This is a genomic window from Methylophaga sp. SB9B, assembly GCF_004832235.1.
Taxonomy (GTDB): domain Bacteria; phylum Pseudomonadota; class Gammaproteobacteria; order Nitrosococcales; family Methylophagaceae; genus Methylophaga; species Methylophaga muralis.
The window spans coordinates 166,927-216,151 of record NZ_SSXS01000005.1; the positions used below are offsets into that span (position 1 = coordinate 166,927).

The window sequence follows — 49,225 nt, forward strand, 5'->3', positions numbered from 1 at the left end:
AAGCAAGTCCAGCAGATAAGCGTTATTAAAGGCAATTTCCAGATCCGGTCCACTATATTCCACTGCCAGTTCTTCCTCAGCAGATTCCTGTTCCTGATTGGTTACAGTAGCTTTGAGCAAATTGCTGCTCAGGTTCAGTTTGACGCTGCGATGTTTGTCATTAGCCAGGATAGAGGCACGGGATAAGGCTTGTTTAAGCTCATCACGCTCAGCAATTACTTCTTTGTCACCACCAACCGGCAATACCCGTTCGTAATTTGGGAATTGGCCATCGATCAGTTTTGAAGTGAAATGCATATCCGGCAGTTCGACTTTCAACTGTTGTGGACTAATCGCCAAGGTCACTTCATCAGCGACATCACCCAACAAACGCCCCAGCTCCAGAATCGCTTTACGTGGCACAATAACACTGTGTTTTTCATTGGTTTTTTCAGCAGTTTCGATGCTGCCCAATGCCAGTCGATGACCATCTGTTGCCACGGCACGTAATGTATTGCCTTCGCGCTCAAGCAACAGACCATTCAGGTAATAGCGTACATCCTGACTGGCCATGGCAAAGCTGGTTTCATCGAGTAAATCTTTTAATGCCGCTTGGGGCACCGTTAATTGATCCAGATAATTTGCGCCTTCACTATCCGGAAAATCTGCAGCCGGTAGGGTAGCCAGTGAGAAGCGACTTTTACCAGCACGAACCAAAGATTTATTGTCTTCAGCCTGAAAGCTGATGGTGGCATTAGCTGGTAAGGCGCGCACGATATCCAACAGTTTGCGAGCAGAGACAGTGGTTTCACCTTCTTGTTCGACCGCAACCGGTAAAGTCGCAATCATTTCCAGTTCCATATCAGTACTGGTCATGGTCAGTTGCTGGCCGTGACAACGTAATAGGATGTTGGACAAAATAGGCAGTGTAGAGCGCCGTTCTACGATGCTGCACACCAGTTGTAAGGGACGGGCAATAATGTCTTGGCTTACTGTAAATTGCATGATGTCTCTCTCAGCTAACTCGACAAAGTACGAAGTAAATTTCGGTAATCTTCCGCGATGCGGCTATCAGTTTCTTTCAGTTCCACTACTTTACGACAAGCATGCAGAACAGTGGTGTGATCGCGTCCACCAAAAGCTTCACCGATTTCTGGCAAGCTATGACTGGTGAGTTCTTTTGCCAGCGCCATTGCTATTTGTCTCGGACGGGCAACCGAACGCGTGCGTTTTTTAGCCAGCAAGTCCGATACCCGTATTTTGAAATATTCTGCAACAGTTTTCTGGATACTTTCCAGTGTCACCAATTTTTGATGCAAAGCCAGCAGATCTTTTAATGCATCCTGCGCCATATCAATTGACAGCGGCTGGTTGGTAAACCGTGAGAATGCCATGACTCGTTGTAAAGCACCTTCCAAATCACGGACGTTTGATTTGATACGTTTGGCAATAAAAAAGGCCACATCGTCCGGTAGGGTAATCAAGTTTTGTTGCGCTTTTTTGATCAAATCGCAACGCGGGTTTCCAGCTCTGGCGGTTCAATGGCAATGGTCAGGCCCCAGCCTAATCGCGATTGCAAGCGTTCATCCAGATTTTCCACTTCTTTAGGAAAACGGTCACAGGTCAGAATGATTTGCCGTTGGCCTTCCAGCAAACTATTAAAGGTATAAAAGAATTCTTCCTGAGAACGTTCTTTTTTGGCAAAAACTGAATGTCATCAATCAATAACGCATCGGCACTGCGGTAATGCGCTTTGAATTGATCGATGGCGTTATTGCGTAGTGCGGTAATCATATCCTGAACAAAGCGTTCCGAAGACAGGTAAATTACCCGCGCCTTAGGATTGTTCTGCCGGATCTTATTGCCAACAGCAAGCATTAAATGGGTTTTGCCAAGCCCGGTTCCACCATATAGAAACAACGGATTGTATCCGGAGGTGCCAGGGGCTTCGGCGACATGTAATGATGCTGCACGAGCAATCTGATTAGATTTACCTTCAACATAGTTATCAAAGGTAAACAGCGGATTCATTGGGCTGCCGATGGCCGGTGTTGGTTCTGCTTCAGAGAGTGAGATTGATGCAGGAGCTTTATCAGTAGTTTTGACGCGGCGTTTGGTTTTTTCCGCAGAAATAGAATCTTTAGTTCCCACTTCAATTTCAAATTTGCTGATATTGCCGTTGCTCAAACCCTTGATCAGCGCATTTATCTGCTGTTCCAGCTGCTCATGTACCCAGGCTTTGACATAAGGATTTGGTGCCAGCAGGCGCAGACTGTCTTCGGTTTCAATGGCTTGAAGGGGGCGTAACCACGTGTTCAGCTGTTGTGCCGAAAGATCACCTTCAAGATGGGATAGACATTTTTCCCAAAGGGGTGAAGACACAGCAACTCCTTGACTAATATATGGTTTACAGGAAACAGACTGACAACTGCAGGCTTTTGTAGGTGATAGTATAGCGCGACAGACAGGGCATCTAAAGTTATCTGCATGCTGTTCGTTTGGCAAGTAAAATAATGTTAGTAGACATGTTGAATGCGGTTTGACTTGTTATGCCTGCAAACTCTATAATCCCATGTCTTTTGCCCCGGCTGTTTCCGTTCGAGAGACGCTTACCGGCTGCAAAACTATTGTTATTCCTGGAGTTGGTGAAATGAAAAGAACTTTTCAGCCTAGTAATCTGAAGCGCAAGCGTACTCATGGTTTCCGCGCACGCATGAAAACTGTCGGTGGCCGTCGTGTTATTAACGCCCGTAGAGCCAAAGGCCGCGCAAAACTTTCTGTTTAATTCTCTCTGTTCGCAGAGGGTGCATGACTTGGCCACTTTTAGCCGAGCCATGAAAATGAATAGCCCGGGAGATTTTACCCGGGTTTTTCGTCAGGGAAAGCGCACTGGTGGCGGTGGCCTGACGATCTTGAGCGTTGAAAACTCGGTCGGACATCCTCGACTGGGACTGGCAATCGCAAAGAAGCATCTCAAGCTGGCCAGCCAACGTAACCGGGTAAAGCGGATCATCCGGGAGTCTTTCCGGCAGCATCAATCAGCTTTATCCAATATCGACATTGTGGTGTTATCACGTCCTGATATCAGTCAGCGGGATTCATCGCAATTGTGGGCAGCATTGGAGCGACATTGGTTAACCGTGGTGGCACAATGGCAAACATCCTAATCGCTTTTGTTCGCGCATATCGCTTTTTATTAAGCCCGTTCATGGGCATGCACTGTCGTTTCCAACCTTCTTGCTCTCAATACATGATTGAAGCCATTCAAACACATGGCTCACTGCGTGGTGTGTGGCTCGGTTTACGCCGACTATCACGCTGTCATCCCTGGCACGCCGGCGGCGTGGATCCTGTTCCTGAACTAAAGACAAAAAAACACAATGGATAATCTCAGAACTCTGTTTATTTTTGGCCTGTTAATTGTTTCTCTGTTGTTATGGGAAGCCTGGCAAAATGACTATGTACGTCCTCAGCAAGTCGCCACCCAAGCCGATACAACCAGCCCATCCGCTGCAGCTGACCGTCAAGATGACTTACCTGATTTACCTGCTGCCGTTTCTGCAGATGGCCTTCCTGCTTTACCTGAAAGTGACCAAGCTTCCTCAGGTTCTACCGGTCAGGTTCGAGTCAAAACTGATGTAATTGATGCGATGATCGATTTACGCGGTGCCGATATTCGCAAATTGGCGTTGTTGAAATACCCGGTTGATGTGAATTTACCAGATCAACCTGTCCAGTTTTTGAATGATGGTCGAGATCATTTCTTTGTCACACAATCCGGTTTAAGAGCTGAAGGTCCAGCCCCAACTCATTATGAAACTTATACTGCAGAGCAAGCTGAATACACTTTAGAGGATAACGCCGACAGTATTAGCATTCCATTTCGTTGGGAGTCTGATAACGGTCTGACGGTTATTAAAACCTATACTTTCACTCGTGACAGCTATTTAGTTAATGTGGTTTATCAGGTTGAAAATCAGTCTGGCGAGCGTTTTGCGGCATATCCATACGCTCAATTTAATCGTAACGAGTCGCAAGACGACAGTTTTCTTATCTACACCTACACCGGAGCGGTCTTTTCCAGTGAAGGCAATGAATATGAGAAAGTCGCTTTCAAAGATTTGAATAAAAATGATTTCCGCCGTGATGTAAACGGTGGCTGGGCAGCGATGATCCAGCACTATTTTGTCGCAGCCTTTATTCCAGAAAGTAAACCACTGGAAATCAGCCTGTATGGCAAATCAATAAACAACACCAATTTCACTGCAGGAATTCGCTTTCCGGTAATCATTGCCGAAGACGGCCAGCAGGCGCAAACCTCCTACAAAGTTTATCTTGGCCCGAAAGAACATAAACGATTGGAACAGGTTGCTGAGAATCTGGATCTGACAGTTGATTACGGCATCTTGACCATTATTTCCAAACCGTTATTTATCGTGATGGACTGGCTGCATTCACTAACGGGCAACTGGGGTTGGTCAATTGTCTTGCTGACGATTTTGATCAAACTGGCGTTTTATAAATTATCTGCCGCCAGTTATCGCTCGATGGCCTCCATGCGTAAGTTGACACCAAAACTGGCCAGCCTGAAAGAACGTTACGGTGATGATAAGCAAAAATTCAATCAGGCAATGATGGATTTATATCGCACTGAAAAAATCAATCCGCTGGGTGGTTGTTTGCCAATCCTGGTGCAGATGCCGGTATTTTTAGCCTTCTACTGGGTGCTAGTCGAAAGTATTGAGTTACGTCAGGCCGACTTCATTTTCTGGCTGAACGATTTGACGGCGATTGATCCTTATTTTGTGCTGCCGGTTTTGTTTGGCTTGACTATGTGGTTCCAGCAAAAGCTCAACCCAATGCCACAGGATCCGGCGCAGGCGATGATGATGAAGGTATTCCCGATCATCTTTACTGTGTTCTTTGCATTCTTCCCATCGGGTCTGGTGCTTTACTGGCTGGTCAACAACCTTCTTTCAATCGCACAGCAGTGGTACATCACTCGTAAAATGGGTGCGTTGTAGCGCCGTTGCCGGACATAAGTAAACAGCATTACTTATGACTGAAATGTTCACCGATACCATCGTTGCCGTAGCCACTGCGCCGGGACGCGGTGGTGTCGGTGTTGTACGTTTATCGGGACCACAAAGTGCTCAAATTGCTGAGCAAATCTGCGGCAAACTGGCTCAACCCCGTCAGGCAAAATTCAGCCACTTTCGTGCAGCTGATAAAGAAATCATCGACAGCGGTATTGCGCTTTATTTTGCCGCACCTGCTTCATTTACTGGTGAAGATGTTATCGAGCTGCAAGGCCATGGCAGTCCATTAGTGATGGATAGATTGTGTCAGCGCGCGATTGAACTCGGTGCACGCATGGCCCGTCCCGGCGAGTTTTCTGAACGTGCATTTCTTAATGGCAAAATGGATTTAGCTCAGGCGGAAGCCGTCGCGGATTTAATTGAGAGCTCTACTGATCAGGCTGCTCGCAGTGCTATGCGTTCCCTGCAGGTGAATTTTCCAAGAAAGTAAATGATTTCCTGCAGGAACTGACCCATTTACGCATGTTTGTTGAAGCGTCGATTGATTTTGCTGACGAAGAAATTGATTTTCTTGGCGAAGCGCAGGTTGATAAACAGCTACAACAATTGTTAGTTACATTGGCAGGTATTCAAGGCAGTGCTCGGCAAGGCCGATTACTTCGCGAAGGCATCAGTGTGGTTTTAGCCGGCCAACCCAATGCCGGTAAATCCAGTTTGCATAATCGACTCGCTGGGCATGATGCCGCGATTGTCACAGAAGTTGCAGGTACTACACGTGATGTATTACGTGAGCAGATCCATTTGGGTGGCTTGCCCTTACGAATTTCAGATACAGCTGGCTTGCATGATGCCACCGAAGACATTGTTGAGCTGGAAGGCATTCGCCGCACCAACAACGAATTGGCGCAGGCTGATCATATTCTGCTGTTGATCAATGATAAGTTGGGCATGACCGAGCAGGATGAAAAAATTCTTGCTTCATTACCAACTGATAAATCGCTGACCTTGATTCGCAATAAAATTGATCAAAGCGGCAATGCTCCAGCTATCAGCATGGAAAACAATCTGCCGGTCATTTATCTGTCAGCCAAAAATGGTGATGGCATGGAACTGTTGACCAAACATTTATGTGAAGTGGTAGGGTTTCATCCAGAAGAAGAAGGTGTCTTTATGGCACGGCGGCGTCATCTGGACGCTTTACAGCGGGCTCAGCAGGCTATAGAAGCGGGTTATAACTGCCTGACTGGAATGGGAGCGGGCGAGTTACTGGCGGAAGAATTGCGGGTTGCTCAACTAGCTTTGGGAGAGATTACCGGTACTTTCACCACAGAAGATTTACTGGATAAGATTTTTTCCAGTTTCTGTATCGGCAAATGATGTTTGTTCATGTGCTTAGAGTTTCCCATAAAAGATACTCAAATCAGTGCCTTGCATGCGGTTCGTCATCAACAGATCCTTGAGTTAGTCAGACAAAGTGGCGCCAGACAGGTGCTGGATTTAGGTTGTGGTTCTGGCATTTTTCTCTGGCATCTACTGAATGAGCCTCAAATCGAAAATGCCATAGGGCTTGAACAATCCGGAATATCATTGCTACAGGCCCGTGAAAAACTTGCAGTTTATCTTGATGCTACTCCTTGCCGACTCAGACTAATCAATGGCTCCTACACAGATCCTCATCCAGAACTGCATAGCTTTCCGATGGCAGTAATGATTGAAACCATTGAGCATATCGAGCCTAAACATTTGTCTATGGTTGAACAAAACGTGTTTGCGCGAATGCGGCCAAAGCAAATTATCCTCACCACCCCCAACAGCGAATACAATTCTTTATATGGCTTGTTACCGGGAGAATTTCGAGATCCCGATCATCAATTTGAATGGACTAGGGCTAAATTCCAACAATGGGCCAATGGTGTGGCCGCGCGTCATGATTATGCTGTGCGCTTTGCAGGAATCGGTGAAGCTGATCTGCAACTTGGTTCGCCCACTCAAATGGCAATATTTCATCGAGTCTGACATAACTCTGTCATTGAATTGCCACTGAAATGTCATAGCCTTTGCTGTATGAACCTGGCATTACGTTACAATGTTTTGAAAAATCCCTCATGCAAAACCCAATAAATTAGGAGCCGGCATGCTACGCCTATACAAAATTGCTCATGGCTTAATTAAAGAGATCAAGGTCGAACCTGAGGAGTTAGCGCATCACTTGAAGGAAGCCGACTGGATTGATGCGTTAGAGCCCGATGATGATGAGCGAGCGTTATTGGCCACCTTATTCAGTGATGAAGTACCCGATGTTGATGATGTCGAGGAAATTGAGGCATCGGCACGCTGTTTTACCGATCAAGACGGCCTGCATGTGCATTCATTATTTTTGGGGTATTCAGAAGGGCGGCACCATACGGTATCGGTAGCATTTATCCTGCAGCAAGATAGATTAATTGCCATCCGTGATGGCGAATTAAGCGATTTTCGTTTGTTAAGGATGCGCGCCCGCCGTGGTCAAGTCAGTTGTGAAACACCCACCGATTTATTGATTACTTTATTGGAACAAAAAGTCGAGAATCACGCCGATAATCTTGAAGATATCCATCGTCAGCTGGAGCGCGTCAGTCATCTGGTGTTGGAGGATGAAAGTGCCGATCTGGAAGATGCCATCAGTCAACTAGCACGGCTTGAAGATAGTAACGGAAAGATTCGCCTGTGTTTGATGGATACCCAGCGGGATATTTCGTTTTTGCTGCGTCATTTACGTGAGCCCGGATCTTCTCGGGAAACCTTGTATGAGATATTACGAGATTTAGAGACTTTGATGTCTCATACGACATTCCTGTTCGACAAGATAAATTTCTTGATGGACTCCACTCAGGGCTTTATCAATATTCAGCAGGCACAGATCATTAAAACCTTCTCGATTGCCGCTGTGGTGTTCCTACCACCAACGTTGATTGCCAGTATTTACGGCATGAACTTTAAGTATATGCCAGAGCTAGATTGGAGCTTTGGTTATCCATTTGCCATCGGTTTGATGGTGGCGGCAGGCATGGCACCTTACCTTTATTTCAAACGTAAAGGCTGGTTGTAAAATTTTTATAGGAGTAAGTCAGATGAGTCGACATTTTGATAAAGCTGAAGGGCTAAGCGAAACGCATGATACGGCAACACATAACTATGTGTTCAATCAGACGATGTTTCGCATCAAAGATCCAAAACGCAGCCTGAAGTTTTACTCTGAAGTCATGGGCATGACGCTGATCAAGCGCTTCGATTTCCCTGAAATGCAGTTTACCTTGTATTTCATGGCGGCTGTTTCTCCTGAACAACGTCAGGACTGGTCTGATGACAATGATGAGCGTATCAAACAGACGTTTGCTCGCCCGGCGATGTTGGAATTAACCCATAACTGGGGTGATGAAGACAAAGATGAGGTGGTTTACCACAATGGCAATAGTGAGCCACGTGGTTTTGGTCATATCGGTTTTGCAGTACCGGATATTGATGCCGCATGTGCGCGATTTGAAGAATTTGATGTACCGTTTATCAAACGCCCGAATGACGGCAAGATGAAAGGTATCGCTTTCATACAGGATCCCGATGGTTATTGGATTGAAATCTTCACTGCTGATCGTCAGCCGTTTTTACTGAAAGATCATCTGGCATAGTTTCTTTGTGTTTATTTGAGCCTACCCCTAATGGAGGGCTGGCAAAAACCTGTATCCGATCAGGAGCAATTTTTTAGCTTCGTACATTGCCTCGTCAGCGTAGCGAACCAATTGCATGGCATTATCGCCATGCAATGGATATAAAGCGATGCCGATACTGACACCTATATGCAGAATTTTGCCATCCACTTCATAAGCAATGCTTAAACATTCACAGATTTTCTCGGCCGTATTCTGGGCATTCGCTACATGATGAACATTCTGTAACAACACGACAAATTCATCACCGCCAATGCGCCCCACTACATCCACTCCACGCAGACATTGCTGAATCCGGTTGGCTACCTGTTTCAGGAGTAAATCACCGATAGCATGACCATGCTGATCATTAATCGGCTTGAAATTATCCAAATCCAGAAATAAAACGGCGACGGCTTGCTCTTCTCGCTGGCTTAATACGATGGCTTGATTCAAATGCTCAGTAAAACTGGCTCGGTTAGGCAGCCCTGTCAGCGTATCGTGATGCGCCATATAGGACATGCGCTGCATCATCAATTTATGTTCGGTGATATCACGCGCGATACCGGTAAAAGAATATACCTCGCCGTTTCTATCAAATAACGGTGCCACATTACTTCGATGCCAGCACCAATGGCCATTAAAGTGTTGTATTCGATATTCGATACCACTGTGTTTTTGCCTGCTATGACGAACTTGCTGCAAAAAACTATGACAGGCAGAAATATCATCTGGATGAATAAAATACTCAAAATTTCTACCGATAACGTCGGTCAGCGGATGGCCCAGAATTTCGCTCCAGTTAGGCGATGCATAGGTCAGAGTGCCGTCTAATGAAAGCGAATAGATGATGTCATTGGCATTTTCAACAAAGGCTCTAAATTTTGTCTCACTTTCGTTAAGCGCAGTTTCATAATTCTTGCGTTGAGTGATCTCATTACCATAGCCTGTCCAGACAATTGTGCCATCAGCTTCGCGAATAGGCGTGTCGTAGGCTTCAATCCAAATGATTCGACCGTTTTTAAGCAGCATTCGAAATTCACTGTGCCAGGCGCTGGCTGATTCTGCTGATTCGATACTTTCGTTGATCACACGTTGGTAGTCATCGGGATGGATCATTTTCAACAACAAGGAGGCATCTTCAGCCAGTTGTTGTTGTGTTACACCAAATAAACTTTCGACTCTGGGGCTGGTATAGCTGTAATAAAATCGACCTTCAGGAGTTAGACAAAGTTGATAGATAAATCCGGGCAGATAAGGTGAAACGGCACGTAAATGGTTGAGTAATTCGCTGCCATTCAGGTTGGTAGATTCCGGCTTGGCCTCTGATGGTGGTTGCATCATGCTTGAATATCACCCCTTAATTTTCACTCAATAATAGGCTGATGCTATGACGGCTTCAAGCATTTACATGACTCAAAACATTTTCTTAGTTATTCCATGCCGCAGGAAGTTCGGCTTTTAGATGATCAATAAAGACCCTGGTTCGACGTGATAAATGCCCATAGGGGTACATTAACCAAATGGGTAAGCTGGGTCCATTCCATTCTGGTAAACACCTTTGTAGCGTGTGAGGTTCGTTATTTAATTTCAACTCAGCCAACCAGTCCGGATAAAACCCTAAACCCCTACCACGGGCTACGGCATCGGCCTGCATCATAAACTGATCCGCTGACATGCGGGATGGCCTTACTGGCAACTTAAATGGTTTTTCATCTGGATGAGTTAAAGGTACTTCTTGCGTTGCTTGATCAAGGGTATCAATCCACTTATGTTCGATTAGCTGTCGTGGATGGATGATTTCAGCCGCCTGTTGCAAATAGTGTGGGCTGGCATAAATACCTTGGGTAAGCTGGCCAAGGCATTCATGGCGTAAACCGTTATCAGAGACTTTCCCTAACCATAAGATGACCGATTCTCCCTCAGCAGCCTGAGGCAAACTAAAACCAGTCCGCATTTTAAGATGTAATTTAGGATGTTGAGCCATCAGTGTTTCCACTTTATCGCTGAGCCAACAGCAACTAAACGCATTGTGGAAAGTAAAGTTGAGTTCTCCACTCACTTCCATCTGCAGAGCATCCAATGCCAGCTGGCTCTGCTGAGCCAGTTCAATAAACTGCTGGCAATAATCTGCAAATAATTGTCCTGCCTGTGTTGGAATAAGTCGGTTTGATTCTCGTCGCAGTAATTTTTGACCTATTCGCTCTTCAAGTTGGGTTATTCGCCTGCTTAAAGTTGATTTTGGAATATCGAGTTGTTCAGCGGTAAACGTTAAACTTCCACTGCGAATAATTTCAATAAAGGCGCTTACCGCTCTCATATCTGGCAAAACTGCACGTTTTTTCATAATAATCCTGTTCAGTTTTTTGCAACTTGACGTTGATGATTAGCTACTTTTAAATACAAATGATAAACAATATCATCTGCATTAAGAGTAGTGCATTGTATTGAAGAAATTGAATCTCTACCAGCCATCCATGATGGTCTGATTTCAGTTGCTTTAGCTTAAACAAGTTACGGTTAAGAAAGGATTAACATCGTTAATCAATACACAATCTGTTTAAACCCTGAGAAATTTATTGTTTGTTTGCCCTTTCCCGGTGTTACTGGTAAGTACGCCGGGTTTTTTTTGTCTGCAATTTAGAGCTGTTTTCTCATTTTCATTTGCTACATAACGCTTTGATCGCCACACTAAAGACATTAGGAGTGTGCGATGAGATTATCAACAACAATGTTGTGGTTGAGTTTGGCTTCTGCCTCGACAGTCCAAGCCGATGAACCAGCCTTCAGCTACAATTTTTATAGCTCGATTAGGATGCAGGCAGAAACCGTGGTTCCGGATAATCAGCAAATCATGTCTGGCTATCGTGGTTTGCGTGATGCTTATTCCAGAGTTGGTTTCAATGCTGCTTATGAATTCTCACAAAACACCTCGTTATTCGCCCAGCTGGAACTTCCATTTGATAGTGCGAATTTTCGATTTCGTGATTCATATGATCAGGGCGAAGCCGGACGTGATAAAAAAGAAAATATCCGCGTCGGTTTAATAGGTCTGACCAGTCAAGCCGGCAGGATAACGGCAGGGCAGCAGTGGATGCCATATTACAACGCTATTACCTTTCCAGTAGATCAGTTCAGTAGCTTTTACAGTGGCTTTGCAACCTACACGACCTTTCGAGTGAAAGAGACTTTGGCTTATGAAAGTCCAATATTCTGGAATGGCTTCAGTTTGGGCGGTTCTTATTCCACGCGTCATGGAAATAACCGTTCACCGTCCAGGATTGATGACCGTCGTATTCAAGCGGTTGCCAGTTATCAGTTTGCTGATAAGACACGTCTAGCAATTGGAATGGACGATCGTGGAAATGGCAGTGGTTACAAAGACCGGTTGTATGGCTTAACGTTGTCCCATGCGAAAGGCTCATGGTCTTGGGCTGCTAAATACGAAATAACCGATACCGATAATCCCAACAGTTTTTATGGTGATAGAGCACAAGCCTTTAATTTATACAGTGCTTATTATCAAGGGAAAAATACTTACAAAATCATGCTGGCCAATGTTGAAGCATATGGTGAAGCGGTCATTCATTTGGGAATCGATCACCGAATCAATCAGGATTTAAGACTGTTTGCAGAGTTTTACCAAGAGCAGGAAACTGCCGCGATGACGGCCAAACAAGCTGGGCTTGATGGTTTTGATGCCAATATCAGGGGCGGAAAACTATTTTTAGTAGGGTTTCGTTATGATCTGAACATGTAAAACTCACTCCAGCTGATCATGCTGGAGTGAGTAACATTGGTTTATTCAGAGGGTTTTAACCTTTCATCATTCAACTCGCCTTTTGCATTCAGCATTTCATCATGCTCCTGCATTTTCCAGGGCAAGATGCCGGGTGAGATATGAATGAAATGCAGATATTTTTCAAACTGATTCAGAATGTCATCAATTACTTCCTGCTGATCACAGTTAAACACATCATAAGCTGCACCACCTCTGCGCATAAAGACTTCAGCACGGTAATAACGTTTGTCACCATCTTCATCACTTGCCATCTGCGGGTAGGCAAAGGTCGGCATGGCATAGCCACGCATGCGGATCTCATAAATAAAGTCGAGCTCTTCCGCTCGTACCACCTCGATATAGGCCCGATGCTGGGTATCATCAAAAAATACATTTACTGGCCAGCCTTTTTCATTCAATACCGCTTCAACATTCTGCATAGCCGGATGAGCAGTGTTTTTAATAAAATCAGCTACCTGCTGATAATCCGGATAATGAATCAATCCGGCCAAGCGTTTTTTCCAGCTACCAGGGCTATGTTGTGAGCTATGCATATAGGCTGACAGACTCGCCTCACGATGACCTTCAATTGCCAAAGCCCGCCACATACCGATGGCTGCAAGTACCATAATGATGGCAAATGGCAATGCACTGGTAATACTCATGGTTTGCAGGGCACTCAAGCCACCGGCAATTAATAATGCCGCTGCTACCAATCCTTCCATAGTTGCCCAGAAAACCGTTGCCATACTGGCGTGACGCTGGCACCGCCAGAAGCTAATGAATCAATCACCAATGACCCCGAGTCAGAAGATGTGACAAAGAACGTCATGATTAAAATTACAGTGATAAACGACACAATCGAGGTCAGAGGCAACCGCTCATAAAGCTTAAATAACGCAATGGCAGTGTCATTCTGTACCTCGGTAATCAACGCGGTGTAACCCTGATGCATGATCATATTGAGTGCAGTATCACCAAAAATGGAAAACCAGATAAAGGTGAAAATCGTTGGAACCAGCAACACCCCAAACACAAACTGACGAATGGTCCGACCACGACTGATTTTGGCAATAAACAGCCCGACAAAAGGTGCCCACGCAATAGTCCAGCCAAAGATAAATAAGGTCCAGTTACCGATCCAGTCACTGCGGGTATAGGCCTGCAAGTTAAAGGTTCGTTCAACAATATTGTTGAGATAACTGCCGGTGTTTTGTAAAAAGGTTTCAAGAATAATAATGCTTGGCCCGGCAATAAACACAAACAGCATTAACGATACCGCCAGCACCATATTGAGGATAGACAAGCGTTTGACGCCTTTATCAAGGCCTGCCACCACCGACAAAATCGCCAGTAAGGTAATGCCGGCAATGGTCACCACTTGCACAAAAATGCTGACCGGAATGCTTGGCCATAAATAATTCATCCCGGCATTAATTTGAGCTACCGAGAGCCCAAGCGTGGTGGCAATACCAAATAAGGTACCGAGAATAGCGATGACATCAACGGTATGGCCAATCGGTCCATAAATTCGCTCGCCGATCAACGGATAAAGAGCTGAACGCATTGATAACGGCAAACCATGTCGAAAGGCAAAATAAGCCAGAACCAAACCGGTTAATCCATAAATCGCCCAGATATGGAAACCCCAGTGAAAAAAGGCAATTTGCATTGCTTGCTTGGCGGCATCGATGGTTTCTGGAGCGCCCTGTGGGGGAGAGCATAGTGACAAAACGGCTCAGCCACACCAAAAAATAATAAGGCTATGCCATAACCTGCAGAAAATAACATGGCAAACCAGGCAGGAAAGCTATATTGCGGCTCAGCATGATCGGGGCCTAATTTGGTTTTTCCCCAGCTGGATATTGCGACGGTCACAATAAAAACCAGAAAGAAAGCAACAGCCAACATGTAAAACCAGCCAAAGGTTTTGGTCATGTAACTCAGCGTGGCAGCAAAGGCTTCACCAGCCAATTCGGGATTACTAATAGTGCCGATCACCAACAACAAGGTAATGACAACGGCGGGAACAAAAACAGGTACTAAGATTGTGGATGGAATTTTCGATGACTTGGTTTGCATGGTCAAACTCCCTTTATGGATTCTGAAGAATCGCAAGAGTCATGCAATATGTTGTATCAATTAGACGTAAACGTCTCGGCGCTGACAATGCAAAAAGATAAAAATGCTTACATTATTGGCATATTGCATGCCGGATGTGGTGCTGAAACACCCCGAACATACTTGTAAGTGTGTTCGGGGTGATATTTTTCGCTAGCCTTTAGGTCCCAGTAAGAACCATAAAATCAGACCAATTAACGGGAAGAACAACAATATTAAAATCCATAACACTTTGGCCATTGTTCCGGCACCACTTTTTGCCACTTTGAGAATGGCCCAAATGATGATGATCAGCCAAATCAGGCCTAACAGGCCACCGACTTCAACGCCCATTTTGTCGCTCCTTTGCTAGTGATTTAAAAAAGATTGTTCCCTAGCATAACGATAAACGGTTCTTTAAACCAACTCTTTTTCAGGGTGTTGCCTGTTCAATCACTTCACCTGAGTAGGCTTTCAAGCCGCCGCCCAATGCTTTGTACAGTGTTAATTGATTTCGCAGTCGAGCCAGCTGGGTATCAATTTGAGCTAATTGAGCATCAATGTGACTGCGTTGGGCATCCAGTACTTCCAGATAGCTGTCGACACCGGCGTCATAGCGAATTTCAGCCAGTTCCAGACTGCGGCCAGTGGCTTTGGTTAAATCTTGTTGTGCTGTAAGCTGGGCATCAAGTGTGACCCTTGCCTGCATTTCATCCAACACTTCTTTGAAAGCTTGCTGGATAGTTTCCTGATAACGGGCGATATTAATATCTTTTTGCAATTCAGCCACATCAAGATTGGCATCATTTACACCCCAATCAAGTAGCGGTAGGGATAATTGAGGCGAAATCTGCCAGAGACGATTACCTGTGTTAGTTAAGTCTGAAGGTGATGAGCCGCCCAAACCCAGCGAACTCGTCAGGCTTATTCGTGGGAAAAATGCTGCTCTGGCCGCACCGATGTTGGCATTGGCTGCTTTAACCTGGTGTTCCGCCTGCATCACATCGGGCCTGGCCAGCAATACTTCAGAAGATAGATTTACCGGCAGATCTTGCAGTGTGTGCTCATCATCATTCCATTTCGCCGTCCATTGCTGGCGGTCCAATGTCTGGCCGACTAATAATTCCAGAGCAGTAAAGTTCTGATTAGCCTGTTGTTGATATAAAGACTCTGCAATACGTGCTTCATGCAAAGCGGTTTCAGCTTGTCGTAAAGCAAGCTCAGAAGCTAAACCTGATTCAAAACGCTTGTTAATCAATTCATAACTTTCCTCGCGGGCTTCACGAGTGGAGCGGGAGAATTCTAACTGGGCAATGGTAGCTTGCCAGCTGAACCAGGCATCGGCTACTTCAGAAACCAGGGTTAATTGAATGCTTTTTCGACTGGCTTCACTGGCAAGGAATTGTTCCAAAGCGGCTTGTTGCAAGCTGTCAATTCGGCCGAAAAAGTCGATTTCCCATGCCGAAATACCTACTCCGATCTGATACTCATCGTACACTCCACTACCGCCCAGACCAGTAGTATTTAAACTTTCCGGTACACGTTGACGGGTAGCACTGGCGTTGGCATTTACAGCAGGTAACAGCTCTGCCCGCTGGATTTTATACTGTGCCCGCAGTTGCTCAACCTGCAACACCGTAGCGCGAAGGTTGCGGTTATTTTCCAGTGACAAAGCAATTAATTGTTGTAATTGTTTGTCCTGATAAAATTCCTGCCAGCCGGTATCCGCAGCTAAAGAAGCATCGACAATCGATTCACTGCTTTCCAGCATCACAGGATTTGCCGGACGTTGATATTCAGGAATCATTGAGCACGCGCTAAGCATGGCTGACAATGTCATTACAGAAATCAGTTTCAATTTGGCATTCATGCCGATTCTCCTTGAGAAACCTGCTGTTTGGCAGCGTTTTACCAGTCATTTTGCTGGCTAATGTAAAGACCATCACAAAAAACATTGGAACAAAGAATATTGCCAGGCCGGTTGCGGTCACCATGCCACCAAACACGGCGGTACCAATGGCATTTTGACTTGCTGAACCAGCACCGGTACTGATCATGAGCGGTGTAACGCCTAACATAAAGGTTAAGGCTGTCATCGCAATTGGGCGTAAACGCATGCGTACCGCCTCCAATGTGGCATCCACCAGAGACAAACCGTCCTCATACAAGGTTTTGGCAAACTCAACAATCAGAATGGCATTTCGAGAAGAAAGACCTATCGTCGTTAACAGGCCAACCTGAAAATACACGTCATTTGACAACTCGCGACCAATCGCAAATAGCACCGCCCCGATGATACCCAACGGCACCACCAGCATTACTGAGAAGGGTACGGTCCAGCTTTCATAAAGTGCTGCCAGACATAAAAATACCACCAGTATTGAAAGCCCATAAAGCAGTGGTGCTTGGTTGCCGGATTGTTTTTCCTGGAATGAAATACCAGTCCATTCATAACCGATACCGTCTGGCAGCTGACTTATCAACTCTTCCATTGCCAGCATCGCATCGCCAGAGCTCACGCCGGGAGCGCCTTCACCTTGAATATTGCGAGAGGATACTCCGTTGTATCGTTCGAGTCTTGGAGAGCCGTCAATCCAACGACCACTGGTGACGGCGGATAACGGCACCATTTCGCCAATACTATTGCGAACATACCAGTTGCCAACATCTTCCGGCATCATCCGAAATGGCGCATCACCTTGAATATAAACCCTTTTGACCCGTTGGTTATCAATAAAATCATTGACATAACTCGGCGCCCAGACACTGCTGAAAGTACGATTGATTTCCGCTAATGACACGCCAAATGCGGCCGCCTTTTCATGATCAATATCAATCTTGAATTGGGGAGTGTCTTCTTGTCCGTTCGGGCGCACACCCATTAAACGAGGATCCTGTGAAGCCATGCCCAGTAATTGATTACGGGCATTCATCAATTCGTCATGTCCTACACCACCAACATCTTTTAAATGGAGGTTAAAGCCGCTTGCAGTGCCAAGTTCAATTATCGGTGGCGGAACGAAAGGAAATGCCATGGCATCCTTTATTTGACTGAAAAAGCCCATCGCCCGACCAGCAACTTGTTGGACATGTTGCTCAGGATTTGGGCGCTCAGACCAATCTTTCATATTGACGAACGCGATACCATTATTTTGACCGCGGCCAGCGAAGCTGAAACCAATGACTGAGAACACTGATTCGACATTATCTGCCTCTTCATCGAGGAAAAAATCTTCAATCTGGTTCATGACTTCCATCGATCGTTCTTTAGAAGCATTTGCTGGTAAGGTCATTTGATTAAACAAAATGCCTTGATCTTCTTCAGGCAAAAAGGCTCCTGGCAATTTGGTGAACAGATAAGCCAATAAACCCACAATGACTAAGTAAAGCAGGGCATACCGGCCCATTCTGGCAAGAATGTGTCGTACACTGCTTTGATAACCGTTACTCAGCTTGTCAAAGCCACGATTAAACAGGCCGAAAAAGCCGCGTTTCTGATAATGCTCAGGATCAACTGGTTTTAATAATGTGGCACATAATGCCGGCGTTAACGTTAATGCCACTAACACCGATAATGCCATGGCGGAAACAACGGTAATGGAGAATTGCCGGTAGATAACGCCGGTTGATCCGCCAAAGAAAGCCATGGGTATAAACACGGCCGAAACTACCAGGGCAATCCCGACCAGAGCACCGGTAATCTGTCCCATAGATTTACGCGTGGCTTCACGTGGTGACAAGCCATCTTCATGCATGACCCGTTCTACGTTTTCCACGACGACGATGGCATCATCCACCAATAGACCAATCGCCAACACCATGCCAAACATGGTTAAGGTGTTTATCGAAAAGCCAAAGGCATAGAGAATGGCGAAGGTACCCAGCAATACCACTGGTACGGCAATCGTTGGTATCAACGTGGCACGCAGGTTCTGTAAAAACAGATACATCACCAGAAAAACCAGAATAATGGCTTCAATCAGCGTTTTTACAACACTTTCGATTGAAAGTTTTACAAATGGTGTGGTGTCATATGGATAAACCGTTTCTAATCCTTGAGGAAAGAACGGCTCTAATTCGGCAAGACGATCCCGAACGCCTTGAGCCGTATCCAACGCATTGGCACCGGAGGCCAGAGTTATGGCCAGTCCTGTCGCTGTTTGACGGTTATATTCGGTTTCAAACTGATAGTTTTCACCACCCAGTTCGACTCGTGCAATGTCGCCCATGCGGATCTGCGAGCCATCCTCATTGACGCGCAATAAAATATTGCGAAATTGTTCCGGTGTTTCTAGCTGTGTCTGCACAATCAAACTTGCACTGATTTGCTGGCCAGGGATGGCTGGAGCACCACCTAATTCACCAGCAGCAATCTGCACGTTTTGTGCCTGAATGGCGCTGACCACATCATCGCTGGTCAAATTATAATGCGCCATGCTGTCAGCATTCAGCCATATGCGCATTGCGTATTGAGAACCGAAGATCTGAATTTGACCAACACCATTTACCCGGCTTAGTGGCTCTTGAATAGTACCGCCAACAAAATCGGCAATATCATATTTGTCCATCCGACCGTCAGTTGAAACAAAACCGATGACCATCATAAAGCCCAATCCCGCTTTATTTACCCGAATGCCTTGTTGTTGAACAATAGTCGGTAATAGAGGCATAGCTGATTGCAGCTTATTTTGTACTTGAACCTGGGCAATATCAGGATCAGTACCCGGTTCAAAAGTGATATTAATTTCACCGACACCACTGGAGTCACTGGTAGACGACATGTAAAGCATGTTATCCAGACCGGTCATATTTTGTTCGATAACCTGAGTGACAGTATTTTCTAGTGTCTGGGCGGCAGCACCGGGGTATTCCACTCGAATATTAATCGATGGGGGAGCAACTTCTGGATATTGTGAAATTGGCAATTCCAGTATCGCTAACAAACCTGCCAACATGATAAGGAGTGAGATGACCCAGGCAAATACTGGGCGGTCTATAAAAAACCTTGCCATTTTAGGACTCCGTTCCGTTGTTCATTGGGGTTTGCTGTTCGTTATTGTCAATTTCGACCGTTGCTTCGGGAGCAATTTTCTGCAGGCCACTGACAATCAAACGATCACCTTCAGCTAGTCCCTCATCGACCAACCAATATTGGCCCACTTCACGGCGAATTTTCAGTTGACGTGGTTCGACCTGATTATTGTCATTGACGATCATGGCAGAAGCATTACCTTCCCGATCAAATGACACACCACGTTGCGGCACCAGCAGTGCATTATCAATAGACGCTTCTTCCATATCCGCACGTACAAACATTCCCGGCAGCAATAAACCTTCGGGGTTCGGAAACAAGGCACGAATCACGATGCTGCCGGTCGATTCCTGCACATTTACTTCAGAAAATTGCAGCTCGCCACTGTGCTCATATTGACTGTTGTCTTCTAATGTCAGTGTGACAGTTGGGGCTGCCGCATTATCAATTTTGTTTTCTATCAATTGTTTACGCAGACTCAGCAACCTTTTTGAGGGCTGGGCAATATCAACATAGATGGGATCAATTTGCACAATAGTGGCTAATAGATCTGCTTGTTGTGCGGTGACCAAAGCACCTTCGGTCACATTAGAACGTCCGATGCGACCACTGATTGGCGCATTCACCTTGGTATAGCGAAGATTGATTTGTGCCGTTTCAATATTGGCTTTGGCAACAGCAACTTCTGCCTGTGATTGCAAGAAAGCCGCTAATGCATCATCGTAATCTTGTTGGCTAATCGCTTTATTGTCTATCAAACCTTTAAAGCGTTCTTCACGTGCTTTAGTGGACTGCAGGTTCGCTTCAGCTCTTGCCAATTCAGCCCTCGCCATTTGCAATGCTGCCTGAAAAGGCGCGGCATCTATTTGGTAGAGCTGTTGTCCAGCTTCAACATCAGCACCTTCTTCAAACAAGCGTTTTTCGATAATGCCATTCACTTGGGGACGCACTTCTGCCTGACGAAATGCAATGGTTCGAGCTGGCAATTCAGTGGTCAAGGTGACGGGCTGTTTGATTAAGGTCACTACATTCACTTTTGCAGGTGGCGGAGCACTATTTGTATCTTGAGTAGTGTTTGACTCAGATTGACATGCCACTAATCCGAGCACTAACAAACCACTTAAAGTTAACTGTTTAATAAAAAGGTTAAAACTTGGCATGTATTACTCCTGAGGGAATTGTCCGTTTGTATTTTTCGAAGCTGGGCCTGCAATAGCATCCCAGCTAGCATCAATGATATGGGTGAGTTGTTCGCTATCGACTTTGATAATGTCCAATAAGTGCTGACGAGCAAGATACAGATAAGGTTCAATACTAAAACTGATCAAAATATCGTCAGGTAAGTTTTTGATTTTCTGGGTTTTACGGCCCTGTTCAAACAAATGTTTAAGAGGCTGAAGCCCATCCCACGCATGGCTGTGTTGGCTGCGTAATACATCTGGTGGCAAATGATCAAATTGTGCTTTGCAATGAGTGATGCAAGAATTTTCGATACAAAATTGCCAAATATTGAAACAGATGTGTTGATACTGTTGTTTAAGAGGTAACTGTGGGTCGTGCCCTTCAAGAGAGGCTTTGACGAAATCATTGATGATTTGGGTGTTTAATTCCCGAATAAGATCTTCTCGATCTTTGAAATATAAATAAATCGTTCCAGTTGCAACACCGGCCTCTTCAGCCAGTTGTTTAATAGAAAATCCATGAAAACCATATTGAGCAAGCAGCTTTATCGTTGCACAAAAAATGGCTTCCCGTTTATCGGGTGACGGTTTGGCTGGTGACATAGATGACTTATTATGAATGAACGTTCATTCATAATATACTTGATCTAAGTTAAGGTAAAGTTAACGCAAGCAAAAATTACCTATGAAACTAAGCTGAAAAGTGGATAGTCAGCGAATTAATACATCATAAATGGTTTGTAGACGTTGCTTATCAGCTTCGATCAGAGAGGAGTTTTCTGTTCGTTGTTGCATCAGCTGCAGATGACGGGAAACCTCTGCACCAAATACCTCGGAATCAATATAAGCTAGAGCAGCTAACGCTTTTTGTAAGCGAAGTTGCACCTCGATCATATTGGCTCCATCACGTTCTATTGGCATAAAAATATCATCAAATAAATCGCTGAGATGGAGTTCTGGAACCAGTACATTCGGGTAGATTATTTGCTCATCTTTACCCGTAAATCTGCAATCTTTCCAAGGAACTAAGATACGCAGTCCTCGATTAATCACATCGATTGCTGTGCCGGGATCATTCACTGCTGGTGACAGAGCTCTGGAAGCGATTTCAGCTAAAACGGATAAGCCGAAGCGGGGATCCTGATCAAATGAACGCTCTTTACCAAGCGTGATCGCTTTACAAACGGCGCTATGAATCTCATCGCTCACCTTTTTTCGGATCCAAGCGATAGGTTTCGCAGGATGAACAAATTCGCCCGGTAATGCCATTACACCGATTTCTGTCTGATGATGTTTGGCGCACTCATTTAATGCACCGACATCGACATGTCTTACATAGCCAATAGTATCCCCATAAATTGCTTCAGCATTATCAGGAATAGTATTTTCGGTCAGTCTTTGAGCTCCGAGGGTTGGATGTTTGATACGTTGAGTAATCGTTTCTGCTGCTGCATTCTCGACGCGTTCTGTGGTCTCACCTACACGGCCAAGCTGAGAAAGATGCTCTATCCATCTCAAAATAGTGATGACAACCAAAATAATCACGCCGATGGTAACAACAAACAAAATTAAGCGACCATTCTCACCATATTGTTCGGTGCTTAAGGCAATGATACCGACCAGACTGTATAAAAATGAGCCGATGAAAGTGGCTAAAACATTTTGAGTGGTGGTGTCCTGTTGCACTAATTTAGTAGCGCGCGGTGTCACGCTACTGCTTGCTGCTGTGTAGGCAGCCACCATCACACTCAATGAAAATGTCGTAACAGCTAACATGCTGGACGCCAGAATATCGAGAATCTGGCCAACAGAATCAGCGCCGACACTAAATGGAAACGGGTTCTCGATAATATGTTGTGCAGGAATAGCAATCAGGGCTGTGACCACAGCCAACAGGGCAAATAATGAAGCTCGGATCCACAATGTTCGGGTAAGTTGAGAAAGCAACCATTGCCACTTTGAGAGCATTTTTAGATCCTTGAGTTAACGTTTAAGGCCCACTATCAATTAGCGATACCTTTTTAGCAGACATAAAAAAACCACTTTACCGCTAAGCGGCAAAGTGGTTTTTTGTACTACATATTGTGTGAACTATGGAGAGAAGGAAGAACCACAACCACACGTTGTAGTGGCATTCGGGTTACGAATCACAAATTGTGAGCCTTCAACACCATCGGTGTAATCGATTTCAGCGCCGACTAAATATTGATAGCTGGCCGGATCAATCAGTAATGTCACACCAGATTTTTCAACTTCTGTGTCACCTTCACTGACTTCTTCTTCAAACGTAAAACCATATTGAAACCCGGAGCAACCACCGCCAGTAATAAATACGCGCAGTTTTAATTGATCATTACCTTCTTCAGCAATAAGCTCACTGACTTTTGCTGCGGCTGAATCGGTGAAAAGAACTGGACTTGGCATTTCGCTAGTCATGTTTTACTCCGTATGTATCGAGGATTGTTTATTTATTATCCAATTCTGACTAAATTAGTCAAGTATTATGGTTTTTTTATCTTTTATCGCCACTTAAATTGTGACTGAAAAATAGTATCAAGCAGTTGAGTTGATTAAAGATAAATAGAGCCTAAGATTTTTGTTCAAGGTTCAAATTAGGATCGGTTGGGGTATGGTCCAAGTTCAAGTCGGATTGTTCTGCTTCACCTACATGAATCAGTTGTCCATTTACCTCACTACCCATAGCGACTTCTAACAACTTGTAAAACACATTGCCGTTGATACGAGCTTTTGCGGCAAGTTCAACATGTTCGGAAGAGTAAATATGGCCTTTCACATCGCCGTTAATTAGTTGAAAAGGAACTCTGATTTCGCCTTCTATGCGGCCTTTTTCACTCAGCGTTAATAACGCTGCTTCACCTTCATCAGCGGTAATGTTTCCGGTGATGACGCCATCAATTCTTAATCCGCCACTGAAATGAATATCACCTTTAATATGTGTGTTTTCACCGATTAATGTGTCAATTCGAGCGGCTTTGCGATGTTTTTGCTTTTTGCTGTTGAACATGAATTACCTCATTGCCCGATTGACGAATCTATTTGCCAATCAAAGCTACGTGAAATTAAGACTTTATCTTTCTGGCGCAAATCGACGCTGATTTGCTCCGGCTCAGGGAGTTCGGTCAAATTAAATACGCCTTCAATAACCTGGACATGGCGCAGATTCAGCGGATGTTCACTCACATTCAGTTCAATGGCTTTGGCTTTTTCGCCTTCACCTTCAATATTTTGCAAACGGATAAGGATTTCGCCGGTAATCGGTTCACTAATATTCTTGCCTTGCGTAATGACCAGGCGGTAGCGTAATTGCTCCGGGTTTTCTGAATCAGGGCGTAACTGCAAATCGCGGATCTGCAGTTCGCTGCTGCTGTTGCCCTGAGTAATGTTTTGATAGAAAAGCAGTTCTTTGTCGAGATCAATGACTTTCTTCTGCAATTGTTCCAGCCGATTTTGTAATTGCTGTGCCGTTGCCTGATGCATAGCTTTAACTTGTTGCTGGTTTTGCACTAATTCCGCCTGCTGCATCAGTTGTACTTTCATTGAGGCAAGCTGTTCGGTCATCTGTTTATTTTGTTCAAGCAACCGGGCTTTATCGCCACTGTCATGATTAAACCAATACCATTGGATTAGTCCGGTGATGACGATTGCTACTACAATCCAGAAGATAATCCGTAAAGGACGTTTCGGTTGAATAACATAATTATCCAATGGCGAAGTCATCAGGGGAGTGTCGCAATTTGATTAATGCCGGCACGTTCATCAAGACCAAACATGATATTCATGTTTTGAATGGCCTGACCCGAAGCCCCTTTAACCAGGTTATCAATTACCGATAACACTACAACCGTATCGGCATTTTCGGGTTGATGTACAGCGATTCTGCAGACATTAGCACCGCGCACACTACGTGTTTCAGGATGCGAACCGGCAGGCATCACATCGACAAAAGGTTCATCGGCGAACCGTTGTTCAAACAGGTCTTGTAAATCAGTTGCTTTCAGCAATTGCCCATACAACGTGGCATGAATGCCCCGAATCATCGGGGTTAAATGCGGCACAAAGGTCAGGCCGACGTCGGAGCCATTCATCTGGTTCAGGCCCTGCCGAATTTCAGGTAAATGACGATGACCGGCAACGGCATAAGCTTTCATATTCTCACTGGCTTCAGTCAACATGGTGCCAATACTGGCTTTACGTCCGGCACCGCTGACGCCTGATTTGGCATCGGCTATCAAATGTTTGGCATCGATGAGTCCAGCTTCCAATAACGGCATATAACCTAACTGGACAGCTGTTGGATAACAGCCGGCAACCGCAACTAATTGTGCATCACGAATTTTTTCACGATTAAGTTCAGGCAGGCCATATACCGCAAGCTCGGCTAGATGCGGGCAGGTATGAGGTGTTGCATACCACTTTTCCCACAACTCGATATTTTTCAGCCGGAAATCTGCTGACAAATCAATCACCCGAACGCCACGCTCGATTAAAGCCGGCACACTGGCCATAGCCACAGTATGGGGCGTGGCAAAGAACACCACATCACAGGCAGCTAAAGCATCGTCATCCGGCACCGTAAAACAGATATCAACATGACCACGCAGATTGGGATACATGTCGCTCACCGGCATACCCGCTTCGCTGCGAGAGGTGATAACTTCCAGAGAGACGTGCGGATGTACCGCTAACAACCGGAGCAATTCGACACCGGTATAACCCGTGCCACCGACAATTCCTACTTTAATCATACCCATTCTTTAATGTTGGTCAGGTGCCACATCATAAAAGAGCTGCGGCGAAATCTAAAGCTTTACCGTATTAAACTCTTGCTCTAATTCGTATTTTCGATTCAGAAAAAACAAACTGGAATAAGGCGCCTTAGGCACAAACTGTAACTTATCAATAAAATAAAACGCCGGTTTATGACCATTTTGTTGTTGAAATAATTCAGCGAGGATGGTGCTTAACTGCGGATCACCCAGATCAGTTTTAACTACCTGCGAATTTATTTTTAATGCCAGTTGAGCACCGGTTATTTGCCAGATAACCGATAAGCTTGCCGAAGCAGGACGCAGCGGTTTAATTGCATTTATCTGCCAACGCTGCTGTTGTTTCAGCAGCTGATAACAATCACAACGTATCACCGTTTCAGCAACGCTATTATTAATAAACAGTTTCAGTTGCGCCAAAATCAACGATTCCGTAACCGGCGGATAAGTAAATTGCTGTAACCGCCCAGTTCATCAACTACATACACCTCTGTGGTGTCGGTCTGGCGATAGGCAAATAAACTGACAATCTGTTGCTGTTGATATAACAGTAACGAGTTAAGCAGATTGTCAGTATCAAGATAACTGTCGACCCTGCTTGGCAGGTAAAGTTTTTGTTCCTCTGCAAGCGCCTGATTAAGCGTTTTTCCAGCGGCGAATGGTTTTATATGTAATGCATCGTCGTGCCATTGAATCTGTAATAAACGATCGCCAAGTGTCAGCAAATAGCGACCTTGCTGAGGATGATATTGATAATGCGTTAATACCGCCTCAAACAGCGTTTGCAATCGTTTGTTAATGGCCTGACCAAAAAATCCAGTGGCGCACCAGCATAAAATATGGCTGCTCAATTGTGTTGCTGGTTGCCATTTGAGTGTCTGGCTTAATCCTTCAGCGACGGCGTTAACCCCATCAAAACGATAGTGGTGCCATTGTCCCCAATTGCTATAAACCAACAGGTCCAGACTATTCACCAGATTTTGTCGGCTGGAGGTATAACTTAACGGATCAGTATTCAGGCTCGCCATCTGTACCGCACCAGTTTGCTGAATATCACTGCCTGTGGTTTGTAGATTAGCGAACAACATTAATTGTTCTGCTTTAGCTGGCTGCTGAAACGCTTCGCTACTTACCTCGTTCTGAGTTAGCGGTAAGGGGGATTTCAATAAAGTCTGGGTCAATTCCAACACCAGGTTGATATTTATCTGATGTTTTTGATCGGCCACTCTCAACCAGCTGCGGGTGGTGAGAATATTGTTGCGTACCGCCCAAGCCAGCAGATGCACCAGAGATTTATGTTGATTAAGGCCAACCTGTTTCGCATCGCTCAGTGGTATAGAACTAAGTATCCAATCGGATTGCTCAACGAAACGATACAGATACAATTGCTCTGGCCCATTGGGCATCTGCATCGCTATCGGTAATTGTTCGATAACGGAGTCTGTATTGTCGAGAGTAAGGGCGAGTAACTTCCCCAGCTCATCGAGTTGATCTGCGGCACTGGCTAAATGCTGTTTGGCAAATTGCTGCAAATCCGACAGAAAACGTTGCAATTTAGGCAACAGATCCGACCACCACTGCTGACGCTGCGGGTAGCTCCAATTGGCGCGGCTATCTTCAATTTTTAATGTGTCCGCTGACCAGCTCCAGTTGGTATAAATCTTTTGCAGACTAAAGCGCCGCCAGGCAAATTGAGGATGATGAACCTGTTGCGACAAACGTTCACCACACAGCGCATAAAAAGCTTGTCGGGCAATTTTTTGATCGTCGAGTGTTGAAAATTGCTCTATCTCGGTTAGCTTTAGGCCCGCTGGTTCCACCTGCATACTATCGGTTTCACCTTGTTCAACCTGCTGTTTATAGCGCTCGGCTAACGGAATGACGTTGGGGAATAGCGATAATTGATGTTGTAAAAAAACTAAATCCAGCAATGCGGTGGCATCACCCTGCAGGCTTTTTTTGAAAGTCTGACAAGCATCATTGAACAACGCTTGTGCTTCGACGGAAGAGTCAAAACCAAAGTCCAGCAGGCTGATTTGGGTTAAGCCGCGTTGTGATAATAAACGTTCGGCAATTTGCGGGTAGGAGAGTTGTTCTTCACTGGTGATTAGCCACCAAAGCGGTGCACTGCCAGCGATACAAAGGCCTTGAAGATAAAACTGTTGTCTTTCTGTAGCAGACAATGCTTCGTTGCGGCATTGTGTTTCATTAAGCAACCGATATCGTAAAGTGATGCCTAATGTAGCCACCCACTGGGTGATAGCCTCAACTTTGTTTTGTAATTGCGCCAGCTGATCGGGTTTTAAAGTAGCGTGATGCACCAGCCATAAATCAAAACTGGCCGGTTCCGGGTAACGAATTTGCCCGGCGGGATTAAGCAGGTAAATACCGCGTAAGGCATAACGACGTAACGCTTTGCGTCGATGAATAAAATTACGATTCAGACTGATAGCACTGTGCAGCGCTTCGCTATCCGGTTGGTAATCCATAATGCCTGCCGGACAGTCATCACTGACATAGCCCGGCAGCAGTTTATGGTTAATATGAAACAACAATGGCAGCAGACGATAAAACATCGCCTGCTTGGGTGGCGCCAGCTCTATTAAGCGACTGATCCGGGCGCGGTTATGTGCCTGAAATACGCGAAGAGCCTGGGCGCGATCCACAAGGCGCTCAATACTTAGTGGCGGAAATGCCGCATGCCGGTAAATACCATCGCAATGCCATGCTCATCTGCTGCCGCAATGACTTCATCATCACGCATCGAACCACCGGGTTGGATTACCGCGCTGATGCCAGCTTCGGCAGCAGCATCCAAACCATCACGGAACGGGAAAAAGGCATCTGATGCCATCACCGCTCCTGGAACCGTTAATACAGCATCGTTAGCTTTGATGCCAGCAATACGGCTGCTGACCACACGACTCATCTGGCCGGCGCCAATACCTACGGTTTGCTGGTTTTTGGCATAAACAATCGCGTTGGATTTCACAAATTTAGCGACGCGCCAGGCAAACAAAAGATCAGCCAGTTGTTCTTTGGTGGGTTGCAGTTTAGTGACCACTTTTAATTCAGCCTCAGTGACAATCTGAATATCGCGGTCCTGCACCAGCAATCCACCTGTCACACGTTTGAAATCAAAATCAGTGGCCGGAGTGGATGGGAAATCACCACTGCACAACAAACGTACATTGGCTTTACCGGCAACCACGGCTTTGGCTGCATCGCTGATTTTCGGCGCGATAATCACTTCGACAAACTGGCGATCAATAATCGCTTGTGCGGTTTTGCCATCCAGCTCACGGTTAAAGGCAATAATGCCGCCAAACGCAGAAGTTGGATCGGTTTGATAGGCCAGATCATAAGCTGTAAGCAAATCATCGGCTGTGGCGACACCGCAAGGATTAGCATGTTTAACAATCACGCAGGCTGGTTTGTCGTTAAACACTTTGACGCATTCCAATGCAGCATCGGTATCGGCAATATTGTTATAAGATAATTCTTTGCCCTGTAGCTGAATGGCTGCACCGATTGAACCGGTTTCAGCCTGTTTTTCCACATAAAAAGCGGCTTTTTGATGCGGGTTTTCACCATAACGCATGGCTTGTTTAAGCTGGAACTGACTATTAAATGTACGTGGGAATGCGGCTTTACTTTTATCAGCCTGAATAGTGCCAAGATAATTGGCAATCGCACCATCGTAATGTGCAGTGTGTTCAAAAGTTTTCAGCGCCAGATCAAAACGAGTGTGCTCATCAGTTCCACCCTGCGATTGAATCTGTTCAATCACCCGAGCGTAATCCGCCGGATCAACAACTACCGTCACGTCAGCATGATTTTTAGCCGCTGCGCGCAACATGGTCGGGCCACCGATATCAATATTTTCAATAGCGTCTTCCAGCGGGCAGTCTTCACGCGCTACGGTCGCTTCAAACGGATACAAGTTCACCACCACTAAATCAATCGGTGCGATGTCATGCTGTTGCATGATGTTGTCATCTTTTCCGCGACGACCCAGCAGACCACCATGAATTTTTGGATGTAAGGTTTTAATGCGGCCATCCATCATTTCGGGGAAACCGGTATGTTCGGAGACTTCTTTAACATTCAAACCGGCATCGCTGAGCAATTTAGCGGTGCCGCCGGTAGAGAGTAATTCAACGTTTAAAGCTTGTAATTGTTTGGCAAATTCAACGATGCCGGTTTTGTCAGAAACACTCAACAGTGCGCGTTTAATCGAGTTCATCAGGATTCCAGATTGAGATTCAGGCTTGATTACAAGCCGTATTGCTTGAGTTTTTTTCGCAGGGTGCCGCGGTTAATGCCCAGAATTTCGGCAGCGCGACTTTGATTTCCGTGGGTGTGTGCCAATGCGGCTTGTAACAAAGGTACTTCAACCTCTGTCATCAACATTTCATAAAGATTAGCGGGGGAGTGGCCGTCCAGTTGCTCAAAATAGGTTTTCAGCGCGTTGGTGACACATTGATTTAAGGGCGCGTGTTGTTGCTCGGCGGTAACACCTAAATCAATACAGTCAGCTAAGTCGTTGTTCAGCGCGTTATTCATGCGGCCAATGAATCCTTGTCAGCGAGTTGCGCAAAAAATGCATCTGTAAAAGCCAGCTGTTGTTCAGCTTTTTCCAGTGTATTCATTTGTTGGCGAAAGGCGTTACCATTGCGCAAGCCTTTGCTGTACCAGGCAATATGTTTGCGTGCCATGCGCACACCGGAATATTCACCGTAGAAATCGTACAGCGTGTGCAGGTGACTAATCAAGATCTGTTGCACTTCTGTTACAGCTGGTTCGGCTAAATTCTCACCAGTTTGTAAGAAATGCAGTATTTGTTGGAATATCCACGGGTTGCCTTGCGCGGCACGACCAATCATCAAACCATCTGCGCCGGTTTTCTGTAACACCAGTAATGCTTTCTGCGGACTTTCGATATCACCATTGGCAATGACCGGAATGGCGATGCGTGATTTAATTTCCGCAATGGTGTCGTATTCGGCATCACCTTTATAAGCATCGGCGCGAGTGCGACCATGCACGGCCAGAGCTTGAATACCAGCATCTTCAGCAATTCTGGCAATACGCACACCATTACGATTATCACGATCCCAGCCGGTACGGATTTTTAACGTCACCGGCACATCAACCGCATTGACCACAGATTCAAGAATATCGCCGACCAATTTTTCATGTTGTAACAAAGCCGAACCGGCCATCACATTACAGACTTTTTTTGCCGGGCATCCCATATTGATGTCAATGATATGAGCGCCTTCCGCCACATTATGTCGCGCGGCTTCAGCCATCATTTGCGGATCAGCGCCGGCAATCTGCACACTACGTGGTTCTGGCTCACCTTCATGATTGGCACGTAACAATGACTTTTTACTGGCCCATAACGCTTTATTGGCAGTGATCATTTCTGATACCGCCATACCGGCACCAAGTTTTCGGCAAAGTTGGCGAAATGGACGATCAGTAACACCGGCCATGGGAGCCAGAAACAAATTATTGGGTAAGGTGTACGGACCGATAGAGAGTGTTTTATCAGCCATGACGAACACCAGTCAGACGTGCCCATTCTTCCAGCACAACAGGGGGATCCATCTCAAAGGCTGTTTGGTAATGCTGACGTAATGTCTCTGCTTGCACATCCAACAGCCCTGATAACACTAACTGTGATTGAGGACGCGTTAATTCGAGAAAGCGCGGCATCAGTTCCAGTAACGGACCGGCCAGAATATTCGCTAGTAATAAATCACATTCAATGGTCGGGCAATGTTGTGGCAGATAAGTTTCGATAATGACGCCATTACGCTGTGCATTGGCCTGTGTCGCTTCCAATGCCTGCGGGTCTGTGTCGACACCGATTATTTTATTTGCACCAAGCAGCGCCGCTGCAATCGCCAGGATGCCACTGCCACAGCCATAATCAATCACGGTTTTACCAGTTAAATCCGCTTGATCTAACCATTGCAAACATAAGGCGGTGGTTGGATGCGTGCCAGTGCCAAAAGCCAAGCCGGGATCTAACAGAATATTAATGGCTTCTGGTTGCGGTGGTTGATGCCAGCTGGGCACAATCCATAATTTTTCACCGAAGCAGATGGGTTTGAAGTTATCCATCCACTCGCGTTCCCAGTCTTTATCTTCAACCGCTTCAATGCGGCAGTCTGGTAAATCACTTATCAGAGATTTTAATGATGCCAGCAGCATATCCGTGTCAGTCTCGGCATCAAATAAAGCAATTACCGAGGTCGCTGACCATAACGGTGTTTCGCCTATGGCTGGTTCGTAAATCGGTTGATCGGCATTGTCCTGGAAAGTGACAGCTGCCGCACCGCATTCAGACAGTGCATCGGATAATGCTTCTGCCTGCTGCGGCGAGCTGGTGAAAATAAGTTGGATCCAGGCCATAACAGACGGACTTAAAGTCCGAGTTTCTTTTCAAGGTAGTGGATGTTGGTGCCACCGGTTTGAAAATGCGTGTCATCCATAATGTCACGTTGTAATTCAACGTTAGTTTTGATGCCTTCAATGCCAATTTCTTTCAACGCCGTACGCATACGGGCGATCGCTGATTCACGGGTATTACCATAAGCAATCAATTTGCCAATCAATGAATCATAGTTAGGTGGTACACGATAGCCGCTGTAAAGATGTGAATCCATACGAATGCCGGCGCCGCCAGGGGCATGGTAATGCGTCACTAAACCCGGACTCGGCATAAAGGTACGTGGATCTTCAGCGTTAATACGACATTCAATTGCATGGCCGCGCATCACCACATCTTCTTGTTTAATCGACAGCGGTAAACCTGATGCGATACGGATCTGCTCAACAACCAAATCCACACCGGTAACGCGTTCGGTAACAGGATGTTCAACCTGAATACGAGTGTTCATCTCAATGAAATAGAACTCACCGTCTTGATAAAGGAACTCAAAGGTACCGGCACCACGGTAACCGATACGCACACAGGCATCGGCACAGACTTTACCCATACGATCGCGCATTTCTTTGGTAATGCCCGGTGCGGGAGCTTCTTCAACAACTTTCTGATGACGGCGCTGCATTGAGCAATCACGCTCGCCCAAATGCACGGCATTGCCATGTTCATCGGCTAATACTTGAAACTCGATATGACGTGGGTTTTCCAGGAATTTCTCCATGTAAACCATATCATTGCTGAACGCAGATTTAGCTTCGCTTTTGGTCAACGCAATGGCATTCAGCAAATGCGCTTCACTGTGTACTTCCCGCATACCACGACCACCACCACCGCCAGCGGCTTTAATAATGATCGGATAACCGATTTCACGTGCCAGACGCATATTAGTCTCATCATCATTGCCAAGCGGGCCATCAGAACCCGGTACACAAGGTACACCGGCGGCTTTCATGGCTTTTATCGCTTCAACTTTGTCACCCATGATACGAATGGTTTCTGGGCGAGGACCGATAAAAATAAAGCCACTTTCTTCGACACGTTCAGCAAAATCAGCGTTTTCTGACAGAAAACCGTATCCAGGATGGATCGCTGTGGCATCGGTGATTTCAGCTGCGCTGATCAAAGCCGGTACATTCAAATAGCTTAGGCCGGATGGCGCGGGCCCGATACAGACACTCTCATCAGCCAATAGTACATGTTTCAAATCCCGATCCACATCAGAGTGGACGGCAACAGTTTTAATCCCTAATTCCCAGCAGGCTCTGAGAATACGCAAAGCGATCTCGCCACGATTAGCGATGACTATTTTATCAATCATGATGTTTTATCCGCAGTGTTTAGCTTGCTAAAACAGCCGAAGCTGTCAGCAGTATTATTCGATAACGATCAACGGTTCGTCATATTCAACCGGGTGACCATCTTCGACCAGAATAGCTTTGACGGTACCGCTACGATCCGCTTCAATTTGATTGAACATTTTCATCGCTTCGATAATGCAAATGACATCACCGGCTGAAACTTGTTGACCGATTTCCACAAACGAAGCTGCTTCCGGTGATGGCGAACGATAAAAAGTGCCGACCATTGGTGAGCGAACAGCATTGGCTTCATTAGAGGATTTAGTCGCAGCGGCTGTTGCAGCAGCGGTAGCGGCTTCACTGGCAAATGACGGCACACTTGGTGCAGCTTGAGCGGGTTGTTGCGGAGCAGCAAAATATTGTTGTTGTGGATATGCAGTGCTGGCGCGGCTGATACGAACAGATTCTTCACCTTCAGAAATTTCGATCTCTGCAACATCCGATTCCTGAATCAAATCAATCAATTTTTTTATTTTACGAATATCCATGATTTAGCCTTGATGGTTGGTGTGTGTAATGGCAGCTTGTAATGCCAGTTCATAGCCCTGCGCACCAAGACCGCAAATCACGCCGACCGCTAAATCCGAAAAATAGGATTGCTGACGAAACGCCTCACGACGATGCACATTGGACAAATGTATTTCGATAAAGGGTATAGCTACCGCAGCCAATGCATCACGAATTGCCACACTGGTATGGGTAAAGGCTGCAGGGTTAATTAAAATAAAATCATATTGCTGACGGGCTGACTGAATGGCGGCGATCAGTTCATGTTCGGCATTGCTTTGCAAAGAATCGAGTTGATGACCACCAGCTTGTGCCAGCTGTTGTAGGCGGTTGTTGATATCACTGAGGGTGGTGGCTCCATAAATTTCAGGCTCGCGCTGACCCAACAAATTCAGATTTGGGCCATGCAATACTAGAAATTTCGCCATAACAACCACATACCAACACTGGAAATATAAGGCGGGATTTTGCACCAGCGGGCGCTTTATTGTCCAGCTTTTTAACTAAAAATCCGGCTTTTTGTCGCTAATTTCGCCGAAATACAGTTATTCTCGCTATTTTGATTGTTGAGCCAGAAAATCCGCCAGATGAGCGTTCAACTGGGCGGCAGAGACATGACCGACCAAGCGATGGGAAGCGGATTCTTCGGCGTTTTTGTCATAAAACAACATGCTTGGTGGACCAAATACACGAAGTGCCTTTAATAATGCCTGGTGCGCAGCAGTATTGTCAGTGAGGTCGACTTTCAGCAGAGTAAAGTTCTGCAAAGTACTGACCACTTGGGGATCACGAAAAGTAGTTTGTTCCATTGCCTTACAATCGGTACACCAGTCGGCGTAAAAATCCAGCATCACCGGTTGATTGCTGACTCTTAATGCCGATTCGAGCTCTTCGATTGAATTGACATAGGCAAATTGTAATTGTGGTGTAGTTGTTGAGTTGGCGTTACCAATACTCAATTTATGTAGCGGTTGCAAAATAGAATTGCCGCCACTGGCGCTACCGATCAGCAGTAGTGCACCACTGATAAGTGATAGTAAACCCAGGCCTTTCCATAATTTTTGCCAGCCGGTGGCTTCGATCGGCAAATTATTAAGAGCTCCCAGATAAACCGCGCTGATAATCAACAATGCGCCGCTCATAAAAAGAATGGTCCAGCCGGGCAGAATGCGATCTAGCATCCAGATGGCAAGTGCAATAAGCATTACCCCAAAGAATGCCTTTATATTTTCCATCCAGCGTCCGGCTTTGGGTAATAAGGTGCCGGCCGAAGTACCAATGATCAGTAACGGTATGCCCATGCCGATACTCATCGCAAATAAGGCCGCACCACCTAAGACAGGATCGGCATGCTGGCTGATAAATAATAATGCTCCGGCCAATGGCGGTGCCAAGCAAGGCCCGACTATTAATCCGGATAACAAGCCCATCAACGCGACCCCAATTAAAGTACCGCCTTGTTGACGATGACTGAGTTGGTGCAGACGTTGTTGCAAGCCATGCGGTAACTGCAATTCAAAAAAGCCAAACATTGATAAAGAAAGCAGCAGCAATATGCCAACAAAACTGGATATCACCCAGGGATTTTGCAACATGGCTTGCAGATTACCACCGAGTAGTCCTGTTAACACACCAGCAGTGGTATAGGTCACTGACATGGCGAGTACATAAATAAGAGAAAGCACAAATGCCCGACGTGTGGTGATGTTTTCACCCTGGCCGACAATAATTCCAGACAAAATCGGGATCATCGGAAACACACAAGGGGTAAAAGCGAGCAATAAGCCTAAACCGAGAAAGCCAAACAGAATCTGTAACAGATTATCGTTTTGTAAACGTTGTGAAATCTCATCCTGTTGACTAATAACATTTGAGTTCATGGCCGGGATAACAGGGGCAGGTTCGACAGCCGCTGCCGCTGGACTTGCCGAATCAGTCACCGCTGGCAGACTCAGATTAATGGTCTTACGAGTGGGCGGGTAACAAATGCCAAAGGTTTCAGAACAACCTTGATAGTGAGCCGTTAACGTCACCGAGGTTGCGTCAGTCTGACTGCGAATTAAAGGCAGATTTAGCTGAATATCGCTGGTATAAACTTCCGATAAGCCAAAATAGGCATCATTTTTTGTCTCACCGGCTGGCAAGGTAAATTCGCCAATCTGCACCGCATCGTTATCGGTTATTTCAAAGCGGATTTTGTCCTGATAAAGATAATTGCCCTCCATGATTCGCCAACCAGCCAGAATCATTTGCGGATTAGTCAATACCGCATCAAAAGCAAAGGCTTCATCGACTTCAGGAGGCATATCAGCGCTATTAAAGCCGAATTTCTCCAACAGGCTGGGCCGCGCTTGTGCTGAAAAACTGCTGAGCAGCATAAGCAGGATTAAAAATTGTTTCATGTAATGATCGCCACAGATTCGTTGCAGTTACAGACCATTCTAACAGCCGATTGTTACACGGGGATATGTAACAGGGTGTCATGTTGTCTTTAAACTGTAATAATTAGCCTCTTTTTTGGCAAAGCACAGGTGTCTTGTGGAAATCAAAACCATTCATAAACTTGAAAAGCAGGCCTACAAAAAAAGCCATGCTGAAATAGCACGAATAGGTTTCGCCTTATTTTTCCTCGCAGCCATCCTGGCATACAGTTTCGCCACCTCCGGCGGCGTTCCCAATAATCTCTTTTTAGCTATTGCCGCCGTGTTTGGTGGTTATATGGCAATGAATATTGGTGCTAATGACGTTGCCAACAATGTTGGACCAGCAGTAGGTTCCAAGGCGTTGACCATGGGCGGCGCCATCATGATTGCGATGATTTTCGAAGCCGCCGGTGCCTTTATTGCTGGCGGCGAGGTGGTATCTACCATCAAAGGTGGCATCATCGATATCAAGCAATTCGGCGACGATACTGATAGTTTTATCTGGGCGATGATGGCCGCATTATTGGCTGCAGCTTTATGGTTGAACCTGGCTACTTTTGCCGGAGCGCCGGTTTCCACGACGCATTCAATTGTCGGTGGGGTGATGGGGGCAGGCATGGCCGCCGCCGGAATCAACATTGTTAATTGGGGCACCATGGGAGCAATTGTCAGCTCCTGGATCATTTCACCGTTAATGGGCGGCATTATCGCGGCCTTATTTTTATTGGCGATCAAGAAAACCATTATTTTTCGTGATGACAAAATCCAGGCTTCATACCGTTGGGTACCAATTTATGTTTCAGTAATGGCCTGGGCTTTTGTAACGTACCTGGTGTTAAAAGGGCTTAGTCAAATTTGGGGCGGCATCGTAAACACGGTGAATAACCTGCCATTGGTTGACGTGGCAGCGCAAAGTAAACCGGGTTTTTTTATTGCAGCATTAATCGGTCTGATGGTGGCTGTGTTGGTGTTCTGGATTATGAAGAAGTCCTTAAGTCATAACATGCCCGGCATGAAGAATGATCGTCAGAGCGTAAACGCCCAGTTCACTATTCCATTGATCTTTGCTGCTGCGTTATTGAGTTTTGCCCATGGCGCTAACGATGTGGCCAATGCTATCGGGCCTTTGGCAGCGATTAACGACGCAATTATGACCGGTGGCATCACATCTCAAGCCGGTATTCCAATCTGGGTGATGGCCGTTGGTGCTTTAGGTATTGCAATTGGTCTGGGCTTGTATGGGCCACGTTTAATTCGTACCGTTGGCGGTGAAATTACCGAGCTGGATCAGATGCGTGCTTATTCCATAGCAATGGCGGCATCATTAACGGTCATTATTGCTAGTCAATTAGGTTTGCCTGTTAGTACCACTCACGTTGCGATTGGTGGTGTATTCGGTGTGGGCTTTTTACGTGAATGGCTGGATGAATCAAATAAAATTGAAAGACAGATTGATCGCGAAAAAGCCGAAATCAGAGACGATAAAAAAATGCTTAATGCATTACGTAATGAGCTGAAAAAGCTGGAGAAAAAACCAGCAAAATCCGTTGATGAATATCAACGGATTACTGAACTATATCGGTTGATCGAGGAAGAAGAAGCTGAGCTGAAAAAAGCCAAAAAAATCCTCAAAAAAGAAAAGAAAAACCTGTTTGTAAAACGCGATATGGTGAAAAAGATTGTGACTGCCTGGATTGTCACTGTACCAGCTGCCGCCACGCTGTCAGCCTGCATCTTCTTTATGATTAAAGGCATCATGCTGTAATCAAAAATTCATCAAACTGACATATTATAAATTGCTAATTAGTCAGGATGATTTTGCAAATGCTGAACAGACTTAAAGCGTTACCCGTTGCGATTCAGCAATATCTGGTGGTGACCTTCAGCTATTGGGCGTTTACCGTTTCAGATGGTGCGTTACGCATGTTGGTGGTGTTGTTCTTCCACCAATTGGGGTACAGCCCGCTTGAAGTGGCGATGTTGTTTGTCCTCTATGAGTTTTTTGGCATCGTGACAAATCTGGTCGGTGGTTGGCTGGCTGCCAGATTAGGCCTTAATGTCACGATGCATCTAGGCCTGTTATTGCAGGTCATTGCCTTAGCGATGTTGTTGGTCGATCCGCAATGGTTAACTGTAGCTTATGTGATGGTGGCGCAGGCGCTTTCTGGTATTGCCAAAGATCTCAATAAAATGAGCGCTAAATCCAGCATCAAAATGCTGGTTGCAGATGACGCTCAATCTACATTATTTAAATGGATATCCATTCTCACCGGCTCCAAAAATGCTTAAGGGTAGGTTTTTTGTCGGTGCCGCTTTACTTTCTTGGATAGGCTTTCGCGGTGCCATTTTGGTTATGGCTGCGGTGTTATTGGTCGTGTTGATCTTCAGCATCGTGATGTTGCAGCGCGATTTAGGCAAAGCCAAAATCAAACCCAAATTCAGCGATATCTGGTCAAAAAGTGCGGCAGTAAATCGCTTGTCATTGGCACGGTTTTTTCTATTTGGTTCTCGTGACATCTGGTTTGTTGTTGCTTTGCCGGTGTTTTTGCACGCGCAATTGGAATGGCCAGCGATTTATGTTGGGGCTTTGCTGGCGGCATGGGTCATTGCTTATGGCGTTGTGCAGGCCTTGGCGCCTAAACTCACTGGCTTTTCCAAACAGCATGCACCGGATGGATACCATGTCTGGTTATGGTCTTTGCCGCTTATAGTGTTGCCATTAATTATTGCGGGCGCGGTGTATTTTCAATGGGCAGTATTACCAGCATTAACCGTCGGTTTACTGGTTTATGGCGCTGTCTTTGCGATTAATTCAGCTATCCACTCTTATTTAATAGTGTCGTATGCTGATGCAGCAGGCGTGTCATTGGATGTTGGTTTTTATTACATGGCAAATGCGGCTGGCAGACTATTTGGAACCTTGTTATCCGGCTGGGTTTATCAGGTAGCTGGCTTGGCAGCGTGTTTGGTTATTTCAGCATTGATGATTTTCGCCGCCAGCATTATTTCAAAAATGTTACCGCGACAAGCCCAGCTCTGATAAAGGTTTCAGCGCTGTTATCAAATTGTCATATTTGCCCGTTAAGCTTTACGCTACGCAAAAATAGATCAGGGAACCCCCGTATATGAGCATATCGGTTTTGTTAGTGGAAGATGACGCCGCCATTCGTGACATGATTAATTTCAGTCTGCGACAGGCCGGATTCACCTGTGAAGCTTCCAAGGATGGTGAATCCGGTTTGGAGTGGCTGAAAAATCAGCAACCCGACATGATCCTGCTGGACTGGATGTTGCCCGGCATTGATGGCATCGAGTTTATAAGACGACTGCGCGCCAATGAATTTCTGGCCTCGATTCCAGTCATCATGCTCACCGCTAAAGGTGAAAGTGAGGACATGGTCAAAGGTCTGAGTGTCGGTGCTGATGATTACATCAACAAACCATTTTCTCCCCCAGAGTTAATCGCTCGCATAAAAGCGGTATTGCGTCGTTGTCGACCCATCGATAGTGATGATGCCCAGAAATTGCAGATGGGTGAATTAGTGATGGATACAAAGAGTCACCGGGTATTGGTCAATGGCGAAAGAATTGAATTGGGCCCGACCGAATTCCGTCTATTGCATTTCTTTATGAAAAACCCCTGAGCGGGCTTATAACCGTTCGCAATTGTTGGATTTTGTCTGGGGCGACACCGTATATATAGAGGAGCGCACAGTGGATGTGCATATTCGTCGTTTACGTAAAGCACTTGAGCCAAGTAATCACGACAACCTGGTGCAAACCGTTCGTGGTGTGGGTTACCGTTTTTCTGCTGAATAACGGAGCACAATAATGCAATGGGATTATTGGCGTTTGCTCACAGTACTGAGTCTGGCAGGGTTTGTCGGGCTGGTATTCGGGCACATGATGACGTTTCTGTTTATCGCCTCACTTATTTATATTTTCTGGCTGCAAGGAAAGTGGTTTCAATTAAAAAGCTGGTTAGATAAACCGAAAAAAAATCGCTCCCCGGAAGCTGAAGGTGTTATTGACGATGTATGTCGTCAGATTGAGCAGATGCGGGCGCAAAACAGCAGTCGTAAGAAAAAACTCACCGGGTATCTAAAACGATTCCAGTCGGCAACCGCTGCGTTACCAGATGCAGTTGTGGTAATGGGAGAGTTTGGCCAGGTCAGTTGGGCGAATACCTCAGCTACTGAATTACTGGGTATCAGCTGGCCGCGTGATAATGGTGTACGAGTCAACAATCTGGTGCGTGATCCGACATTTCAAAGTCTTTTGGAAATGGACGCTGATGCTCCAGCGGTAGTTATTTCAACATCCCCAATGGATGATCGCATTCAACTCGAATTTAAAGTGGTGCGTTATGCCAGCAAGGATCGTTTGTTGATTGCCCGAGACATTACTCAAACTCAAAAATTGCAACGTATGCGGCGTGATTTTGTGGCCAATGTGTCACATGAATTACGTACGCCATTAACCGTGTTACGTGGTTATCTGGAAACCTTAACTACTGAGAGTGACCCAGATTTGTGGCGCCATGCCTTACCGGTGATGCAGCAGCAAAGCCAGCGCATGCATTTAATGATCAAAGATTTACTAGCCTTGTCGCAACTTGAAACTGGCGATAAACCTTTATTACATAGACCTACCGATATTCCACGATTGCTGGCGGCGATTGTTGAAGATGCCAAACGTCTCGAACATTTTAATTCGCATCAAATAACCCTGCAGATCCTTAGCGATAAATGGTTGCTGGCCGATGTGGATGAGCTGCGCAGTGCCATCTCCAATCTGGTGTTTAATGCAGTGAAATACACACCTGAGCAATGTGCGATAGAAGTGGTCTGGCAGGTAGAACAAAATGTCCCTTCCATCAGCGTGATTGATCACGGTGATGGAATTGAAGCCCGCCATTTGGAAAGACTGACCGAACGGTTTTATCGTGTTGATTCGGGGCGTTCACGTGAGGCCGGTGGAACAGGTCTAGGCTTAGCTATCGTTAAACATGTTTTGCAACGCCACAATGCCGCGCTGACTATTGATAGCCAGATTGGCCAAGGCTCTCGCTTTACCTGTGTTTTCCGGAAACAAATTGGTTGAACCCAGCGATATCTAAGTTCCAGATATCGCTGTGGCTGTCATTGAATTGTCATATTAACTTCATACTCTTGTCACAGTCCGGCCCGATACTAAGCCCGGTAAGCAGCTTGTAGTTGCTTTATTTCTTTCAACCAATGGAGCTGAACACTCATGTTCAAAACTAAACTCGCCGTTCTGGGCGCCGCTGTAACGATGGCGTTCTCATCCGTAACACTGGCTGACGTTGATCCAAATCTTCCTGAATACAAATCTGTATCAGGTGTATCTGGCAACTTGACCAGTATCGGTTCTGATACATTGAACAACCTGATGACATTGTGGGCTGAAGAATTCAACAAATTCTACCCAAATGTAAACATTCAGATTCAAGGTGCCGGTTCTTCAACTGCGCCACCAGCTTTGACAGAAGGTACAGCTACTTTGGCCCCAATGAGCCGTGGTATGCGTCAATCTGAAATTCAGGAATTTGAGAAAAAATTTGGCTATGCACCAACTGAATTACCAGTTGCAGTTGACATGGTTGCCGTATACGTAAATAAAGACAATCCGATTGAAGGTTTAACCCTGCAACAAGTTGACGCTATCTTCTCTGCAACTCGTCGTTGTGGTAACGATGCTGATATCACTCGTTGGGGTGAGGTTGGTTTGAGTGGTGCTTGGGAAAATCGTGATTTTGCTCTGTACAGCCGTAACGCTGTTTCAGGCACATATGGTTTCTTTAAAGACAGCGCCTTGTGTGGCGGTGACTTTAAATCAAGCATCAACGAGCAACCAGGTTCTTCTTCAGTTGTTCAAGGTGTAACAGAATCAATTAACGGTATCGGCTACTCTGGTATCGGTTACCGTACTTCAGGCGTTCGTGTAGTGCCATTAGCTGCAGAAGCTGGTGCTGAATATGCAGAAGCAACTGCTGAAAATGCAGCTGCTGGTACATACCCGCTTGCACGTTACTTGTACGTTTACATCAACAAACACCCTAACCAAGAGTTAGACCCACAAACACGTGAATTCGTGAAAATGCTCTACTCTAAACCAGGTCAGGATGTTGTATTCCGTGACGGCTTCGTACCATTACCAGAATCAATTGCATCAAAAGTACGTAAAGATTTAGGCATTGAATAAACCTTAATGCTTGACCTGAAAGAGAGGCTTCGGCCTCTCTTTTTTTTGGGCGAAATTCAACTTAAAGCCAATAATTACAAGGCTTTTAAGTCTTGTCATATTTCTGTCACAGTTTGAATTTATCATTGCAGCTCAAACCGTCCAGCGGCTAACAGGCAACAGCAACCATGAATGAAACAACACTCTCAGCGGATGTTAATTCTCGCGGCAAATCTCTACTGCCTTCAGTAGAAGCACGAGAAAAAATGCGTAAGAAACGCGACTTTAAAGACAAACTATCCCGTTGGGGTATTACCTATGCCGGTTATGGTGTGGTATTCGCTCTGGCGATGATTTTTGTCTACTTGTTTTATGAAGTAATGCCTATCCTCAAGGGCGCTTCAGTTACACCGCAAAGCAGTTACAGCCTGCCGGTGACCAATGCACAAACCCAACATTTGATTTTAGAACGCTACGAAGAGCTGGGTATCCAATACACCGATGATGGTGTTATCACCTTCTTCGAAGCAGATGATGGCGAGATCCGTGAACAAGTCGAACTGTCACTACCTGAAGATGCATCTATCACCAGCTTTGCTCATTCCGAATATATCGGTGGAGTTACTGCTCGTGGTTTAAGTAATGGTCAGGTGCACATCACTAAACATTCGTTCCAAACTTCCTTTCCCAATGATCAACGTTTAATTACGCCGGTTATTGATTATCCATTTGGTGAAGCTGCGATTACCATTGATGAGCAAGGTCAACCGCTAGAATTATTAGCGATTGAAACCGTTACCCGTGGTTCGGGTGGTTCAATGATCGCGGCATTAACTGCTGACAAACGTCTGTTGCTGACGCAAATCAGCAGTAAGAGCAACTTACTGACTGGTGAAGTCACCGTTGAAAACAACACCATTGAACTGAGTGATGTGCCTGCCTCACCAGTTAAAATGCTGCTTGATAAAGCCTTACGTAGCTTATTCATTACGGATAGCGAAGGTTTTATTCATTATTACAGTATCAATGATTTTAAAAATTCCCGTCTTGTCGCCACGGTAAATGCTGGTGAAGGCAGTCCGATTACCGCAATTGATTTTCTGGTGGGTAGTGTTTCGCTTATTGTCGGTAATGAGCGAGGTGAGTTAAGCCAGTGGTTTTTAGTACGTGATGAAAACAATAACTACGACTTAACCAAAATCCGTGAATTCAAATCGCATAAAAATGCGATTACCGCATTGGCTCCGGAATATACCCGTAAAGGTTTCCTGGCAGTGGATGCCGGTGGTTATCTGGGTATTCACTACGGTACGTCAGCTCGTACTCTGTACCTGGAACAAGAAACAGAAAACCCTTTGGTCAGCGCTGCTATCTCACAAGTAAATGGACGGTTATTGTTATTGGATGACCAGCAACAGGTTCAAGTCGCTGGTTTATGGAATCAACATCCTCAACTGTCATTCTCGGCGATGTGGAATAAGGTCTGGTACGAAGGCCGTGCTGATCCAGAATACATTTGGCAGTCATCTTCTGCCTCTGATGAATTTGAATCTAAATTCAGCTTGGTACCGTTATCGATTGGAACGCTAAAAGCAGCGCTTTACGCCATGCTGTTTGCGATGCCGTTAGCGATTGCTGGTGCCATTTACACAGCTTATTTCATGTCACCGAAAATTCGTGGTGTGGTCAAACCTAGCATTGAGATTATGGAAGCGTTACCAACCGTTATCCTCGGTTTTCTTGCAGGTTTATGGCTGGCCCCGTTTGCCGAGGATCATCTGCCGGCGATATTCAGTTTTGTCATATTAATGCCAGTGATGATGTTGCTGTTTGCCTTTATCTGGACGAAGTTGCCAGCTGGTATTCGCCATGCGGTGCCTGATGGTTGGGAAGCCGCGTTATTGGTACCAGTCATATTATTGTTTGGCTATATCTGTATTACCGCCAGTCCCTATATCGAAATCTGGTTCTTTAACGGCAGTATGCGTCAGTGGTTTACCGATGTCGGTATTACCTATGATCAACGTAATGCGATGATTGTTGGTATTGCGATGGGTTTTGCGGTTATCCCGACTATCTTCTCTATTGCCGAAGATGCGGTATTTACCGTGCCAAAACATCTCACTCAAGGCTCCTTGGCATTGGGTGCAACCCGCTGGCAAACCGTTGTCGGTGTGGTGTTGCCAACCGCAAGTCCGGGGATTTTCTCGGCCATTATGATGGGCTTTGGTCGTGCTGTTGGTGAAACCATGATTGTATTGATGGCAACTGGTAACAGTCCGGTGGTGAACTTCAATATCTTTGAAGGTATGCGTACCTTGTCAGCCAATATCGCGGTTGAATTACCTGAAACGGCAGTCGGTTCGTCACATTTCCGAATCCTGTTCTTAGCGGCTCTTGTGTTGTTGGCTCTGACATTTATCGTCAACACCTTCGCCGAAATTATTCGTCAGCGGCTGCGTGCCCGCTACAGCAACCTGTAATTGGCATTTAAGGATCAAAAATGAAAACATGGTTTAAAAGTGGTGCGCCGTGGATTTGGCTGAATGGCGGTGCAGTGGCCATCTGTATGATTATGGTGGTCGGCTTGATAGGTCTGATTGCGGTACGTGGCTTTGGACATTTCTGGCCTGCTGATGTCGCTGAAATTGAAATTAACGACCATACCGGTAAACAAACAGTGGTATTGGGTGAAGTTGTCCGTTCACAAACGATTCCTTCAGCAGTTGCCAGAGACGCCGGCAATTATGTGCCGGATGATATCGAGCTGGTGACGCGTTATCTGATTAAACAAGGTAACCGTGACCAGACTGGCCGTGACTTCGTCTGGTACCTTGAACTGGGCATGGAAGATTTCCGTTACCCGGATACGGCGTATGTGGTTGAGCGTCGCGAGTGGGGTAACTTTTACGGCTATCCTTTAGCATTGCAACGTGAAGGCGAGGTCATTGCCACAGCGGCAGATGCTAATTTCTGGCCAATGATTCAAGAATCAGTAGATCGCAGTCTGAAATTGCATCGCGATATTCAGAGAATTGAAAAAGGCGAAATCGGCCGAATCAGTACTAGATTAAATGAACTGCGACTAGATCTACGTCGTTTGGATTTACGTGATCCTCCGGCCGATGTGCGAGCAGCAGAAGAAGCCCGTGTTGCCGAAGCGCGTGCTCAGTTAGAAATCGACTATCAGGTATTACGTAAAGACCTGGATGTGCTTTATCAAAGTACCAAACGTGACACTTTGCAAATGCGCATGAGTGACAACAAGGAAGTTGCCATTTCGCTGGCGGATATTGTTCGGGTAACCGCACCAAACACCATGTCTGTGCCAACCAAAATGGGCCAGTATGTAGAACGTCTTTGGGAATTCTTATCAGAACAACCACGTGAGGCCAACACCGAAGGCGGTATTTTCCCTGCTATCTTCGGTACGGTGACCATGGTATTTGTCATGTCAATTATGGTGACACCGTTCGGTATTTTGGCGGCCATTTATCTGCGTGAATATGCCAAACAGGGTTTGATGACTCGTATTATCCGGATTTCGGTTTATAACCTCGCCGGTGTGCCATCCATTGTTTATGGTGTATTTGGTTTGGGTTTCTTCGTTTACTTTTTAGGTGGCAATCTGGACAGGCTGTTCTATGAAGCGGCGCTGCCCACACCGACGTTTGGTACGCCGGGTTTATTCTGGGCTTCATTAACGCTGGCATTATTAACGCTGCCGATTGTTATCGTGTCGACCGAAGAAGGTCTGGCCCGGATTCCATCAACCATTCGTCAGGGTAGTTTGGCGTTAGGGGCCACCAAAGCCGAAACGCTTTGGAAAGTTATTGTGCCATTAGCTACACCGGCAATGATGACCGGTTTGATTCTGGCGATTGCCCGAGCCGCTGGTGAGGTTGCACCACTGATGCTGGTGGGTGTAGTGAAACTGGCCCCGACATTGCCGGTCGATGCCACTTTCCCATTCATCCATTTAGAACGCAAAATTATGCACTTGGGCTTCCATATATACGATGTTGGTTTCCAAAGTCCTAACGTAGAAGCAGCACGTCCATTGGTTTATGCCACAGCATTGATACTGGTGATTTTGATTGTGGTACTGAATTTAACCGCTATCAGTATCCGTAACCGCTTACGCGAACGTTATCGCAGTGCGTCCGATTAATGCTCAATGCATCCTGTAATTAAACGAGTATATGACTATGAATTCACAAGCAACTAACGCCACCCCGATTCGCGTTTCATTAAACCAATCACGCGGCGGTGAAGAAAGAGAAGCACTGCTGATGGCAAATGAAACACCAAAGATCCAGGTAAACGATTTAAATCTTTATTACGGAAAAGATCAGGCGTTGAAAAATATCACCCTGACCATTCCGGAAAAAAAGGTGACCGCGTTTATCGGACCTTCCGGTTGCGGTAAATCAACTTTGTTACGTTGTTTCAACCGAATGAATGATCTGGTGGATAACGTCACCATCACCGGTGAAATGCTGATGGATGGTTTTGAAATAAACGATCCGAAAATCAACGTCGCTGAATTGCGCCGTCAGGTCGGTATGGTGTTCCAGAAGCCAAATCCATTCCCGAAAACTATTTATGAAAACGTTGCTTACGGTCTGCGTTTGCAAGGCATTAATGATCGCCAGACGCTGGATAAAGTAGTGGAAAAATCACTAAAAGGTGCAGCGTTGTGGGATGAAGTCAAAGATCGTTTGAATGAATCAGCGATGGGCATGTCGGGCGGTCAGCAACAACGTCTGGTTATTGCCAGAGCGATTGCAATTGAGCCGGAAGTGATTTTATTGGATGAACCGGCTTCAGCTCTGGATCCGATTTCAACCTTAAAAATCGAAGAACTGATTAACGAGCTGAAAGATCAATACACCATCGTTATCGTTACCCATAACATGCAACAAGCGGCTCGAGTTTCTGATTACACCGCCTTTATGTACATGGGCGAGATGATCGAATTTGGTGCCACCGACCAGTTGTTTACCAATCCAACTGTTAAACAAACTGAAGATTATATTACCGGCCGTTACGGCTAGGCTGCAGGTTCAGGAGATCCTTAATGGCTACAAATAAATCGCAACATATTTCGCAACAGTTCGAAAAAGAACTTCAAGATATCCGCAGCCGTGTACTTGCTATGGGTGGCTTGGTAGAACAACAAGTCTCCAATGCAATGGAAGCGCTGGTCACTGGTGATGCAGAACTGGCTCGCCAGGTTATTACCGACGATGAAGACGTTAATAAAATGGATATCAGCATTGATGAAGACTGTATTCAAATCATCGCGCTGCGCCAGCCCACAGCCAGTGATTTAAGACTGGTGACCGGTATTCTGAAAACCATTACCGATCTGGAACGTATCGGTGATGAAGCGGTACGCATTGGCAGAATGGCATTAAACCTTGCCGAAAAAGATCGACCGAAAAAGAACTACCGTGAGCTGCATGCACTGGGTCAACATGTGTCAGGCATGTTGCATAACACGCTGGATGCCTTCGCTCGTTTTGATGTTGATGCGGCCTTACAGGTAGCGCATGAAGATCGTCAGGTCGATGAGGAATATGAAGGTATCATGCGTCAACTGATGACCTACATGATGGAAGATCCGCGCACTATCAGTCGTGCGATTGACATGATGTGGTCAGCCCGCTCATTGGAACGTATCGGCGATCATTCACGCAATATTTCTCAACATATCATTTACCTGGTTGAAGGTAAGGACGTCAGACATTTATCCGCTGAAAAAATGGAAAAAGTGGTTAAAGGTAACGAATAAATTTCTCTCGCGTGACTCGGCCCGTATTCATCATGGATGCGGGCTTTTTTTTACATCGAATTATCAAACTTCGTAGCATCCACGGTCTTAGTCAGGCAAAATGCCATCACGTCCATTTAAGCTGAGTTTATGGAAACACCAGAAGATTTTGATGTCCTTGCCGCTGTAGACCTCGGTTCAAACAGCTTTCATATGATCATTGCCCGACTGCGTGACGGGCACTTCCAGGTAATGGATCGACTGCGTGAAATGGTGCAGCTAAGAGCCGGACTGGATAAACACAATATGTTGTCCGAAGAGGCTCAGACTCGCGCTATCGCCTGTCTGGAACGCTTCGGCGAGCGCATTCGACATTTGCCTGCCGGAAAAGTCAGGATAGTTGGTACCAATACATTACGCGTTGCTGAAAATAGTCGTGAATTTCTGCGTAAAGCCCGACAGGCGTTAGGCCATCCCATCGAAATAGTCACTGGCGAAGAAGAGGCACGGCTAATCTATATGGGCGTTTCGCGCTCATTAGCCTTTGATAATAGCCGCCGACTGGTGATGGATATTGGTGGTGGCAGCACGGAATTTATTATTGGTGAAGGGCTGGAAGGCATGCGCCGGGAAAGCCTGGAAATGGGCTGTGTTAGTTTCACTCAACGATTCTTTACCGATGGTACCGTTAGTCAATTGCGTATGCAGGCAGCCTTATTAACTGCGGCAATCAAGCTGCGTTCTATTCAACGACCCTATCAAAATCTTGGTTGGGTTGAGGCTGTTGGCGCTTCCGGCACTATTCGTACAGTAGCCAGTATCGCAACAGCGCAGAGTTGGAGCGAAAATGGGGTAATCACCACCGAAGCTTTGGATAAAATTATTGCTCATATGATTGAGGCTGGTCATCACGAT

Annotated in this window: 39 protein-coding genes and 6 pseudogenes (1 of these 45 cut by a window edge); 19 read left to right on the top strand and 26 right to left on the bottom strand. The window is 45.8% G+C overall.

Going from position 1 to position 49,225, the window contains the following annotated elements; all coding sequences use genetic code 11:
* From dnaN to E8Q33_RS16710, 3 genes and pseudogenes are all read right to left on the bottom strand, one after another.
* On the bottom strand, positions 1-984 hold the 5' portion of the coding sequence (gene dnaN / locus E8Q33_RS07360) for a DNA polymerase III subunit beta (protein ID WP_247869966.1). Its footprint begins 99 nt before the window's first position; the window shows 984 of its 1,083 coding nt (coding positions 1-984); its start codon is at positions 982-984; its stop codon lies off the left edge, out of view.
* Positions 985-998: 14 nt separating this feature from the next.
* Positions 999-1,487: a helix-turn-helix domain-containing protein gene (locus E8Q33_RS16705; protein WP_371413275.1), complete on the bottom strand. Its 489-nt coding sequence runs from the start codon at positions 1,485-1,487 to the stop codon at positions 999-1,001.
* Positions 1,484-2,361 (bottom strand): annotated as a pseudogene (locus tag E8Q33_RS16710) (DnaA ATPase domain-containing protein). The gene E8Q33_RS16705 and the pseudogene E8Q33_RS16710 overlap by 4 nt, the downstream one beginning before the upstream one ends.
* A gap of 268 nt (positions 2,362-2,629) precedes the next feature.
* On the opposite strand from E8Q33_RS16710, the gene rpmH reads away from it, so the two are divergent.
* The 8 genes and pseudogenes from rpmH (at position 2,630) to gloA (ending at position 8,683) form a co-directional block, all read left to right on the top strand.
* Complete coding sequence (gene rpmH, locus E8Q33_RS07370) at positions 2,630-2,764, top strand: 50S ribosomal protein L34 (RefSeq protein ID WP_036311011.1); 135 nt, start codon at positions 2,630-2,632, stop codon at positions 2,762-2,764.
* 49 nt (positions 2,765-2,813) lie between these two features.
* Positions 2,814-3,146 carry a ribonuclease P protein component gene (rnpA, locus tag E8Q33_RS07375; RefSeq protein ID WP_069294773.1) on the top strand — a complete coding sequence of 111 codons (333 nt, stop codon included), beginning with the start codon at positions 2,814-2,816 and terminating at the stop codon, positions 3,144-3,146.
* Positions 3,131-3,367: a membrane protein insertion efficiency factor YidD gene (yidD, locus tag E8Q33_RS07380; protein ID WP_069294772.1), complete on the top strand. Its 237-nt coding sequence runs from the start codon at positions 3,131-3,133 to the stop codon at positions 3,365-3,367. Before rnpA ends, yidD begins: the two co-directional genes overlap by 16 nt.
* On the top strand, positions 3,360-5,003 hold the full coding sequence (gene yidC, locus E8Q33_RS07385; RefSeq protein ID WP_136553885.1) for a membrane protein insertase YidC: 1,644 nt from the start codon (positions 3,360-3,362) through the stop codon (positions 5,001-5,003). The genes yidD and yidC overlap by 8 nt, the downstream gene beginning before the upstream one ends.
* Before the next feature lie 34 nt (positions 5,004-5,037).
* Positions 5,038-6,395, top strand: a pseudogene (gene mnmE, locus E8Q33_RS07390) (tRNA uridine-5-carboxymethylaminomethyl(34) synthesis GTPase MnmE).
* 9 nt (positions 6,396-6,404) lie between these two features.
* On the top strand, positions 6,405-7,034 hold the full coding sequence (locus E8Q33_RS07395; RefSeq protein WP_136553887.1) for a methyltransferase: 630 nt from the start codon (positions 6,405-6,407) through the stop codon (positions 7,032-7,034).
* A 118-nt stretch (positions 7,035-7,152) separates the two neighbouring features.
* Positions 7,153-8,106: a magnesium/cobalt transporter CorA gene (gene corA, locus E8Q33_RS07400; RefSeq protein ID WP_136553889.1), complete on the top strand. Its 954-nt coding sequence runs from the start codon at positions 7,153-7,155 to the stop codon at positions 8,104-8,106.
* A gap of 22 nt (positions 8,107-8,128) precedes the next feature.
* Positions 8,129-8,683 carry a lactoylglutathione lyase gene (gene gloA, locus E8Q33_RS07405; protein WP_069294768.1) on the top strand — a complete coding sequence of 185 codons (555 nt, stop codon included), beginning with the start codon at positions 8,129-8,131 and terminating at the stop codon, positions 8,681-8,683.
* A gap of 27 nt (positions 8,684-8,710) precedes the next feature.
* On the opposite strand, the gene E8Q33_RS07410 is transcribed toward gloA, so the two are convergent.
* Positions 8,711-10,045: a diguanylate cyclase domain-containing protein gene (locus E8Q33_RS07410; protein ID WP_247869968.1), complete on the bottom strand. Its 1,335-nt coding sequence runs from the start codon at positions 10,043-10,045 to the stop codon at positions 8,711-8,713.
* An 85-nt stretch (positions 10,046-10,130) separates the two neighbouring features.
* Entirely contained in the window at positions 10,131-11,048 is a 918-nt protein-coding gene (locus E8Q33_RS07415) for a LysR family transcriptional regulator (protein WP_211116121.1), read from the bottom strand.
* A 366-nt stretch (positions 11,049-11,414) separates the two neighbouring features.
* Between E8Q33_RS07415 and E8Q33_RS07420 the strand changes: the two genes are divergently transcribed.
* Positions 11,415-12,461: a porin gene (locus E8Q33_RS07420; RefSeq protein WP_136553891.1), complete on the top strand. Its 1,047-nt coding sequence runs from the start codon at positions 11,415-11,417 to the stop codon at positions 12,459-12,461.
* A gap of 41 nt (positions 12,462-12,502) precedes the next feature.
* Here the strand turns inward: E8Q33_RS07420 and E8Q33_RS07425 are convergent.
* The 21 genes and pseudogenes from E8Q33_RS07425 to dsbD all read right to left on the bottom strand — a co-directional run bounded on the left by E8Q33_RS07425 (position 12,503) and on the right by dsbD (position 36,309).
* A pseudogene (locus E8Q33_RS07425) lies at positions 12,503-14,564 on the bottom strand (BCCT family transporter).
* A gap of 192 nt (positions 14,565-14,756) precedes the next feature.
* Positions 14,757-14,936: a PLDc N-terminal domain-containing protein gene (locus E8Q33_RS07430; RefSeq protein ID WP_069294764.1), complete on the bottom strand. Its 180-nt coding sequence runs from the start codon at positions 14,934-14,936 to the stop codon at positions 14,757-14,759.
* Positions 14,937-15,015: 79 nt separating this feature from the next.
* On the bottom strand, positions 15,016-16,452 hold the full coding sequence (locus E8Q33_RS07435; protein ID WP_136553893.1) for an efflux transporter outer membrane subunit: 1,437 nt from the start codon (positions 16,450-16,452) through the stop codon (positions 15,016-15,018).
* Positions 16,400-19,594 carry an efflux RND transporter permease subunit gene (locus tag E8Q33_RS07440; protein ID WP_136553895.1) on the bottom strand — a complete coding sequence of 1,065 codons (3,195 nt, stop codon included), beginning with the start codon at positions 19,592-19,594 and terminating at the stop codon, positions 16,400-16,402. Before E8Q33_RS07440 ends, E8Q33_RS07435 begins: the two co-directional genes overlap by 53 nt.
* Position 19,595: 1 nt before the next feature.
* Positions 19,596-20,774, bottom strand: a complete 1,179-nt coding sequence (locus E8Q33_RS07445) for an efflux RND transporter periplasmic adaptor subunit (protein WP_136553898.1) — start codon at positions 20,772-20,774, stop codon at positions 19,596-19,598.
* Between the two features lie 3 nt (positions 20,775-20,777).
* Entirely contained in the window at positions 20,778-21,398 is a 621-nt protein-coding gene (locus E8Q33_RS07450) for a TetR/AcrR family transcriptional regulator (RefSeq protein WP_136553899.1), read from the bottom strand.
* A 108-nt stretch (positions 21,399-21,506) separates the two neighbouring features.
* Positions 21,507-22,763, bottom strand: coding sequence for a DUF2254 domain-containing protein (locus E8Q33_RS07455; RefSeq protein ID WP_136553901.1), 1,257 nt, complete (start codon positions 22,761-22,763; stop codon positions 21,507-21,509).
* 123 nt (positions 22,764-22,886) lie between these two features.
* Positions 22,887-23,231: an iron-sulfur cluster insertion protein ErpA gene (gene erpA / locus E8Q33_RS07460; protein ID WP_069294759.1), complete on the bottom strand. Its 345-nt coding sequence runs from the start codon at positions 23,229-23,231 to the stop codon at positions 22,887-22,889.
* 151 nt (positions 23,232-23,382) lie between these two features.
* On the bottom strand, positions 23,383-23,820 hold the full coding sequence (locus tag E8Q33_RS07465; protein ID WP_069294758.1) for a polymer-forming cytoskeletal protein: 438 nt from the start codon (positions 23,818-23,820) through the stop codon (positions 23,383-23,385).
* Between the two features lie 8 nt (positions 23,821-23,828).
* Positions 23,829-24,533: a DUF6776 family protein gene (locus E8Q33_RS07470; RefSeq protein ID WP_136553903.1), complete on the bottom strand. Its 705-nt coding sequence runs from the start codon at positions 24,531-24,533 to the stop codon at positions 23,829-23,831.
* Positions 24,533-25,561, bottom strand: coding sequence for an N-acetyl-gamma-glutamyl-phosphate reductase (gene argC, locus E8Q33_RS07475; RefSeq protein ID WP_136553905.1), 1,029 nt, complete (start codon positions 25,559-25,561; stop codon positions 24,533-24,535). Before argC ends, E8Q33_RS07470 begins: the two co-directional genes overlap by 1 nt.
* A 54-nt stretch (positions 25,562-25,615) precedes the next feature.
* A complete protein-coding gene (locus E8Q33_RS07480) occupies positions 25,616-26,002 on the bottom strand; it encodes a hypothetical protein (protein ID WP_136553907.1) in 387 nt (128 codons plus the stop codon).
* 2 nt (positions 26,003-26,004) lie between these two features.
* On the bottom strand, positions 26,005-28,248 hold the full coding sequence (locus E8Q33_RS07485) for a class I adenylate cyclase (RefSeq protein ID WP_136553909.1): 2,244 nt from the start codon (positions 28,246-28,248) through the stop codon (positions 26,005-26,007).
* Positions 28,249-28,262: 14 nt separating this feature from the next.
* Positions 28,263-29,828: a bifunctional phosphoribosylaminoimidazolecarboxamide formyltransferase/IMP cyclohydrolase gene (gene purH / locus E8Q33_RS07490; protein ID WP_136553911.1), complete on the bottom strand. Its 1,566-nt coding sequence runs from the start codon at positions 29,826-29,828 to the stop codon at positions 28,263-28,265.
* Positions 29,829-29,857: 29 nt separating this feature from the next.
* Positions 29,858-30,148: a DNA-binding transcriptional regulator Fis gene (fis, locus tag E8Q33_RS07495; RefSeq protein ID WP_069294753.1), complete on the bottom strand. Its 291-nt coding sequence runs from the start codon at positions 30,146-30,148 to the stop codon at positions 29,858-29,860.
* Complete coding sequence (dusB, locus tag E8Q33_RS07500) at positions 30,145-31,146, bottom strand: tRNA dihydrouridine synthase DusB (protein ID WP_136553913.1); 1,002 nt, start codon at positions 31,144-31,146, stop codon at positions 30,145-30,147. Before dusB ends, fis begins: the two co-directional genes overlap by 4 nt.
* Positions 31,139-32,008 carry a 50S ribosomal protein L11 methyltransferase gene (gene prmA / locus E8Q33_RS07505; protein ID WP_136553915.1) on the bottom strand — a complete coding sequence of 290 codons (870 nt, stop codon included), beginning with the start codon at positions 32,006-32,008 and terminating at the stop codon, positions 31,139-31,141. Before prmA ends, dusB begins: the two co-directional genes overlap by 8 nt.
* Before the next feature lie 11 nt (positions 32,009-32,019).
* Complete coding sequence (gene accC / locus E8Q33_RS07510; RefSeq protein WP_136553917.1) at positions 32,020-33,360, bottom strand: acetyl-CoA carboxylase biotin carboxylase subunit; 1,341 nt, start codon at positions 33,358-33,360, stop codon at positions 32,020-32,022.
* A gap of 54 nt (positions 33,361-33,414) precedes the next feature.
* Positions 33,415-33,888, bottom strand: coding sequence for an acetyl-CoA carboxylase biotin carboxyl carrier protein (accB, locus tag E8Q33_RS07515; RefSeq protein WP_069294749.1), 474 nt, complete (start codon positions 33,886-33,888; stop codon positions 33,415-33,417).
* A 3-nt stretch (positions 33,889-33,891) separates the two neighbouring features.
* Positions 33,892-34,335: a type II 3-dehydroquinate dehydratase gene (aroQ, locus tag E8Q33_RS07520; RefSeq protein ID WP_136553919.1), complete on the bottom strand. Its 444-nt coding sequence runs from the start codon at positions 34,333-34,335 to the stop codon at positions 33,892-33,894.
* 126 nt (positions 34,336-34,461) lie between these two features.
* Positions 34,462-36,309 carry a protein-disulfide reductase DsbD gene (gene dsbD / locus E8Q33_RS07525; protein WP_136553921.1) on the bottom strand — a complete coding sequence of 616 codons (1,848 nt, stop codon included), beginning with the start codon at positions 36,307-36,309 and terminating at the stop codon, positions 34,462-34,464.
* Between the two features lie 136 nt (positions 36,310-36,445).
* Between dsbD and E8Q33_RS07530 the strand changes: the two genes are divergently transcribed.
* The 10 genes and pseudogenes from E8Q33_RS07530 to E8Q33_RS07575 all read left to right on the top strand — a co-directional run.
* A complete protein-coding gene (locus tag E8Q33_RS07530) occupies positions 36,446-38,095 on the top strand; it encodes an inorganic phosphate transporter (protein ID WP_136553923.1) in 1,650 nt (549 codons plus the stop codon).
* Between the two features lie 59 nt (positions 38,096-38,154).
* Positions 38,155-39,370: pseudogene (gene arsJ, locus E8Q33_RS07535) on the top strand (organoarsenical effux MFS transporter ArsJ).
* An 85-nt stretch (positions 39,371-39,455) separates the two neighbouring features.
* Positions 39,456-40,149, top strand: a pseudogene (phoB, locus tag E8Q33_RS07540) (phosphate regulon transcriptional regulator PhoB).
* A gap of 12 nt (positions 40,150-40,161) precedes the next feature.
* On the top strand, positions 40,162-41,433 hold the full coding sequence (gene phoR, locus E8Q33_RS07545; protein WP_136553925.1) for a phosphate regulon sensor histidine kinase PhoR: 1,272 nt from the start codon (positions 40,162-40,164) through the stop codon (positions 41,431-41,433).
* A gap of 150 nt (positions 41,434-41,583) precedes the next feature.
* Positions 41,584-42,555, top strand: coding sequence for a PstS family phosphate ABC transporter substrate-binding protein (locus E8Q33_RS07550; protein ID WP_069294743.1), 972 nt, complete (start codon positions 41,584-41,586; stop codon positions 42,553-42,555).
* 167 nt (positions 42,556-42,722) lie between these two features.
* Entirely contained in the window at positions 42,723-45,017 is a 2,295-nt protein-coding gene (locus E8Q33_RS07555; RefSeq protein ID WP_136553927.1) for an ABC transporter permease subunit, read from the top strand.
* 20 nt (positions 45,018-45,037) lie between these two features.
* Positions 45,038-46,705, top strand: coding sequence for a phosphate ABC transporter permease PstA (gene pstA, locus E8Q33_RS07560; protein ID WP_069294741.1), 1,668 nt, complete (start codon positions 45,038-45,040; stop codon positions 46,703-46,705).
* A gap of 121 nt (positions 46,706-46,826) precedes the next feature.
* Entirely contained in the window at positions 46,827-47,591 is a 765-nt protein-coding gene (gene pstB, locus E8Q33_RS07565) for a phosphate ABC transporter ATP-binding protein PstB (protein WP_245651999.1), read from the top strand.
* A gap of 23 nt (positions 47,592-47,614) precedes the next feature.
* On the top strand, positions 47,615-48,331 hold the full coding sequence (phoU, locus tag E8Q33_RS07570; RefSeq protein ID WP_069294740.1) for a phosphate signaling complex protein PhoU: 717 nt from the start codon (positions 47,615-47,617) through the stop codon (positions 48,329-48,331).
* A gap of 129 nt (positions 48,332-48,460) precedes the next feature.
* Positions 48,461-49,225: pseudogene (locus tag E8Q33_RS07575) on the top strand (exopolyphosphatase); the annotation flags it as partial.

Excerpts from the sequence above, each read along its gene's own strand:
- gloA (WP_069294768.1), top strand. The coding sequence starts at position 8,129 with ATGAGTCGACATTTTGATAAAGCTGAAGGGCTAAGCGAAACGCATGAT.
- E8Q33_RS07465 (WP_069294758.1), bottom strand. The coding sequence starts at position 23,820 with ATGTTCAACAGCAAAAAGCAAAAACATCGCAAAGCCGCTCGAATTGAC.
- accC (WP_136553917.1), bottom strand. The coding sequence starts at position 33,360 with ATGATTGATAAAATAGTCATCGCTAATCGTGGCGAGATCGCTTTGCGT.
- dusB (WP_136553913.1), bottom strand. The coding sequence starts at position 31,146 with ATGGCTGATAAAACACTCTCTATCGGTCCGTACACCTTACCCAATAAT.
- argC (WP_136553905.1), bottom strand. The coding sequence starts at position 25,561 with ATGATTAAAGTAGGAATTGTCGGTGGCACGGGTTATACCGGTGTCGAA.
- E8Q33_RS07550 (WP_069294743.1), top strand. The coding sequence starts at position 41,584 with ATGTTCAAAACTAAACTCGCCGTTCTGGGCGCCGCTGTAACGATGGCG.
- erpA (WP_069294759.1), bottom strand. The coding sequence starts at position 23,231 with ATGACTAGCGAAATGCCAAGTCCAGTTCTTTTCACCGATTCAGCCGCA.
- E8Q33_RS07455 (WP_136553901.1), bottom strand. The coding sequence starts at position 22,763 with ATGCTCTCAAAGTGGCAATGGTTGCTTTCTCAACTTACCCGAACATTG.
- E8Q33_RS07445 (WP_136553898.1), bottom strand. The coding sequence starts at position 20,774 with ATGCCAAGTTTTAACCTTTTTATTAAACAGTTAACTTTAAGTGGTTTG.
- E8Q33_RS07415 (WP_211116121.1), bottom strand. The coding sequence starts at position 11,048 with ATGAAAAAACGTGCAGTTTTGCCAGATATGAGAGCGGTAAGCGCCTTT.
- dsbD (WP_136553921.1), bottom strand. The coding sequence starts at position 36,309 with ATGAAACAATTTTTAATCCTGCTTATGCTGCTCAGCAGTTTTTCAGCA.
- E8Q33_RS07435 (WP_136553893.1), bottom strand. The coding sequence starts at position 16,452 with ATGAATGCCAAATTGAAACTGATTTCTGTAATGACATTGTCAGCCATG.
- purH (WP_136553911.1), bottom strand. The coding sequence starts at position 29,828 with ATGAACTCGATTAAACGCGCACTGTTGAGTGTTTCTGACAAAACCGGC.
- phoU (WP_069294740.1), top strand. The coding sequence starts at position 47,615 with ATGGCTACAAATAAATCGCAACATATTTCGCAACAGTTCGAAAAAGAA.
- yidC (WP_136553885.1), top strand. The coding sequence starts at position 3,360 with ATGGATAATCTCAGAACTCTGTTTATTTTTGGCCTGTTAATTGTTTCT.
- E8Q33_RS07410 (WP_247869968.1), bottom strand. The coding sequence starts at position 10,045 with ATGATGCAACCACCATCAGAGGCCAAGCCGGAATCTACCAACCTGAAT.
- E8Q33_RS07395 (WP_136553887.1), top strand. The coding sequence starts at position 6,405 with ATGTGCTTAGAGTTTCCCATAAAAGATACTCAAATCAGTGCCTTGCAT.
- prmA (WP_136553915.1), bottom strand. The coding sequence starts at position 32,008 with ATGGCCTGGATCCAACTTATTTTCACCAGCTCGCCGCAGCAGGCAGAA.
- rnpA (WP_069294773.1), top strand. The coding sequence starts at position 2,814 with ATGAAAATGAATAGCCCGGGAGATTTTACCCGGGTTTTTCGTCAGGGA.
- E8Q33_RS07420 (WP_136553891.1), top strand. The coding sequence starts at position 11,415 with ATGAGATTATCAACAACAATGTTGTGGTTGAGTTTGGCTTCTGCCTCG.
- pstB (WP_245651999.1), top strand. The coding sequence starts at position 46,827 with ATGGCAAATGAAACACCAAAGATCCAGGTAAACGATTTAAATCTTTAT.
- accB (WP_069294749.1), bottom strand. The coding sequence starts at position 33,888 with ATGGATATTCGTAAAATAAAAAAATTGATTGATTTGATTCAGGAATCG.
- E8Q33_RS07450 (WP_136553899.1), bottom strand. The coding sequence starts at position 21,398 with ATGTCACCAGCCAAACCGTCACCCGATAAACGGGAAGCCATTTTTTGT.
- rpmH (WP_036311011.1), top strand. The coding sequence starts at position 2,630 with ATGAAAAGAACTTTTCAGCCTAGTAATCTGAAGCGCAAGCGTACTCAT.
- E8Q33_RS07440 (WP_136553895.1), bottom strand. The coding sequence starts at position 19,594 with ATGGCAAGGTTTTTTATAGACCGCCCAGTATTTGCCTGGGTCATCTCA.
- aroQ (WP_136553919.1), bottom strand. The coding sequence starts at position 34,335 with ATGGCGAAATTTCTAGTATTGCATGGCCCAAATCTGAATTTGTTGGGT.
- phoR (WP_136553925.1), top strand. The coding sequence starts at position 40,162 with ATGCAATGGGATTATTGGCGTTTGCTCACAGTACTGAGTCTGGCAGGG.
- yidD (WP_069294772.1), top strand. The coding sequence starts at position 3,131 with ATGGCAAACATCCTAATCGCTTTTGTTCGCGCATATCGCTTTTTATTA.
- E8Q33_RS07555 (WP_136553927.1), top strand. The coding sequence starts at position 42,723 with ATGAATGAAACAACACTCTCAGCGGATGTTAATTCTCGCGGCAAATCT.
- pstA (WP_069294741.1), top strand. The coding sequence starts at position 45,038 with ATGAAAACATGGTTTAAAAGTGGTGCGCCGTGGATTTGGCTGAATGGC.
- fis (WP_069294753.1), bottom strand. The coding sequence starts at position 30,148 with ATGAATAACGCGCTGAACAACGACTTAGCTGACTGTATTGATTTAGGT.
- E8Q33_RS07470 (WP_136553903.1), bottom strand. The coding sequence starts at position 24,533 with ATGACTTCGCCATTGGATAATTATGTTATTCAACCGAAACGTCCTTTA.
- corA (WP_136553889.1), top strand. The coding sequence starts at position 7,153 with ATGCTACGCCTATACAAAATTGCTCATGGCTTAATTAAAGAGATCAAG.
- E8Q33_RS07430 (WP_069294764.1), bottom strand. The coding sequence starts at position 14,936 with ATGGGCGTTGAAGTCGGTGGCCTGTTAGGCCTGATTTGGCTGATCATC.